Below are 54,515 nucleotides of genomic sequence, written 5' to 3' on the forward strand. Positions count from 1 at the left end.
CACGATCAAGGCGAACTTCCCGACCCGGATCAGCTTCCAGGTGACCAGCAAGATCGATAGCCGCACGATCCTGGGGGAGATGGGCGCGGAGCAGCTGCTGGGTCAGGGCGACATGCTGTTCATGGCCGGGGGCGGGCGCACGACCCGGGTGCACGGGCCGTTCTGCTCGGACAGCGAGGTCGAGACCGTGGTCGCTCACCTCAAGCGCCAGGGCCGCCCCAGCTACCTCGACGCCGTCACGGCCGATGACGAGGAAGGTGCCCTGGAGAAGGGCGCCAAGGGCAAGGCCGGTGCGGCGGAGCTGGAACTCGACGGCGCGGTGTTCGACCAGGGCTCCTTCGGCGAGACCGGCGGCGACCTCTACGACCAGGCCGTGCAGGTGGTGCTGCGCGACCAGAAGGCCTCGACCAGCTACATCCAGCGGCGTCTTCAGATCGGCTACAACCGCGCCGCCTCGCTGATGGAGCGGATGGAGGTCGAGGGCATCGTCGGCCCGGCCAACCACGCCGGCAAGCGCGAGATCCTGGTGGAGGATGCGGTCGGCTGAGGATCGTGGGGCGCCGGCGCGTCCACGGGGGCCCTCCCCCGCTGGAGCTACGATGTTCAGACATCTCGGACTGAAGCGCGGGTCCCCCTCTCCCCGCGCGGGGAGAGGCCGGCATGGACCTCGTCGTCCGTGCGGGAAGCGAAGCGGTGGTGAGGGGGCGGCTCCGGAAGAGACTTCTCCGTTCGAGCCCCCTCACCTCCGGCTGCCGCCTCGCTCCGGCGATGACAAGGTCGCTGGAGCCCCCCCTCCCTGCTCGCGGGGCGAGGGGAGGATCCCAGTCGGCACATCGCGAGTGCGATTGCCCCGCTCGCACACTCACTATCCAAAGCGCAAAAATTTTCGCTCGTCCCAGGAACCTAACCTCTGTGAGCACGTTACGCGCGTGCGAGGCCTGAAAACGGGCTCGCTTGAGGGCGCCGGACCCGGTGTCTGGCGTCGCTTGTAGTCACGTTGCTCACAGGAGGATGTGGTTATGAGGACTTACGACGTTTCGCCCCTGTTCCGGTCGTCCATCGGGTTCGACCGCCTGTTCGAGCTGCTCAACCAAGCCGAGCGCGTCGAGCCGTCCACGGCTTGGCCGCCCTACAACATCGAGAAGGTCGCCGAGGATCAGTACCGCATCACCATGGCGGTGGCGGGCTTCACGGCTGACGAGATCGAGCTGACCCAGCAGGACACCACGCTCCTCGTCGCCGGCCAGAAGGCCGCTCAGGAGGGCGAGAAGCAGTATCTGCACCGCGGCATCGCGGCCCGAACCTTCCGGCAGACGTTCAATCTGGCCGAGCACGTGAAGGTGGTGGACGCGAGCCTGGAGAACGGCCTGCTCACCGTCGCGCTGAAGCGCGAGGTGCCGGAGGCCCTGAAGCCCCGCCGCATCGCCATCGGCGGCGTCACGGCGACGGCGGGCCAGGACAACGCCCCGGCGCAGATCAGCCGCGTGCGCGAGGCCCAGGCGGCCTGATCCCGCATCCGTCGGCCCGGGCCCCGCCGGGGCCGGACGGACGCCATTCCAGACGACACTCTCTTGCGGGTCCCCGGACCCGGGGGCTCGCTCCCGCAACTGGCAACATCTGCGATGGAGAGAGCATCATGAGCGTGAGAGATCTAATTCCCTGGAACCGCAGCACCGGCACCCCCGCCCCGGCCAGCCTGCCGAGCGAGCCGACGAGCCCGTTCCTGGCCCTGCACCGCGAGGTGAACCGCCTGTTCGACGACGTGTTCAACGGGTTCGGCGTGCCGAGCCTGGCGCATATGAGCCTCGCGACTCGGAGCGTCGGCTGGCCGAACGTCGAGGTGGTGGAGGCGGAGGGCGGCGCCCTGCGCGTCTCTGCCGAGCTGCCCGGGCTCGACGAGAAGGATGTCGAGCTCCTGGTCGAGGATGGCGTGCTCACCCTGAAGGGCGAGAAGCGCGCCGAGACCACCGACAAGGAGCGCGGCTATTCCGAGCGCAGCTACGGCCGCTTCGAGCGGTCGATCGCGCTGCCCTTCGCGGTGCAGGACGATAAGGCCGAGGCGACCTTCCGCAACGGCGTCCTCACCGTGACGCTGCCACGCTCGGCCGAGGTGCCGGAGCGTCGGCGCCGCATCGCGATCAACGGCGGCGGTGCTTCGGCGGCCAAGCACTGAGCGGCGCCGAGGCGGTTGAGACCGAACGCATGACGGAGCGGCCGGCGCGTCCTCCAAAGGGGGCGTGCCGGCCCATTCCAGCCTTTGCCCGCCTGCGGCGGGTCCCGAGGAGGATTTCATGCAGCAGATCGACATTCATCCCATTCAGGCCGGCCCGGTCGGTGCCGGTATCGAGCGCCTGGGCGTCGAGCGTCTGGGCCCGGTGACGGCCGCCAACCTGCGGCCGCCGGCGGTCGACCCGTTCGAGGCCTTCGTGGCGCCGGGCGACGTCTTCCGGCAGCCCCGCGAGGTGCTGACCTATCCGGGCTTATCGGTCGCCGAGAAGCGGGCGATCCTGGCCTCCTGGGCCTCCGACGCCCGGGCGGTCGAGTCCAACCCGACCCTGCGTTGCCTGCCGGGCTGCCGGGCCGAGCCCGTCCCGATCGACGAGATCCTGGAGGCGCTCCAGGCCCTCGACGAGGGCTCCCCTGCGCCGGCTGCGCCACGCCGACCGCTCTTCCCGGCGGCCTTCACCCGGCGCTGGGACGGAGGCCGGAGAGCGCCCGGATCTGCCTTGAACTGAACCGGGAGGGCGTTCCATGACGATGGTCCACCTGAACAATCCGCATCACGACCTCTGGCGCCGGCGGCGGCACCGCGCCCGCAACCAGGCGGGCGTGACCAACGAGTCCATGCTGGTCAGCTGGCTGCTGACCGCCGTGATGTGCCTCGCCCTGGCGGCGCCCTGCCCGCCCGCGGCCCTGCCCTGGGTGGCGGCCGGGCTGCTGAGCCTGTCGGGCTTCGCGTGGCTCGGCCTCGCCCTGATCCGGGGCGTCCCGCCGGGCGCATCCCCCGCCCTGACGGCCTGGGACGCCGCGCTGCTGTCTTTCGCGGCGAGCTTCGGCGTCCAGACGGCTGCGCGGCTCGGGCTCCTCGGAGCCTGACACCCGTGAACGATAGCCATGCGCCTTACCCCGGAGGATGCCACCGGCCCCCGGGGTGAGGCGGGATCGGGGCCCGGCAGAGCTCCGGTCCCGGTCGCGATACTGAGATATGTCGGGAGGTCACCATGGAGGAACGGACGATCGAAGCTGGCCACAACAACCCGCCCATGGCGGTGCCGCCCGGCTGGCTCGCCGGCCGCACGGCCCGGATCCGGCGCCGCGAGCGCCCGGTCGACACCGCGGGCCGCGCCCGGACGGGGACGTGGCTCCTCACCGTCGAGCGCGAGACGCCGCCCGAAATCGAGCCCCTGATGGGCTGGACAGCCGGCGACGATCCCCTCGCCACGCAGGTTCAGCTCAGCTTTCCCACCCGGGCCGAGGCGATTGCCTATACCGAGCGCCACGGCCTGACCGACACGGTCGAGCCGGAGACCGCCGTCACGGGCCCGACCCCGGTCGCGCCGACGATCCCGTCCTGGCGGCCCGGCCTGCGGCCGCGGCCTCCGCACCCACCGGCTCGACGCGCCGCGGGGCGCCGCCGGGCCACACCGGAGCTTCCGGATCTGGAGCGGGCGCTGGTCAACCCGGCGGCGGTGTTCGCCGCGCCCGCGCAGGTGCTCGACCATCCTCGGCTGCTGCCCGGCTGCAAGCGGGAGATCCTGCGGCGCTGGGCCTGGGATGAGTACCTGAAGGAGGTGGCGGCCGCCGAAGGCATGGCCGAGGGCGAGCCGTCGCAGCTCGACGCCGTGACGGCCGCACTCCTGGCGCTCGGCGAGACCTGGCATCCCCACCCGGCCGCGCCGGCCGCCGCAATGCCCGTGTCGGAGGAGCGCGCCTCAAGGGATCTCGCGCGGGCCGCATGAGGCCGGATCGAGCGCGGGTCCTCTCTGCCGCTCGGGCTGGGAGATTCACAGGGAACGGTCTGAAGCCCGCGCGCGCCTCTCCCCGCACGTGGAGTGGGGGGAACACGGCGTTAAGCCTCGGCGCAGCCGGCACCGTGCGAATCCGCTTGCACCGCGCAGGAGCCGCTGTGAGACCAGCGTCGCCTATGCCACCGAGAACCGGAACTCCGTGGCCGCCGAAAAGGTCTCGCCGGGGCGCAGCACCGCGGACGGGAAGCTCGGGTGGTTCGGGGCGTCGGGGAAGCCTTGCGTCTCGAAGCAGACCCCGTCGCCGGAGCGATAGATCCGGCCGGACGGCCCGATCAGCGTGCCGTCGAGATTGTTGCCGCTGTAGAGCTGCAGCGCCGGTTGCGTGGTCCACACGTCGAGCCGGCGCCCGCTGCCGGGATCGATGCAGGTCGCAGCCGGCCGTAGGGTCCCGGCCGGGCCGCGCAGCGCGAAGGTGTGGTCGTAGCCCTTGGCGTAGGCGACCTGCGGATCCCCGGTCCGGATCCGCTCCTCCAAGGTCCGCGGATCGCGAAAGTCGAACGGCGTCCCGGCGACAGGCTGGAGCGCGCCGGTCGGGATCTGGGTCGCATCGGTCGGCGCGAAGGCATCGGCCTCCACCTGCACCCGATGGCCGAGGACGCTGCCCGCCCCCTCCCCGGCGAGGTTGAAGTAGCTGTGGTTGGTGAGGTTCAGGATCGTGGGCCGGTCGGTCTGGGCGGCATAATCGATGCGCAGCACCCCGTCCGCCGGCAGGCTGTAGGTCACGCGGACGTCGAGGGTCCCGGGGAACCCCTCCTCCCCGTCCGGCGAGCGGCGGCTCAGGACGAGGCGCGTCGCGTCGGAGCCTTCCACCCGCCACAGGCGCCTGCCGAAGTTCTGCGGGCCGCCGTGCAGGGTGTTGGGCCCCTCGTTCACCGGCAGCTGATAGCCGTGTCCGTCGAGGCTGAAGCGCCCGTTCGCGATCCGGTTGGCGTAGCGGCCGACGATCGCGCCGAAGCTCGGGCTCACGGTCTCGTAGCCCTTGAGCGTCGCGAGGCCGAGCACGACGTTGGCCGTGCGCCCGTCCCGGTCGGGCACCTCGATCGCCGTGACGACGGCGCCGAATTCGATGACGGCGACCCGCAACGAGTCCCGGCTCAGGCTATGGCGGGCGACCGGGTGGCCATCCGCGGTCCGTCCGAAGGTCTCGGCCGGCATCCGCCTAGCGCTTCCACACGCCGAGCCGCTCGCTCCGGGCGTGATCCTCGGCCGCGACCAGTTCGGGGCTCGCCTCCGGGGAGGCACGGCCGCCGCCGTTGAACAGCACCACCTCGGAGATGTCGCGCCCGTCCACGAGGCAGTTCATGGTGGCGCTGCCGGGGGCGGGCTGGCAGGTCACTTGCCGGCTGCCGATGTAGCGGGCCAGTTCCTCCGCCTGTCCGCCCCGCACCCACTCGACGCCGAACAGGTGCACCACCTTGCCGCCAACCTTGAGGGTCGCGGTGTCGATCACCTGCGCCTGTCCCGCGATGGCGTTCGGCGGCAATGGTGTGTCGGGCTCGGCATCGCCCGCGGTTTCAGGGGGCGGCGTGACCGTATCGGGGGCGGCGGACGGCGCGCTCGGGGTGCCCCCACCCTGGGCCGCACTGTTCGGGGCTGTGCCGTTCGGAGCCGTACTGTTCGGAGCCTCCCCGCGGGACGCCGCCGGAGCGGCGGGGCGCGGCGCGATCGGCCCGCTTCTCTCCAGGACAAGACCGGCGGCGATCACAGCCACCAGCGTGCCGGCGGCCGCACCCAGGAGCAGGCGGCGCTGCCGGTGGGACCCGTCATCCACGCCGCCGAAGCCGAACCGGTCGCGCAGGCGATCCCGGCCGTCGCGGAGCGTCTCGCCGAACCGGCCGGGCCCGCTGTTCCAGGCCGCCGCCGGATCCGTCCCCGGGGCTGCTCCGCCCGCCCCCTCGGCCGGGCTGGCGAGCCGGCCGCGCAGGCGCGTCCGCAGGGTCGCGAACCGGCCGGCGGCGTTTTGGGCCAGGACGCGACCCTGCTCGGAGGAGCGCTCCGCCAGGGAGCGGGCCCGTTCGGACTGCGCGCCGACGAAGCGTGCGGTGGCGGCCTTCATCTCGTAGGCACCGGTCAGCAGGGCCGAATCCCGGGGCTCCTCGATGGCGGGCGCGGCCGGTTCGATCTCCGGCTCGGGGGGGAGGAACAGGGCGGGATGGCGGCTGCGCAGTTCCACGACGAGATCCGCCAGGGTCATCGGTGCATCGGACCCGTCCCGGTGGCGCACGACACCCTGCCGGTCGAGCACCCGGATGCCGGTCCCGGCCTCATCGGGGATGCAGGCGGCCTCGGCCAAGAGTTCGAGGGTCCGCACCGCCACGGGCCGCGGGCGGGCGCGGGCAATCTCCTCCCGGATCGCCGCGCGCAGGGCGTGGCGGCTGGGATCGTCGAGGGCCGGACGGGCCGGTTCCGCCTCCTGTTGCTCCACCAGAGTCGACGACGTCATTCACCCGATCCCGGCACCACCCAGGCGCGGCCCGGAATCGATCGGCCGGGGCCCGCGCGGGAGCGCCTTACAAAACATCTGATCGCCGGGATTCGTCTCCTCGGCGATCCGCCGCACGCGGCGACAGGCTCCTTACGCCTTGCCGGGCGAGGCGGCCAGGGTCCCGGCCTGGATGCTCCGCCGCAGGACACGGCCGGTCTCGCCCAGGATGTAGGGCCGCGCGCCGGCAAAACCCACCTCCAGGATCAGCTCGGCCTCGCCGATGGACACGGCGCCGCGCCCCGGATTGGCGGTGCGGAACTCGACCAGCGTGCGGATCGTGCAGGTCTCGGCGTCGCAAGCGGCGCGCATGGCCCGCGGCTCGTAGCGCCGCTCGGGCCAGCGCTGGACGAAGCTGCGCTTCTCGGCCACGAGCCCCGCCGTGGTGACCGGACGGCCGTAGAAGCGCACGCGCGACGCGTAGTACCGGGTCGCCGCGCCCACCATGGTGTCGTCGGACCCCGAGACGGTGGCGAGGTAGCTCGCCGTCAGCGCCCGGGCGGCGGCGACGCGCTCGGCCGACACGCCCGGTGCCGGGCCGAATGCGGCCGGCGTCTCCGCGAGGCGGTGCGGACGATGGGTCTCCTGACGCGCTTCCTGGCGCGCTTCGTGGTGCTCCAGGCGGCGCAGGCTCTCGCGGACCGGCGGACGCTCCAGGGCAGCCGCCCGCTTCGGACCCGGCGCCCGCGTCGCCGCAGCCTTCGGCAGGGCGTCCTCGCCGGGTTCCGGCTTGGCGGCCTGACGGACCGGCGCGGCGTCGCGCGGAGTCTCGGGCTGGGCCTTCGCGGCATTCGTCTCCGGGTTCTGGGGCATGGCGGCCTTCAGCGATTCCTTCACGGCACCGGCGGCCCGCGGCGGCGGGTCGACCCAGCCCCCCTGGCTCGCCGCGCCCTGCTGCTGGGCCGCAGCCGTGCCCGCGAGGGCGAGCGGCAGGAGCATGCCAAGGACGAGCGATTGGGTGCGTGCCTGGAGTCGGGCGGGGCGGGTGGCGGACATCGGTGCCTTCCTGGCGGCCGGGGCGGACAGTGACGAGAACGCGCCCGCGGGGGTGGGGAGTTCCACGCAGATCTCGGGCGCGATTGACATCCTGCCTGATCGTACGGCGGCGGGCAGCCTTGGATTGCGGGGATGATGGGGTTGCGTTCGTCCGTTTGGGTACCAAGTCGGGGACAGTCTTGGCTTTGGCCGTTCCCAGGCTCCATTCCGCCCGCTCTCCCGCCGCTGCGCATCGAGGTTTTCGTGGCCCGACCTGACGCCAAGGCCTGCCCGACCCCGCGACCCGGGAGCCCCCGATGAGCGCCCCGCCGCGCCGGGCCTTGCTGATCTGCAACGCCAAGGCCCGCAATGGCGGGTCCGACCTGGACGAGATCCGCCGGATCCTGCGCGCGGGTGGGATCGAGCCGGTGGAGCCGCCGCCGGATGCCGATTGCCGCGCCGAGATCCGCAAACACGCCGGGGCGGTCGATCTCGTGATCCTCGGCGGCGGCGACGGCACCATGAACTTCGCCGCCCCGGCCCTGGTGGAGACCGGCCTGCCGCTCGCGATCCTGCCGCTCGGCACGGCCAACGACCTCGCCCGCTCCCTCAACCTGCCGCCCGATCCCCTGGACGCCGCCCGCTTCATTCCGACCGCCGAGGCGCGGCCGGTGGATCTCGGCTGGGTCAACGGGCACTACTATTTCAACGTCGCGAGCATCGGCTTCTCGGCCGAACTCGCGGGTGAGCTGACGGCGGAATCGAAAAAGACCTTCGGCGTGCTGGGTTACGCGGTGGCGGCAATCCGGGTGCTGCGCCGGGTCCGGCCCTTCACGGTGACGATCGAGCATGATGGCACGGTCGAGAAGGTCACCACCATCCAGGTTTCGGTCGGCAACGGCCGGCACTACGGCGGCGGCATGACGGTCGCGGAGAGCGCCGCGGTTGATGACGGCAAGCTCGATTTCTACAGCCTTGAGATCGATCATTGGTGGCGGCTGATCGCGCTGCTGCCGGCGCTCCGGCGAGGCACCCACGGCCGGGCGGCCGACGTGCGGGCCTTCCACGCCCAGGAGATCCGGATCACGACCCGCCGGCCGCGGCCGGTGAACACCGATGGCGAGTTGACCACGCACACCCCCGCGCATTTCAAGGTCTTCCCGAAGATCCTGCAAGTCTTCGCCCCCGAGCCGGTGCGCGGCCCGAGTTCGTTCGACCTCGGCACCCTCGGCAGCCGCCTGTTCCCGACCAGCGAGGCCCCCCGCCCGTGACCGACCTGATCCAGCTCGCCAGCCAGCCCGCCGTCTGGGCCGCGCTCGCCACCCTCGTGGTGATGGAGGTGGTGCTCGGTATCGACAACCTGATCTTCATCTCGATCCTGACCAACAAGCTGCCGGCCGACCAGCAGACCCGGGCCCGGCGGATCGGCATCGGGCTGGCGCTGATCCTGCGCCTGGGACTGCTGGGCACGGTGGCGTTCATCGTGCACCTGACCGAGCCGGTCTTCTCGGTGTTCGGGCAGGACTTCTCCTGGCGCGACCTGATCCTGATCGGCGGCGGCCTGTTCCTGCTCTGGAAGGCCACCAAGGAGATCCACCACTCTGTGGACCCGGAGCCGAAATCGGAAGAACCCGGCGGCAGCCTGGGCTTCGGCGCGGCGATCGGCCAGATCCTGCTGCTCGACCTCGTGTTCTCGATCGACTCGATCATCACGGCGGTCGGCATGACCGAGCACGTGCCGGTGATGATGGTGGCGGTGATCGTCGCCGTGGCGGTGATGCTGCTGGCCGCAGAGCCGCTCTCGGCCTTCATCGCCCGCAACCCCACCGTGGTGATGCTGGCGCTCGGCTTCCTGATCATGATCGGCATGGTGCTGATCGCCGAAGGGTTCGGGGCGCACGTGCCGAAGGGCTACATCTACACCGCCATGGCGTTCTCGGCGGGCGTGGAGGGCCTCAACATGCTGGCCCGGCGGCGACGGCGTGGCACCAAGGCTGCGGTACCCGGTCGGGTCGAGCGAGCCTGATGCGGATCCTCGCGGCGCTCGGCCTGCTGCTCGTCCCGGTCCTTGCCTACGCGGAGACGAAGCCTGCCATGTCCGATCCCGCCATCCTGCACGATCTCGCCCCCACCGGCACGCTCAGGGCGGCGATCAACCTCGGCAATCCGGTTCTGGCGCAGGCCGGACCGAACGGGCCCGCGGGGGTGTCGGTGGATCTCGCCCGGGCACTCGCCGCGCGGCTCGGCGTCAAGGTGGCATTCGTGACCTTCCCAGGGGCGGGCGCGGTCTCGGGCTCGGCGGGGTCGGGCACCTGGGACATCTGCTTCCTGGCGATCGACCCGAAGCGGGCCGAGGGCATCGCCTTCACGACGCCCTACGTGCTGATCGCCGGCAGCTACCTCGTGCCGGACTCCTCCCCGATCCGGACTCTGGAGGCGGTCGACCGCGACGGCGTGCGGATCTCGGTGGGCCGCGGCAGTGCCTACGACCTGTTCCTGAGCCGGAGCCTCAAGCACGCGACCCTGGTGCGGGCGCCGACCTCAGCCGAGGCAGTCACGGCCTTCGCGCAGGACGGGCTGGAGGTGGCCGCCGGGGTGGAGCAACCGCTCGCTGCCTACGCGGCGGCGCATCCGGAGGTGCGGTTGCTGCCGGGGCACTTCATGGAGATCCCGCAGGCGATGGGCCTGCCGGTCGGACGCCCGGCGGGGGCGGCCTACCTCGCTGATTTCCTGGCGTGGGCGAAGCGGGACGGGCTCGTGCGCCGCGGCCTGGAAGCCAGCGGACAGGATCCGGGACTGGCTGCGCCCTGAGCCGCCTTACGCCGCGCTGAGATGCGCCAGATCCACGCCGGCCGAGAGATGCGCCTTGGTATCCAGGATCTCGATGGCGACGACGCGGCCCTCCGCATCGAAATCGAAGATGATACCGGGGCGCACCTCTTCGCTCTCGCTGACCGATGTATCGGCCAAGCGTAGGTAGAGGGCGTCAGCCTCCGGGTCGTATCTGACTTTCATGTCGGCGCCTCCAGCCACGATCGAGGAACGAGGAAGAGCGTGATGATGGCCTTCGGCGACCCCGGCGCCATAACGGGGGCCTTGGACAGCAGCGCCGTCAGCTCATCGAGTCCGCTTATCCCACCCACACCCTCATCCTGAGGTGACCGCGTCAGCGGGCCTCGAAGGAACCCTCCAGGGATCGCGCGGCTGGCTGGAGCCCTCCTTCGAGGCGGCCGCTGCGCTGCGGCACCTCAGGATGAGGGACAGGGTGGGATCGGGCTGGTCGATGGATCACACCACCAGATTCACGATCCGCCCCGGCACCACGATCACCTTGCGGGGTGCCCTCCCCTCCAGGATCGTCTGGACCACCTCCAGCGCCAGGGTCGCGACCTCCACGGCTTTGGCGTCGGCGTCCCGCGGCACGGTGACGTCCGCGCGCTTCTTGCCGTTGATCTGGACCGGCAGGGTGATCTCGTCCTCGACGAGCAACCCGGCTTCCGCCTCCGGCCAGGGCGCCTGCGCGACGAGCCCGGAGCCCCCCAGCACCGTCCAGCACTCCTCGGCCAGATGCGGCATCATCGGCGCGATCAGCTGCACCAGGATGCTGGCCGCCTCCTTGGCGACAGCCGCCGTGACCGGGCCGCGCAAGCCATCCTCCAGGGCGTTGGCCAGGGTGTAGATGTGGGCCACGCAGCGGTTGAAGCGCAGGCGCTCGATATCGTCCTGCACGGAGGCCAGCGCCCGGTGGGCGGCCTTGCGCAGGGGCAGGTCGGCGGCGCCGTCACCGGTCGCCTGCTCGGCGGCGTTCACCAGACGCCAGACCTTCTGGACGAACCGGGCCGCGCCCTGCACGCCCTCCTCGGTCCAGATCACGTCGCGCTCGGGGGGCGAGTCGGACAGCATGAACCAGCGCGCCGTGTCGGCCCCGTAGCTCGCAATGATGTCGTCGGGGTCGACCACGTTCTTCTTCGACTTCGACATCTTCTCGATCGGGCCGATCGCGATCGGCGCCTGAGTTTTCACGTGAAACGCGCGGCGCTCGCCCTCTTCCGTGGAGAAGCGGATTTCGGCCGGCGGCACCCAGGCGCCGGCCGCATCCTTGTAGGTCTCGTGGACCACCATGCCCTGCGTGAACAGGCCGGCGAAGGGCTCGGCGACGCCGGCCCAGCCGGTCTCGCGCATCGCCCGCATGAAGAACCGGGCGTAGAGCAGATGCAGGATCGCGTGCTCGATGCCGCCGATATACTGGTCCACCGCCAGCCAGTGATCGACCACGGCGCGGTCGGTGGGCGCGTCGGTGAGCCAAGGCGCGGTGAAGCGGGCGTAGTACCAGGACGAATCGACGAACGTGTCCATCGTGTCGGTCTCGCGCCGGGCCGCCGCGCCGCAATGCGGGCAGGACACGTTGCGCCAGGCGGCGTCGCGCTCCAGCGGATTGCCGGGCTGGTCGAACGACACCTCCTCGGGCAGCTTCACCGGCAGGTCGGCCACCGGTACGGGGACCGGCCCGCAGGATTCGCAGTGGATGATCGGGATCGGGCAGCCCCAGTAGCGCTGGCGCGAGACGCCCCAGTCGCGCAGGCGGAACTGCACCTTGCGGGTGGCGACCCCCTCCCCTTCGAGGCGCCGGGCCACCGCCTCGAACGCCGCGTCGGTGCTCAGCCCGTCGAGGAAGCGTGAATTGATCATCCGCCCGTCCTCGACATAGGCGGTGTCGGTGATGACGAACGTGGCCGGGTCCTGCCCCTCCGGGCAGACGACCGGCGTGTTGCCGAGCCCGTACTTGTTCGCAAAGTCGAGGTCGCGCTGGTCGTGCGCCGGGCAGCCGAACACCGCGCCGGTGCCGTATTCCATCAGCACGAAGTTCGCCACGTAGACCGGCAGCGCCCAGGACGAGTCGAGGGGATGGCGCACGGTCAGGCCGGTGTCGAAGCCGTGCTTCTCGGCGGTGTCGATCGCGGCCTGCGCCGTGCCGGTGCGGCGGCACTCCTCGATGAAGCCCTGCAGCTCCGGCCGTCCCTCGGCCAAAGCGGCCGCCAGCGGATGGTCGGCCGCGATCGCCAGGAACTTCGCGCCGAACAGCGTGTCGGGCCGGGTCGTGTAGACGGTCACCGAATCGAGGGCGCCGGCGACCGGCTGTGCCAGGGCGAACCGGACTTCCAGGCCTTCCGAGCGGCCGATCCAGTTCTTCTGCATCAGCCGGACCTTCTCCGGCCAGCGGTCCAGCCCGTCGAGGGCGGTCAGCAGATCCTCCGCGAAGTCGGTGATCTTGAAGAACCACTGCGTCAACTCGCGGCTCTCCACCAGGGCGCCGGAGCGCCAGCCGCGCCCGTCGATCACCTGCTCGTTGGCCAGCACGGTGTGGTCCACAGGATCCCAGTTCACCTTGGCGGTGCGGCGGGTGACGAGGCCCTTGTCCAGGAAGTCGAGGAACATGCGCTGCTGGTGCTTGTAGTAGTCGGGATCGCAGGTCGCGATCTCCCGGCTCCAGTCGAGCGACAGGCCCATGGCCTTCAGCTGGTCGCGCATGGAAGCGATGTTGGCGTAGGTCCAGTCCCGCGGGTTGACCTTGCGCTCCATGGCGGCGTTCTCGGCTGGCAGGCCGAACGCGTCCCAGCCCATCGGGTGCAGCACGTTGAAGCCGCGGGCGCGCTTGTAGCGAGCCACCACGTCGCCCATCGCGTAGTTGCGGACATGGCCCATATGGATGCGCCCCGACGGGTAGGGGAACATCTCCAGCACGTAGTATTTCGGGCGGCTGTCGGCGTTGTCGGTCTCGAACAGCCGCTGCTCCGCCCAGGCGCCCTGCCAGCGCGGCTCGGCATCCTTGGCGTTGTAGCGCTCGACGGGTTGGGGAACGGCGGTGCTGGTCATGGATCCGGCGGGGTCAGGGGCTCGTCGATCATTCCGCGGAATGACGACGGCACGGTCGCGTCGCGATAGCATATCTGCGCGGGAGCCGGTCAACGCAGCGTACGATTCGGGCTTGCACGGAGCGCGCGAGCGCATAGGTCGGAACCGGCGCCCGGCAGTGACAGGACAGGCACGCGATGGACGACGCGATCACTGATTCGAGCGCCCCGGCGACGGATGGGATGGGACACCCGACCGCGAAGCTGCCGGTCGGGCAGGCCGACGTCGCCGCTGGGCTCGCCGAGGTGCGGGCGGCGATCGCCCGGGCGGCCGAGGATTCGGAGCGTGACTCGTCCGAGGTCCAGCTGGTCGCTGTCTCCAAGACCGTGCCGGCCGAAGGCATCCTGCCGGCGCTCGAGGCGGGGCAGCGGGTGTTCGGCGAGAACTACGTGCAGGAATCGACGGCGAAGTGGCCGGACCTGCGCGCCCGCTACCCGGATGTGGAACTGCACCTCGTCGGGCCGCTGCAATCCAACAAGGCCCGGGAGGCGGTGGCGCTGTTCGACGTGATCCACGCCCTGGACCGGCCGTCGCTGGCTGCCGCGCTCGCCAAGGAGATCGCCCGGTCGGGGCGCGCGCCGAAGCTGCTGATCCAGGTCAACACCGGCGCGGAGCCGCAGAAGGGCGGTGTCCTGCCGGACCAGCTCGCCGCCCTGCTGGCGGAATGCCGCGACACGCACGGGCTGGCGATCCAGGGGCTGATGTGCATCCCCCCCGCGGAGGATCCGCCCTCGGCCCATTTCGCCCTGCTGGCGCGGCTCGCCAAGGAGCACGACCTGCCGATCCTCTCCATGGGCATGAGCGCCGACTTCCCGGCGGCGATCCAGCTCGGCGCCACCCATGTCCGGGTCGGGACCGCCATCTTCGGGGCGCGCAAGCCGAAAGGGTAGCGGCGCCTGGCCCATGTCCCGGTTTCGAAAGGGCGAGCCCTTTCGCGGGTCCAGGGCAGAGCCCTGTTGAACATCTCAGGGCCGAGCAACTCAGGGGCAAGCCACTCAGGGCTCTGCCCTGAGAACCCGCCCAAGGGCTCGCCCTTGGGAATCCCGATCTGGGCCGGCCAGCACGCCCCTAAAGCGTCGAGCGGAAATACGCGATCGTCCGCTCCAGCCCCTCGCGCAACTGCACGGTCGGCTCCCAATCCAGCACGGCCTTCGCCTTCCCGATATCGGGCCGGCGCTGCCGCGGGTCGTCCGGCGGCAGGGGACGGTGGGTGATCCGCGAGCGCGAACTCGTCAGCTCGATCACCATGTGGGCGAGGTCGCGGATCGTGAACTCGTTCGGATTGCCGATGTTGATCGGTCCGGTCACCTCCGGCCCGCTGTCCATCAGGCGGACGAAGCCCTCGATCAGGTCGCTCACGTAGCAGAACGAGCGCGTCTGCTCCCCGTCGCCGTAGAGCGTGATCTCGTCGCCCCGAAGCGCCTGCATGATCAGGTTGGAGACGACGCGGCCGTCGTTCGGGTGCATGCGCGGGCCGTAGGTGTTGAAGATGCGCACGACCTTGATCGGCAGATTGTGCTGGCGCCGATAGTCGAAGAACAGGGTCTCGGCGCAGCGCTTACCCTCGTCGTAGCAGGAGCGGAAGCCGATCGGGTTGACGTGGCCGACGTATTCCTCGACCTGCGGATGCACTTCCGGGTCGCCGTAGACCTCCGACGTGGAGGCCTGGAACACCTTGATCCGCAGCCGCTTGGCCAAGCCCAGCATGTTGATCGCGCCGATGACGCTCGTCTTCGTCGTCTGGACCGGGTCGAACTGGTAATGCACCGGCGAAGCCGGGCAGGCGAGATTGTAGATCTCGTCGACTTCGACGTAGAGCGGGAACGTCACGTCGTGACGCATGATCTCGAAGCGCGGATTGCCCAGCAGATGCGCGATGTTCCGCCGTGTGCCGGTGTAGAAGTTGTCGACGCACAGGACTTCATGTCCGTCATTGAGCAGCCGCTCACAGAGATGCGACCCGAGGAAGCCGGCACCGCCCGTCACGAGGATCTTCTTGATATCGTCGTAGCGCACGCTCGAACCCTCCTTCCACCCAACGCGCCCTGCCCCGCCGGGGTGCGGCCGCCGCCCCGCCGATCCCTCACGCGTCGAGGGCGGGCCCGTCCCCGCGTCGACCGACGCTCGTGTAGGAAAATCCGTGACGGCGGGCCGTTTCCGGTTCGTAGATATTGCGCAGATCGATTAAGACCGGTGCTGCCATGATCGCCCGCAGCCGGGCCAGGTCGAGGGCCCGGAAGGCGTTCCACTCGGTCACGATCACCACCGCGTCCGCCCCCTCCGCGCAGGCATAGGCGTCGTCGGCGAAGTCCACGCCCGGCATCAGCGGGCGGGCCTGCTCCAGGCCCTCGGGATCGTAGGCGCGGACACGGCAGCCCGCATCCTGCAGGCCGGTGGCGATCGCCAGGGACGGGGCCTCGCGCATGTCGTCGGTGTCCGGCTTGAAGGTGAGGCCGAGCATGGCCACGGTCTTGCCTCGCACCGATCCGCCGCAGGCCCGGATCACCTTGCGGGCCATCGCGCGCTTGCGGCTGTCGTTGACGGCCACGACGGTCTCGACGATCCGCAACGGCACCTCGTGGTCTTGCGCGGTCTTCACCAGCGCCAGGGTGTCCTTCGGGAAGCAGGATCCGCCATAGCCCGGACCGGCATGGAGGAATTTCGGCCCGATCCGTCCATCGAGGCCGATCCCGCGCGCCACGGCCTGCACGTCGGCCCCGACGACCTCGCACAATTCGGCGATCTCGTTGATGAACGTGATCTTGGTCGCCAGGAACGCGTTGGCGGCGTATTTCGTGAGTTCGGCCGTGCGCCGGCCCATCACGAGGATCGGCGCCGCGTTGAGGTACAGGGGGCGGTAGATCTCGCGCATGACCGCCTCGGCGCGCGGATCGTCCACGCCGATGACGATCCGATCGGGCCGCTTGAAGTCGGAGATCGCGGCGCCTTCGCGGAGGAATTCCGGGTTCGAGACGACCGCGATATCCGCCTCGGGGGCGATCTCACGCACGATCCGCTCGACCACGTCACCCTCCCCCACCGGAACGGTCGACTTGGTCACGATGACCGTGAATCCCCTCACCGACCGGGCGATTTCCTGGGCGGCCTCGCGGACATAGGTCATGTCGGCGAAGCCGTCCCCGCGGCGCGACGGCGTGCCGACCGCGATGAAGACGGCCTCCGCCTGGGCGACCGCGGGGCCGAGATCCGTCACGAAGGCCAGCCGGCCCTGGGCGACGTTGTCGGCGACGAGGTCGCCGAGGCCCGGCTCGTAGATCGGCATCCGCCCCGCATTCAGGGCGGCGATCTTCGCGGGATCCTTGTCGATGCAGACGACAGAATGGCCGAAATCCGCCAGGCAGACCCCGGTGACCAGCCCGACATAGCCCGATCCGACCACGGCCAGACGCATATGCTCCTCCTCGGACCTCGGTCCGCAAGATCTGCAGGATCCCGTTCAGATGATCGTATCCAACTCCTGCACGATCCTCCTGCGGCGGGAGTAGACATTGTCCCAGATATACGGCTCGACGATACTCTTGTACCGGGTCTGGAGGATATATTTGACCTTCTTCAGGCCTTTGAGAGGCTGGGTATTCCGATTGGTGTTCGGAAAGGATTTCGCAAACTCGGTATAGACCTGAAAATAGGCGTCTCCCCAGGGGGTGAAAGGGCCGTGCCAGGGGCGTGGGTTCGAGCAGAAATGCAGCAGATGGGCGGGCACCTCTCGGAAATGGCTGTAGTTCATGAGGAAGGTGGGAAAATTCCATCTCATGGACATCAAATTCTTGTTGCCAGCTAATATAATATTCAGAGCGTCCTGATCGAAGAAGGTGAAAGCGTTCTTGTTCCGGGCGAGCAGACCTTTGATCTCCGACCGCAGGTCGCCGATGATGCTCCGCTTGAGTTTCATCACGCCCGAATTGAAGTACCGCTCGTGATCGGCCTCGTTGATGTCCAGGGATCGGAAATATCGTTTGATCCGCTTCGCCATCCGGGTGTTGTCGTTGACGATCAGGGTCATGGCATCGCGGGCCGCCACGAAATCGTGGTGCGCCAGACCGGGCGCGAACAGGTCCTCGAGGGAGTTGGGCACCTGTGTATCGCCGTCGATATACACCAGATTCCTGTATTGTGCCGGAAGCCCCTTGTCGAGAAACAGCCGCGCGTAGGCCAGGGGGACGCCCTCAAGTTCAGATTGCGGCATCAGGATGAATTTGACTCCGGACGCCTCGGAAAGTGTCGCCGCCAATCGTGTGTTGTCGTTCGGCTCATCGAAACACACGATGGCGACATTGGCGCGCTCATGCGGCGTGTTTTTTCTGACCTGCAGGGCACTCAATGTTGCAGGAAACAGATAATTCGAATCGACAGCATAGCAAACGCAATTGTCCTGCATTGCCGCCTCGGCTTACGATCTTAATTAATGCTTAAAAGTGGCATATCATGAAGCATTCACGATAGCAAATTGTGCATTTGTGACTTTTTCAAGCTAAAATGATTTTATTTTATAAAACAATATTCGGTTCGCATCAAAATAGTTCGGAAATCGAGTCGCTCCACCGTAGAGCAGAAATTCGACAATCCGGTCGCTCGCCGAGATCACTCTGAATAGAAACGAATACAGATTTTCTATGTTTTCTCATGCCGAATACAGCTCTACACAGCCTTCTTGACAGTTCGAAATCAGAATTCATAAATCGCGGATACATTCCGTTCGGCGAACTCACGAACGCGTGAACAAGCCGGTGCGCCCTCACCCGATCCGCAGACAGGTCCGTGGCCCGAGCCGCCGCAGCAGCCGCAACAGATCGGCCCGGGCGAGCGCGACGCAGCCTTCCGTGGGGCGGTAGCCGTCCCGGGCGAGGTGCAGGAAGATCGCCGACCCCCGCCCTCTGCGAATCGGCCCGCGGTTGTAGTCGAGGTCGATCACCACGTCGTAGAGCCCGTCGTCCCGCCAGAGCGTTTCGGCGCTGACGCCCGGGGCCGGCAGGCGGATCGGGCGGTTGTAGCGGCGGTCCCGGCTTTCGTCGCACCAGCCGTCGCCGGGCCGGGTCGCCCGGAGCGGCAGGGCCGTGCGTGGGCGAAGCCCGAGATGGTCGGGCCGGTAGGCGCCGCCGCGCAGCCGGAACCGTCCGCGAGGCGAGCCGCCGTCGCCCTCACGCTTGTCGACGACGATGCCGCCGGCGCCGAGCGCGCAGGGAATCACCGTGGGTCCGACCAGCAGGTGGCCCCGGGACCGGTTGCCGATCACCGCGCGCATGCGGATCTCGCGCAAAGTCACGGGGACGCCGTCCTCGGCCCGTCCGCCCGGCCGTCGCCGCATGTCCGCCCTCCCCTCAGCCAGCCGGCTGGCCGGCCTCGACCGGCGCGCCTTATGCCCGATATTCGCGCCCGGACAGATGAAAATTGCGCACAAGGCAATTTCCCGCCACAAAGTGTGCTCTATCCTTGCCCGGAGCCTGGGGCGTCAGCCGGGACTTGGGAGGAGACCGGTCCCGCGCCAGCGCGAGAGGGGCACCTTCGGAGTCCGGCACGGCGGCCCGGCCACCGCAGCAGACCCGCTCGCCGGGGCGCCCTCCGCCTCGACGGTGCAATGATGCGGAAACGAAGGCCTCCGCAGGATCGCCGCGATCACGTATCGCGGCGATCCTGCCGAGAACCGCTAGTCTTGCGTGCTGCCCCCCGGGAGGATCGCCCTCCCCCACCGGCGGCCTGTCCTGGGACCCGGACGATGTCGAATGCCTACCGCCTGCTGATCTGCGATGATGACGCGATCCTGCGCGACACCCTGACCGAGCAGCTCGATCTCTGCGACGAGTTCACGGTCTTCACCGAGGCGAACGCCACGGACGCGATCCGGCGGACCGCCACGGAGCGCATCGACCTCGCCGTGATGGATGTCGGCCTGCCCGATCTCGACGGGCGCGAGGCCGTGCGCCGGATGCGCGCCGGCGGCTTCCGCGGACCGGTGATCATGCTCACCGCCCAGGATTCCGAGGCCGATCACGTCGAGGGGCTGGAGGCCGGCGCCAACGACTACGTCACCAAGCCGTTCAAGTTCGGCATCCTGCTGGCCCGGATCCGCGCCCACCTGCGCAGCCACGAGGCCTCCGAGGACGCGGTGTTCCAGATCGGCCCCTACACGTTCCGGCCCGGCGCCAAGCTGCTGGTCGGCGAGCGCGGCTCGAAGCTCAAGCTGACCGAGAAGGAGACCGCGATCCTGCGCTTCCTCTACCGGGCGGGCCGGGCCGTGGTGAACCGCGACACATTGCTGGCGGAGGTCTGGGGCTACAACGCCCACGTCACCACCCACACGCTGGAGACGCATATCTACCGGCTGCGCCAGAAGATCGAGCCCAACCCGGCTACCGCTGCGATCTTGGTGACGGAGGGCGGTGGATACAAGTTGCTGCCCTGACGAAAAGACGTTTTACGTATATGCGACCAATCGGTACGCGTATGCGCAGGGTAGTGAGGCGTTCTTGGGGCTCGACGACGATATCGCGATCCTCGCCGGTGCGCCGCTGTTCGGCTTCCTTGATCGGGATGCCCTGCGCCTGCTGACCTTCGCGGCCGAGCGCCGCGACCTCGCGGATGGTGACCTGCTGTTTGCCCGCGGCGACCCGGCCGATGGCGGCTTCGTGGTGATGTCGGGCACGATCCGGCTCGAACCCCGGGACGCCCACGCCGAGCCGGTCCGGGCCGGCCGCTCCGCGCTGATCGGGCAGCTCGCCCTGTTCGTGCGCGGGACGCGCCCGACCGTGGCCCGGGCCGAGAGCACCACCGCGGTCATGCGCATCACCCCGACGCTGATGCGCCGCGTGCTGGAGGAATTTCCGGAGGCCGCGCAGGCCGTCCACGCGACGCTGGCGGACGACCTCGCCGACTTGGTGGCCGACCTCGACCGGGTGCGCGCGCTCCTCGACGTGATCGACGGCATCTCCTCAGGTGACAGCCCCGGTGCCCGCTTGTAAGCACGGGCTCCCGCCACGAGAGTGTTTCGACCTCCATGTCCCAGGCCGGCAAGCCCATTTCTGATCTCGCCCATTCCGATCTCGCCCAGACCATCGAAGCCGCCTGGGAGGACCGCGCCACTATCTCGACCGCGACCCGCGGCGCGGTGCGCGAGGCTGTCGAGGCGGCACTCGATCTGCTCGATTCCGGCAAGGCCCGGGTCGCCGAGAAGAGCGGCAACCACGATTGGGTGGTCAACCAGTGGCTGAAGAAGGCGGTGCTGCTCTCCTTCCGTCTCAACGACATGGCGACGATCGCGGGCGGCCCCGGCGGCGCGCCCTGGTGGGACAAGGTCGCCTCCAAGTTCGCCGGCTGGGGCGAGGCCGAGTTCCGCGCCGCGGGCCTGCGCGCCGTGCCGGGCTGCTTCGTGCGCCGCGGCTCCTACATCGCGCCCGGCGCCGTGCTGATGCCGAGCTTCGTCAATCTCGGCGCCCATGTCGGCGAGGGCACCATGGTCGACACCTGGGTGACGATCGGCTCCTGCGCGCAGGTGGGGAAGAACTGCCACATCTCCGGCGGCGCCGGGATCGCGGGCGTGCTGGAGCCGCTCCAGGCCAACCCGGTGATCATCGAGGACGATTGCTTCATCGGCGCCCGCGCCGAGGTGGCCGAGGGCGTGATCGTCGGCCAGGGCAGCGTCCTGTCGATGGGCGTCTATATCGGCGCCTCCACCAAGATCGTGGACCGCACCACCGGTGAGGTGATGTACGGGCGCGTGCCGCCCTACTCCGTCGTCGTCTCGGGCACGATGCCCGGCAAGGCCCTGTCGGACGGCTCGCCCGGCCCCGGCCTGTACTGCGCGGTGATCGTCAAGCGCGTCGATGCCGGCACCCGGTCCAAGACCGCCATCAACGAGCTGCTGCGCACCTAAACCGCACGCCAGGGCTTTGCCCTGGCAACCCACCCAAGGGCGCGGCCCTTTGGGATCCCCGATCGGGTGGACCGCCGGATGGACACGCAGGCGCTGAACCTCACGGTGGCGGGCTGGCCGGTGCCGACGCCCTGCGACGTGATCGGGCAGGGGAAGGCGGCGCTGCTGTTGCCGGCCCTGTCGACCATCTCGGCGCGGGCCGAGATGCAGGCCCTCGCCCGTGCCCTCGGGTCCGCCTATCGCTGCCGCATGCCCGACTGGCCGGGCTTCGGCGCCCGGTCGCGGATGCGGGTGCCCCTGGCCCCGGAAACCTTCCAAACCTTCCTGGATGCGCTGCTCGAAGCCGCCCCGGGCCCCTACGCCCTCGGGGTCGCGGCCGGGCACGCCGCCGGCTATCTGGTCGCGGCGGCGCGGCGTCATCCGAAAGCCTTCGACCGGCTGGTGCTGGTGGCGCCGACCTGGCGCGGGCCGCTGCCCACCGCGATGCCGGCCCGCGCCCACTGGTTCCCGCGGATCCGCCGGGCCGTGGAGGCGCCGCTCCTCGGCGAGGCGCTTTACCGGATCAACATCAGCCCGCCGATCATCGGCCGGATGATGCGCGCCCATGTCTACGCCGACGCCGCCCGGGTGACCCCGGCCCTGATCCGCGAGAAGCACGCCATCACCCGCCAGCGCAACGGCCGGTTCGGCACCGCCGCCTTCGTGACCGGCGGCCTCGATCCGGTGGGCAGCCGCGCCGATTTCCTCGACCTGTTCGCGGGCGACCTGCCGCCGATCTTGGTTCTGCGCCCCGACGGCGCGCCGCGGCGTTCGGGCGCCGAGATGGACGCGCTGATCGCCTCGGGCCGGGTGACCGGCGCCGCGATCCCCGGTGCGCTCAGCCCGCATGAGGAGCACCCGGAGGCGGTCGCGGCCGCGATCCGGGCGGCTTGAGGATCCATAGGGCAGGGCGCCCGGAGGATATCGAGCGGCATTGCGACCATGCCGCCCCGGTCTCGATCCGGCTTCAGGCGCGGCTCAGATGTTCACGCCGACGCTGCCGCGCTTCTGAACCCGCGGGCAGCCGCCTCGGTCTCCTCGATAAGCGTATCGAGAGCCGTCAGGCTGCTGCTGATCTGAGCGTTCAGGTCGGCGCGGATCTTGTCGATCCGTGTGTGACCGGGCAGCTCTTGTCCTTGCAGGCCGGCAATTTGCGCCGTCAGGTCGGCACGTCTCCGTTGCAGGTCTATCAGGAGCACCTCGACCTGCGCCGTCATCAGGTCCGCGGCCTGAGCTGGGTCGGCCAGTGAAAGGGTTGCTTCCGCTTCGGTCATGGCAGCTTGATTCTCCCTCCGGCGGAGAGGGCTAGATCATGTGGCTCGTTCCAAGCTTGGCGGCGACCCTTTGGGTCAAACGCTGCGCTTGGCGAGGGTCGAGCGCCCCCTGGACACGATCCTCCGCCTGTGCGCGGACTGACTGGGCCGGCTGAACCGTTCGTCCGGCAGAGCGGGAGCACCCGCGGAAGCATCCGATAGAATCCCGGATCCAATGATGCGCCTCTCGCTCCGGCCCCCCTGCCTTTCGGCAGTCCTCGTCCTTCTGCTGGCGTCCGCCGGTCCGGCCTGCGCCGAAGAGGCGCCCCGCCCCGCCCCATCGCCTGCACCCTCGGCTCCGCCCTCCCTCGGCGCCGACACGCTCAGGCCCGGCAAGCCGGCCGTGAAGCCCTACCTCGCCGATACGGCGCTGCCGGACGCGATCCAGATCCTGCCGCCGCCGCCGGCCCACGACGCGCCCCTCGACAAGGCGGACCGGGCGGCCTTCGCCACCACCCGCGCCCTCAAGGGCAGCCCCCGCTGGGAGATCGCGGCCAACGACGTGTCCGAGGGGGCGGCCGCGGTGCTGGAGAACTTCGCGTGCGTGCTCGGGACGCGGATCGACCAGGCCCGGGTGCCGGCGGTGATCAACCTGCTGGAGCGCGCCCGCCTCGACCTCGCCCATGCCACCCGGGGTCCAAAGGTGCATTACCGGCGCCTGCGCCCGTTCGTGGGCAACGAGGCGCCGATCTGTGTGCAGCGGACCGAGAAACTCGCCGACAGCTTCAGCTACCCCTCCGGCCACGCCACCCAGGGCTGGGCCTATGCGCTGATCCTGGCCGCCCTGGTGCCCGAGAAGGCGACCGCGATCCTGGTGCGCGGGCGGGCCTACGGCGAGAGCCGCGTCGTGTGCGGCGTGCATTGGCTCAGCGATGTGGTGGCCGGGCGCCTCACCGGCACGTCGGTCTTCGCCGCCCTGATGGGTGATCCGACCTTCCGGGGCGACATGGAGAAGGCCCGCGCCGAACTCCGCGCCGCCATGACGAATGCCGGGACGGGCGCCGGGGCGGCCCCTGATCAGGCCATCTGCACCCGGGAGACAGAGGCTCTGCGCGAGCCGCCGCTGGAGTTCTAAGCTCGAACGATTACAGTTTTTAAGTCTTCTAAGTGTGTGATTTACAACACGTATTTGGCTTGATCAATAAACCGTGAACGATCAATCGTGAGCCCAGTGCCGATCTAAAGGCACGCAACAGGGTTCTTGATGTCCATGCGTACCGCCCGACTCGGGCTGCTCCTCGCCTCCACCACCCTCGCGGGTCCCGCCCTCGCGCAGGACCGAAGCGTGCAGCTCAACGAGATCTCCGTGGAGGCCGTCGGCCCCGGCCCCGCGGTGGCGGCCGGCGCGGGGCTGGGCGGGAACGTGAGCAGTGGCGACGGCGGCACGGCGGCGACCAGCGGCGGGGGCGGGGGGCCGTCCGGCATCACCGGCTACGTCGCCCGGATCAGCCCCACCGCGACCAAGACCAACACGCCGCTGATCGAGACCCCGCAATCGGTCTCGGTCGTCACCCGCGAGCAGTTGAACGACCGCAACGTCCAGAGCTTCAGCGACGCGCTGGCCTACGTGCCGGGGGCGAGCGTCAACGTCTCGGGCTTCGATCCGCGCTTCGATCAGGTCTTCATCCGCGGCTTCGACGTGCTGTCCAACCAGGGCACCTACCGCGACGGCCTGCGCCAGATCGGCAGCGGCTTCATCTTCCCGCGCATCGAACCCTACGGGCTGGAGGCCGTGACCGTCCTGCGCGGGCCGACCTCGGGCCTCTACGGGCTGGGCTCGCCCGGTGGCATCCTCGACGCGACCTCGAAGCGCCCGGTCTTCGCGCGCTTCGGCGAGGTCTGGTTCCAGAGCGGCAGCTTCGACCGCTTCCAGGGCAACTTCGATGTCGGCGGCCCGGTGGAGGGCTCGGGCGGCACCATGGCGTACCGGCTGACCGGCGTGCGGCGGGAAGCCGGCACCTTCATCGGCCGCGGCACCAACAACGACCAACTCAACATCGCCCCGGCCTTCACGTGGAAGCCCTCGGCCGATACCACCTTCACCTTCCTGAGTGAGTTCCAGGTCCGGAACACGCCCGCGACCGTGTTCTACTACAACGATCCCGGCTTCCGGGTGACCAAGTACTACAGCGGCGACCCGCGCTTCGCGGGTCTCGACCAGACCCAGTACCGGGTCGGCTACGCCTTCGAGCACCGGTTCTCGGAGGATCTGATCTTCCGCCAGAACTTCCGCCACTACGGCGTCTTCCTCAGCGCCAAATACACCGGGATCGATTCGATCAACGCGGCGCGCACGCTGGGCTCCCGCTCGACCGGCTACATCCGCGAGGGGCTGGTGCAGCAGACGCTGGACAACCAGCTCGAGGCGCACTTCGTCACCGGCCCGGTCGCCCACACCCTGGTGGCCGGCGTGGACTACGCTCATTACGGGCTGAGCAACCGCTTCGGGGCCGGCCCGGCGCCCGACCTCGACCTGCTCACCCAGAATTACGGCCGGCAGTTCATCCCGACCCCGACGCTGGGGAGCCCGACCCGGCAGGCGCAGGATCAGATCGGCGTCTACCTGCAGGATCAGGCGCGGTTCGGCGACTTCATCCTGACCCTGAACGGGCGCCACGACTGGATCTCCCAGGACAACCGCGCGACACCGGTCAGCGCAGTCACACGCCAGGACAACACCGCCTTCACGGGCCGCGTCGGCCTGGGCTACGTCCTGGCGCCCGGGCTCGTGCCCTATGCCAGCTACGCCACGACCTTCACGCCGCAGGTGGGCACCGACGTGCGCGGGCAGGCCTTCAAGCCCGCGACCGGCGACCAGATCGAGGCCGGCGTGAAATACCTGATCCCCGGCACCAACATCCAGACGGCGTTTGCGGGCTTCGACATCGAGCAGTCGAGCATCCTGCGGACCGACCCGACCAACCTCGCCTTCCAGGCCGCCACCGGCGCCGTGCGCTCCCGCGGCTTCGAAGCCGAGGCGACCGCCAACCTCGCGCCTGGCACGAACCTGACCATCGCGTACACGCACCTCGACTTCCGCTTCGTGAACCAGACCTCGTTCACGGGCGCGACGCAGGACGGGAACCGCGTTTCCGGCATCCCGAGCGACACCTACGCGTCGTTCCTGACCTACGCGTTCCCGACCTACTCGCCCCTGCGCGGCCTGACGATCGGCGGCGGCATCCGCTACATCGGCACGAGCTTCGCGGATGACGACAACACGGTGCGCAACCCGACCGTGACGCTCTACGACGCGCTGGTCGCCTACGATTTCGCGGCGATCGACCCGAAATACCAGGGCCTGCGCGCGCAGATCAACGCCACCAACGTGTTCGACCGGACCTATAACACCTGTGCATTCGGCAATTGCTACCGCGGCGCGCCGGCCACGGTGATCGGCAGCCTGATCTACCGCTGGTAGCAGGCCCGGCAGGGGACACCGGCATGGCAGGCTCCCGCTCCCGGCACTGGAGATCGGCGCGCATTTCGTCCTAAGACCGGAGCCTCGTCCTCCGGTCCGGACCCGCCATGCTGTCGACCCTCTTGGTCGTGCTGCCGATCTTCGCGCTTGTCTTCGCCGGGTGGCTCGCCCGGCGGATCGGCGTGCTCGGCGCCGCCGCCACCACGGAACTCAACCGCTTCGTGGTCTTCCTGGCCCTGCCGGCGCTGCTGTTCGACGTCACCGCCCACGCCCATTGGGCCGATCTCTGGAAGCCCGGCTTCATCGGCGCCTTCGGGCTGAGCAGCCTCGCGGTCTTCGCCTTCACCGTCCTGATCCGGTGCGGGGCCGGGCGACCGCTCGCCGATTCCGCCCTGGACGGACTCAATGCCGGCTACGCCAATACCGGTTTCATGGGCTTCCCTCTGGCGCTCGTAGTCTTCGGGCCGGAGGCGCTCGCACCCACCACGGTGGCGGTGATCCTCACGGTCTGCGCGGTGTTCGCGGTGGCGATCGTGCTGATCGAGATCGGGCTGCGCCGGGCGGACTCGGCGGGCAGGGAGGGGAGTTCGCGCGTTCCAATCTGGCTCGCGGTCGGCCGCTCGCTGGTGCGCAACCCGCTGCTGGTCGCCCCGGCGCTCGGCGCCCTGGTGCCGAGCCTCGGCCTCGCCGTCCCGGCGCCGGTGGAGACGTTCCTGAAACTCCTCGGGGGGGCAGCCTCGCCCTGCGCCCTGGTGGCGCTCGGCCTGTTCCTGGCTCAAAGGCGCCGGAGCCGGGGCGGGGCAGGGCGGGATGGGCATGCGCGGATCGCGGCCTTGCTGGTCGCGCTGAAGCTCGCCGCCCATCCGCTGCTGACCTACGGGCTCGGCCGGTACGTCTTTGATCTGCCGCCGCTCCTGCTGCACACCGCCGTGCTGATGGCGGCGCTGCCCACCGGGACCGGGCCGTTCATGCTGGCGGAGTTCTACCGGCGCGAGGCCGACCTGACCGCCACCGTGGTGCTGGTCTCGACCGTGCTGGCGGTGCTCACCGTCTCGGGATACCTGGCGACACTCTGAAACCAGCCGACCACGCTCTCGCCGCAGTGGAATCGTAACCCGCGCCGCGTAGCTTGGTGGCGCGGCACGCAGTGTCCGCGCTAGAACGATCCGGCGAAGCGGGGCGGAACGACGGCGTGATGGTGGGTTCGGGCGTATCACTCGCGGGGCGGATCGCCCGCTTGACCTGCGTGGCCGGCTTGGCCTTGAGCCTGTCGGCCTGTTTCCGTCCGCTCTATGGCCCGACCGCCTCGGGTGAGTCGGTCCCGGCGCTGCTGGCCGCCGTGCAGGTCGACGACGTCGCGATGGCGCAGGGCCAGGAGCGGCTCGGCCACTATCTGCGCAGCGAACTGGTGTTCGACCTCGACGGCTCGGGCCAGCCAGCGACCAAGCGCTACCGGCTCAAGCTCTCGGGCTCCGAGATCGTGCAGACCCCGATCGTGTCGTCGACCACCGGCCGCGCCGAGGCCGGCACCCTGGTGGCCAACATCAAGTACAGCCTGGAGGACATGGCGGGCACCAAGGTCTACAGCGAGGGCGTGGCCACCTCGACCGCGACCTACGACCGCTCGGTCCAGCGCTTCGCCAGCCAGCGGGCGGCGCGCGATGCCGAGATCCGGCTCGCCAGCGTGCTGTCCGACCAGATCAAGAGCCGACTGGCCGCCGTCCTCTCCACCAAACCGTAACCGGCATGACAGCCGTCAAGGCCGGTGAGATCGAGGGGCTCCTCCGGCGCGGGCCCGATCCGCGCATCCCGGTGATCCTCGTCTACGGGCCCGATACCGGCCTCGTGACCGAACGCGCCCGCAAGCTCGCCGAGGATTTCGTCCCCGATCCGGCCGATCCCTTCGCGCTGGTACGGATCGACGGCGATGCTTTGGCCTCCGACCCGGGCCGCCTATGCGACGAGGCCGGCACGATGGGCCTGTTCGGCGGCCGCCGGTCGATCTGGATCCGGCCCGGGAGCCGCAACTACGCACCGGCCGTCGAGGCGGTGCTGGGCGCGCCGGTGGCCGAGGCCCGCATCGTCGTCGAGGCGGGCGACCTCGCCAAGAACAACCCGCTGCGCACCCTGTGCGAGCGCTCCCCCCGGGCGCTGGCGATTCCCTGCTACGCGGATGACGAGCGCACGCTGGCCGACCTGATCGACCGGACCCTTCAGGAGCGCGGCCTGCGGATCGACCGGGCCGCCCGGGAGGTGCTGGCCCGTAGCCTCGGCGGCGACCGCCGGGCGAGCCTGATGGAGATCGAGAAGCTCGCCCTCTACGCGGCCGGGGAGGGCACCGTGACGCTGGATCACGTGGAGGCCATCACCAGCGACGTGGCGGCGAGCGTGCTCAACACGCTGATCGACGCCGCCTTCGACGGGCGCCACGCGGCCGTGGAGCGCGATTACCGGCGGTTCCGGCACGAGGGCCTGGATCCGGGCGTGGTGCTGGGCTCGGCCCTGCGACACGCCCTGACGCTGTTGACGACGCGGCTGGACAACCCCGACAAGACGCCCGCCATGATGGTGGCGACGTGGCGGGGCCTGCATTTCAAGCGCAAGGCCAGCCTGGAGGGGCAGCTCGGCACCTGGGGGCCCAGCACCCTGCGTCAGGCCGCGGTGGCCCTGCAGGGGGCCGTCCTGGCCTGCCGGCGGGCCGAACCGGAGCTGGCGCACGCGCTTGCCTCCGCGGCGCTGCTGCGGGTCGCGGAAGCAGGCGCGCGCCGGCGTCGGTAGAAGTCCCGGTTTCAAAAGGCCGAGGCCTTTTGCGGGTGCAGGGCAGAGCCCTGATGGGTTCGGGCGAAGCCCGTTTGTCGGTCTTCGCCCGATGTCGGAGCTCCGCCCCGACACCCCGCCAAAGGGCTCACCCTTTGGGAACCTCGACTCCGCTCAGCCGTCCGAGACCTTGAACCGGTTCAGCAGCGCCTGCAGCTCGTCCTGGGTCTCGTAGCGGATCCGGATCTCCCCCGAGGCCTCGTCCTTCGGGCGGTACGACACCTCGACGCCCAGTGCCCGCCGAATCCGCAGCTCCAGATCGCGCACCGGCGCGGCGCGCTCGGCCGACAGGCGCGGGCGGCCGGGGCGAGGGGTCTCGCTCGGCTCGGCCTCAGCCTCGGCCGAGGCCAGGGCCTCCACCTGCCGCACCGATAGGCCCTCGGCCACGACCCGACGGGCCAGACCCTCCGGGTCCTTCACCGACAGCAGGGCGCGGGCATGGCCGGCGGTCAGCTCGCCGGCGGAAAGGCGGTCCTGCACGGCGGGCGGCAGGTTGAGCAACCGCAGGGTGTTGGCGAGGTGGCTGCGGCTCTTGCCCAGGATCTCCGCCAGATCCCGTTGGGTATAGGAGAAGTCCTGCATCAGGCGCTCGTAGCCCGAGGCCTCCTCGATCGGGTTCAGGTCGCTGCGCTGGACGTTCTCCAGAATGGCGAATTCCAGCGAGGCGCGGTCGTCGATCTCGACCACCACCACCGGCACCTCGTCGAGCCCGGCCCGCTGGGCCGCCCGCCACCGCCGCTCGCCGGCCACGATCTCGAACGTGCCCGGCACGTCGCCGATCGGGCGGACCACGATCGGCTGGATCAGGCCGCGCTGGGTGATCGAGGTCGCGAGTTCGGCGAGTTCCACCTCACCGAAGCTGCGCCGCGGGTTACGTGGGTTGGGCCGCAGGAACTCGATGGCGACCTTGCGCTGCCCCTCGATCTTCGCGGGCGTCGGCGCGGCATCGCTGAAATCGCCGATCAGTGCGGCGAGACCGCGCCCCAGCCGGGGTCTTGCCCCCTCCTCCGCCATGCTTGCCACCCGTCTCACGCTCCACACGCACCCCCGGTTTCGTGGGGGCTCTCTCGTCGCCGTCAGGCCGCCGCCGGAACCCGGCCCTCGCGCTGGATCACCTCCGAGGCGAGGCGCAGATAGGCTTGGCTGCCGGCGCATTTCAGGTCGTACAGCAAGGCCGGCTTGCCATGCGACGGGGCCTCCGAGATCCGCACGTTGCGCGGGATCACGGTCTCGTAGACCTTGTCGCCCATGAAGCCGCGCACATCCGCCACCACCTGGGCGGAGAGGTTGTTGCGCGGGTCGAACATCGTCAGCACGATACCCTGGATCGTCAACTTCGGATTGAGAGCGCCGCGCACCTGCTCGACGGTCCGCAGCAGCTGGCTGAGGCCCTCCAGGGCGAAGAACTCGCATTGCAGCGGTACCAGCACGGCATCGGCCGCCGCCAGGGCGTTGATGGTCAGCAGGTTGAGCGAGGGCGGGCAGTCGATCAGCACGTAGCTGATCCGGCTCAGGCTCGGCGCCTGGGTCAGGCTCTTGAGCGTGCCGCGCAGCCGGTGCGCCCGATCGGGCAGGGTGGCGAGTTCCAGCTCCAGCCCGAGAAGGTCCATGGTCGAGGGCGCGATCGACAGGCGCGGCACCGCCGTGGGAATCACCGCCTGAGCCAGCGACGCCTCGCCGGCCATGACCTCGTAGGTCGAGACCCGCCGGCTTGCCCGGTCGATCCCGAGGCCCGTTGAGGCGTTGCCCTGGGGGTCGAGATCGATGACCAGCACGTCCTCGCCGATCGCGGCGAGCGCGGTGCCGAGGTTGATCGCCGTCGTCGTCTTACCGACGCCGCCCTTCTGGTTGGCAAGCGCCAGGACGCGCAGAGGTCGACGCACGGAAGACTCCATGGACCGGTCGGCGGGCTCGCCGAGGATGGCTTCGCTCATCGATGACTCGGGGCGGCGAGGGCGGTGACGCGCACGATTCGGGCTTCGGAATCGGTCCGGCTCGGCACGAGGTCGTTAACGACTGTCCACTGCGCGGCAGCCTGGGTCAATTCGGCTTGCGCATCCCGGCCCTTCGGAAACAGACCGGTGGTACCCGTTTTCAACAATGGCTCCGTCCAGGCGAGAAGTTGGGGCAGGGGCGCGAGGGCCCGGGCGCAGACGATTTCGGTGGCTCCGACATAGTCGCCGATCACGGCCTCGATCCGCGCGTTGCGCACCCGGACCGGAGCCCCGGTGAGACGGGCCGTCTCGGTCAGGAAGGCGCATTTGCGGGCGTTGCTCTCCACGAGATCCACCCGGATGCCCCGCTCCGCCCCCGCGATGGCAAGGATCAGCCCCGGGATACCGGCGCCGGAGCCGAGATCGAGCCAGGTTTTCGCCTCCGGGGCCAGATCGAGGAGCTGGAGCGCGTCGTCGATGTGCCGGCTCCAGACCTCCGTCAGGGTGGCGGGGCCCACGAGATTCTTGATCGGCTGCCAGCGGCGAAGCTGAGCCACGTAGATGTCCAGACGCTCGGCTGTTTCACGTGAAACATCCGAGGCTGCGAGGATGCGGGCGCGGTCGGGATCGGTCATGCCGACGGACGACCCAAACCTACCCGATCACCCCGGCGGGCATGGGCGGCCAGCAGCGTCAGGGCGGCGGGCGTCACGCCCTCGATCCGGGCCGCCTGCCCCAGCGTGCCGGGCCGCACGGTCTCAAGCTTCGTGCGCATCTCGTTGGAGAGCCCGCTGATCGCCGCGTAGTCCAGACCTGCCGGCAGCCGCACAGCCTCGTCCCTTCGGAAGGCCGCGATGTCGGCGTTCTGCCGGTCGAGATAGACCGCGTAGGTCGCGTCGGTCTTCAGACGGTCGGCGACCAGCGACGGCACCGCAGCGAGGTCCGGCCAGATCGCCGCAAGATTCCACCATTCGATCTGCGGATAGGCGAGGAGCTGAAAGGCGGTCCGCCGGATCCCGTCGCGGTTCAGGCTGAGGCCGTGGCCGGCGGCTTGGCTCGGCGTCAGCGTCAGGGCATCGAGCCGGGTACGGGTCGCGTCGAGCGTCTGCTGGGATGCCGCGAAATGTGCTGCGCGCCGGGAGCCGACGCAGCCCAGTTCGACCCCGCGGGGCGTCAGACGCGCATCGGCGTTGTCGACCCGCAGGGACAATCGGTACTCCGAACGCGAGGTGAACATCCGGTAGGGCTCGCTGACCCCATGGGTCACGAGGTCGTCGATCATGACGCCGAGGTAGGATTCGGCCCGATCGAAGATCGCCGTCTCGAGGCCACCCGTGCGACGGGCCGCGTTCAGGCCGGCCACCAGACCCTGCCCCGCCGCCTCCTCGTAGCCGGTGGTACCGTTGATCTGCCCGGCGAGGAACAGGCCGGGACACCGCTTCACCTGCAGCCCCGTATCGAGTTCGCGGGGATCGACGTAATCGTACTCGATCGCGTAGCCGGGCCGCAGGATCTCGACGCGCTCCAGGCCCGGGATCAGCCGGACGAGGTCGTGCTGCACCGCCTCGGGCAGGGCCGTGGAGATGCCGTTCGGGTAGATCGTCGGATCGTCGAGCCCTTCAGGCTCCAGGAAGATCTGGTGGCCCTCGCGGTCACCGAAGCGCACCACCTTGTCCTCGATCGACGGGCAGTAGCGGGGGCCCCGGCTGGCGATGCTGCCGGAATACATCGGCGAGCGGTGCAGGTTGGCGCGGATCAGATCGTGGACGGCTTGCGTCGTCCGGGTGATGCCGCAGCGGATCTGCGGGTTGGTGATGCGTTCGGTGAGCGTCGAGAACGGCACCGGATCGGCATCGGCATCCTGCATCTCCAAGCTGGCCCAGTCGATGGTCCGGCCGTCGAGGCGCGGGGGCGTCCCGGTCTTGAGGCGGCCGAGGCGCAGGCCGAGGCGATCGAGGGTCCGGGCCAGCCCGATCGCGGGGGCCTCGCCGACCCGGCCAGCCGGGATCTGGCGCTCGCCGATATGGATCAGGCCCCGCAGGAAGGTGCCGGTGGTCAGCACCACCGCACCGCAGGCGAGGCTGCGCCCGTCCGCCAAGACGAGGCCCTGGATCTGGCCCGCCGCATCCAGGACCAGATCCTCGCAGGCGCCCGCCACCACGGTCAGGCCCGGGATTTCGGCGATGGCAGCCTGCATGGCGGCGGCATAGAGCTTACGGTCAGCCTGGGTCCGCGGCCCGCGCACGGCTGGCCCCTTGCGGCGGTTGAGCAGGCGAAACTGGATGCCGGCCGCATCCGCGACCCGGCCCATCAACCCGTCCAGGGCATCGACCTCGCGCACGAGGTGGCCCTTGCCGAGCCCCCCGATGGCGGGGTTGCACGACATCGCACCGATCGTGGCCGGATCGTGCGTGACGAGGGCCGTGCGCGCGCCGCAGCGCGCCGCGGCGGCCGCCGCCTCGACGCCGGCATGGCCGCCACCGACGACCGCGACGTCGAACCGGTCGGAGGAGGGGAGGGGCATCGAATCTCGAACTGCGTCTGCGGACATGTCGCCGGATGGTCCCAAGGGGACGTTGGCGGCCAAGCGTTGTGTCAGCCGGTCTAGAGGCGCGCGGCCGCAACGGTCAACGGGCCGGCGCCGGGTGGCCCCAGCCCACTCGGGCGCCAAATTTCTCGATACGGTGCACGAATACTGTATTTTTGATTCTATCTGGATGCGATGAAACTGATCAGCGTTGCTTTACTTTTCATCGGCCGATGAAGACCTGATGAACGCGTCTTGCCAGCTGGATGTCCGCGTGCAAACCTGCCCTGTCCCCGATTCCTAGCTGGGCGCCGGTGTCCGGCAGGCACCCGGGAGACCTCGCTTCGCAGCGTCGCCGTGGTGACGCGCGGTGGGGGAGACAACGATGTCCTCGCTTACGATCGGTCTTGGCGCTGCCTGCTGCGCGGCCGGCGCCGCCGCCCACTTCCTCGACACCACCCATCGCAAGGAGGGCGTGTTCGGGCTCGCGGCCTTCGCCCTGCTGCTGACCGGGATGTACCTGAGCCGCGCTTAGCGGTTGATCGCTTCGCAATCCCGGGTTTCCAACGGGCGAGCCCTTTGGGGGGTGCTCAGGGCGGAGCCCTGAGAGGCTTGGCCCTGAGACATCGACCAGGGCTCTGCCCTGGACCCGCGAAAGGTCTCGACCTTTCGAAACCAGGACTGGGGCTCAGCCCGTCATGGCCGTGGCCGTGTAGCCGGCCTTGGTGAGGGCCTCGGCGATCGACAGCGCCTGCGCGTCGGTGCGGATCGCCACCCGTCCCGCCGCCCGGTCCACCTCAACCTCGGCTGCGGGGTCGAGGCGCTTCACCGTGCGGATCACCGCAGCGGCACAGCCGTCGCAGGTCATGCCCTCGACCCGCATCAGCAGGTCGGCGTGCGTCGCATCCATGTGAGCCTCCGTGATCCGTATCGCCGGAATGTCGGAGCCCGGAGCGACCTGCGCAAGCGTGGGCTCAGAACAGCGCCGGCATCCGGAACGCGTAATCGATCCGCAGGCCGAACTGGTACTGGTTCGGGTTGCCGAAGGGCCGGCGCACCAGCGGGCTCGCGCCGGAGGCCCCGAGGATGCGGTTGTAGCCGGCAAAGGCCGAGTAGGCCCACGTCTCGCTCTGCGTGTAGGTCACGCCGCCGAGCACGCCTGCCGAGTAGAAGCTGGCCGGATCGTACGGGGTGACGCGGCCGTTGAGCGCGGCCTCGACCGGCGACACGCCAAAATACTTCCGGGCGTAGCTGGCATCGCCCATGTTGAAGCGCGGCCCGATCGAGAACAGGAAATTGTCCACCGGGATCAGGTAGTCGGCCGCCAGGGAGCCCACCGTGCCGTGATGCCCGTAGACGCCCTGCCGGGCCTCGACCCGGGTGCGGATGAAGGAGACCGGGTAGAACTCGGCGAACACGCCGGGCTCGACCGCGAAGCGCGCGTCGCGGAAGCCGAACAGGTGCCGCCGGTCGTCGCCGTAGTAGCGCCCGGGCACGAACCGCGCGGTCGGACCGATCCGGAAGGTCCCGTTGTCGAAGAGCGACAGGCTGAAGCCGTCGTCCGGCGTCGAGAAGCGGCGCGGCTCGCCCACCTTCCTGATGTCGATCGAGGGATAGAACACCGCCGCGTAGTCGCTGGCCCCGGGGTAGCGCGGGATCGCCTGGATCGAGCCGCTCAGGGTCACGATCCACGTGCTGGGATCGACCATGGTGAAGGTCGGCGTTTGCCGCGGACCATCGGCGGCGAGATCGGCCGCGCGGGACGCGGTGATGCCGCACGCGGCGAGAAGCGCGCCAGCGCCGAGAAGGGCACGGAGTCGGGATTTACGCGGGGGCACAGACGTCATGGCCACGCTTTATGGCGCGTTTTGCTGACCGGTGCATTTGCAAGGCGTGCAACCCATCCCGGATCGCCACGCAATCAGGCGCGCCGTGACGATTCCGCAACGTTCCAGCGGGCGTGGGCGTCACACCCCACGGAATTAACAGGCTTCCGATCGCTGGGCGTCGGCCCACGGCCTTGCCGCGCCGGTCCCTCCGGGCCATTGATCGACGGATTCGATTCGCGCCCGGCGGGGCTTCGCCTGGGACCTTCCCCGGCGACCGGTGCGCGAATCCGGCAGGTGTTCAGACGATGGTCCCGGTCCTCGGCCGGTACGCGGGGCTGTTGACGGCTACCCTTCTCGGGCTCGTCGTGTTCGGGCCGCTCGCCGTGTTCCTGCCGCTCTGGAGTGCCCTGACGCTCGGCGCCGTGTCAGCCGCGGCGTCCGGCCTCGCCCTCACCCGCATCAAGGCCCTGACGGCACGCTGCGAGAAACTGTCGGGCGAAGTCGACCTCCTGTCCCGGCGCCTGCTCAAGGTCGAGACCACCGCGGTCAAGCCGGCGCCTGACTCCGGCGAGGCGGCGCTGCGGGCCCAGATCGAGGAGCTGACCGTCGAGTTCGGCCTCCTCTCGGGCATCGTGCGCGACCTCACCACGGTGGTGAGCACGCAGGACGTCGAGATCGCGGGTCTCAATGCCCGGCCCGCACCGGCGCCTCCTGCGCCACCTCTTCCCGCGCCGGCTCCACTGGAGCCCATCCCCGCGGCCGCTCCGCCCCAGGCGGTGACCGCAGCGCGGCAGCCGGCGGTCTTCGAGCCCCCTGCCGTGCAGCCCCCTGCCGTGCAGCCGCCTGCCGTGCAGCCGCCTGCCCTCGAACCGCCGGCCCCGGTGCCGGTCCCGCCGCGGCCGATCCCGCCTCGTCCAATCCCGCCTCGTCCAATCCCGCCCCGGCCGGTGCGCGACCCCGCGAGCGAGGCCGAGATCATCCGGGCCTTCGAACAGGACGGGCTGGAAATCCACCTACAGCCGGTGGTCAGCCTGCCCCAGCGCAAGGTCGTAGCGTACGAGGCGCTGGCGCGCCTGCGGATCGGGGCTCCGGGCACCGCCCCGGCCGAGCCGGAGACGTTCCTGCCGGTGCTGGAGCGCTATGGCCGGACCACCGAACTCGACCGCCGCATGCTGCAGCGGGCCGCCCTGGTGGTGCGGCACCTCGCCCGCCGCGGCAGCGACACCCTGCTGACCTACGCGCTCTCGCCACTCTCGCTGTTCGAGCCCGGCCTGCTGCGCGAGCTGGGCCGCGCGGTGGCGGAGGATCCGTCCCTGGCCGGGCTGGTGATCGCCCTGCCGCAGGCGAGCTGGCGGGGCCTCGATGCCGGCCAGCGCGGCCTCCTGATGCCGCTGCGCGGACGGATCGGCTTCAGCCTCGACCGGCCGGACGATCTGCGCTTCGACGCGGTGGACCTCGCCGCCCTCGGCATCGGCCAAGTCCGGGTGCCGGCCGCGATGCTGCTGCGGCCGCAGGCGATCCCGGGCAGCCTGTCGGACCTCGCGGTCGAGGATACGGGGCCGGCCCTGGCGCGGGTCGGGATCCGTCTCGTCGCCACGGGCATCGCCGACGAGGCCGACATCCCCGACCTGATCGACCTCGACGTACCCTTCGCGCAGGGCGCGGCCTTCGCGGCGCCGCGCCCGGTGCGGACCGAGGTCCTGACAGCGCCGCCCGAGACCCCGGAGCCGCCCACCGAGCCGGGCCCCGAGCGGCGGCCCTTCCGCTCGGTCCTGCGCCGGGCCGTCTGAGCGCGTTCCGCGTCGCAAGGTCATGGTTTAGAAAGGGCGAGCCCTTTCGCGGGCCCAGGGCAGAGCCATGGAACGTCAGGGGCTCCGCCCCCGAACCCTGCCAAACGGCTGAGCCCTTTGGAAACCCGGACTTACCAGTAGATCTGCAGGCGCCCGACCACGGTGTCCACCGAGAACGGCGCGCGCCCGAACGTATCTGCCTGGGCCTCGCCCGGCCGCACGCGTCCGCGGACGTAGTTGGCGATCAGGCGGAGATTGGGCTCGGGATACCAGCTTAGGCCGAGGGTCACGTCCCGCTCGAGCCCGCCGCGGAAGCCCCGGGCGTCGAAGTCGATGGCGCTGTAGCGCGCCGCCAGCTCGAACACGCCGATCCCGCCCCGGGAGACCCGCTGGCCGTCCGCCACGGCGACGCCCTTGAAGGTCGCGTAGGTTGTGCCCCCCTGGGGCGTGAGCGCGTAGCCGCGCCCCTCGCCGTTCAGCACCCAGGCGGCCTCCACGTAGCCCCCCTGGAAGCCGAGCGCGGAGGCGGGCATCCCGGGTCCGCTGAACGGCTGAAGCTCAGCCCGGATATACTCGGCCTGAAGCAGGACCGGGCCCCGGCGATAGGCGAACTCGGCCCCCAACCGGGTGACGCTCGCGGCATCCGGGAGGTCGCCGGTATCCACCAGCTGGCGCTCGAACAGGGCCGTACCCGCCGGGGCCGAGAAGCTGAAGGCGCCGTCGCTGCGGGACCGGCGGCGGTAGGTCGCCGCCAGCCCAAGATGCAGGGTCTCGCGCTCCTCCAGGATCGGCGCGTAAGTGGCGCGGCCCGCCACCGCGACCCCGTCGCCAGAGATGCCGTTGCTGGCGGCGTTGCCGAACACACCGGCCACGGCGGTCCAGGCCTGCCCGTTCCGCCCGACCGCGACGCCGAACCGGCGCTCCGGCACCAGGGCGTTGGCTCCTGAGCGCTCGACGAACAGGGTGTCGTTGTTGCTCTGCAGCCATTCGAGGCTGAGCGGCACCTTCATGTTGCCGAGCGTCACGATCGTGTCCGGCAGCCCCTTCCAGGCCACGAAGGCGTCGTTGATCGGCACCACCGGATCGCTGAAATCGTACTGGAAGGCGATCACCCAGTCCCGGCCGATCGTGAGCGTCGGCTCGATCCACGAGCGGCGCACCACGAGATTGTCGGGGAAGGCCTCGGGCCCCTCGGGCCGGCTGAAGCGCGCCCCACCGGCATCGAGATGGAGCCGTCCGCCGATCTGCAGGGTGACGTCCGGCTCGGGAAAGGTGAGGCTCAGGCCCTTCTCGTCGTAGCGCAGGCGCTCGCCGTAGGGCCCCGCCAGGCCCTCGATGGCATCGCCCGCGCAGGCAGGGGCCGCGCAGGCGAGGGTGGTGGCCAGGAAGGTCGAGGCCGGGCGTGCTCTGATCACGCCACGAGCAGAGAGCAGGTCAGCCTGGCGCCGCCAATATCATGGGGTTGGATTGTGGGAGAAATCCAACCGGGGTGTCTCGGCGGCCACGGGGAGGCAGCGGCAGAGCTCGTCATGGCCGGCCAGCGAAACCCGGAGGTTTCCGAAGGGCTTCAGCCCTGAGACGGTCACTACGGCTCCGCCCTGGACCCACGAAAGGTCTCGACCTTTCGAAACCAGGACGTGCTGACGGGTCTCAGACCGCGAGATTATCGATCAGCCGGGTCCGCCCCAGGTAGGCCGCCGCAAGGACGCGGGCCGGGCCCTCGACCCGCTCGACCGACGCCAGGGTCCGGGCATCGCAGATCGTGAGATACTGGACCCGGAAACCCGCCACCTCCAGGGCTGCCCGTCCGGCGGCGATCCGCCCGGCGACGCCGGTGCCGTTGCGGGAGGCGAGGGCGATGTCGGACAGCACGGCGTGGAGTTTCGGGGCGACGGCACGCTCCTCGGGCGACAGGTAGCGGTTGCGCGACGACAGGGCGAGGCCGTCGGGCTCGCGCAGGGTCGGGACGCCACGGATCTCGACCCCCATGTCCAGATCGGACACCGCCTGCTGGATCACCCGGAGCTGCTGAAAATCCTTCTCGCCGAACAGGGCCGTGTCGGGCCGGACCTGATTCAGGAGCTTTGTCACCACCGTGGCGACCCCGGCGAAGTGGCCGGGCCGGAACGGCCCGCACAGCCCCTCGGACAGACCCGCGACCTCGATCCGCGTGGCGAAGCCCGGTGGGTACATGGTCTCGACCGTGGGCGTCCAAGCGGCGTCGGCCCCCGCCTCGCCCAGCAGGGCGAGATCGGCCTCGAGGTCGCGCGGATAGCGCGAGAAATCCTCGTTGGGGCCGAACTGAGTCGGATTCACGAAGATGCTGACCACCACACGGTCGCCGGCTCGCCGGGCCTCCGCCACCAGGGCGAGGTGTCCCCGGTGCAAGGCGCCCATGGTCGGGACCAGGACGATCCGCTCGCCCGCCGCACGCCAGTCGGCCACGCGTTGGCGCAGGGCTGCCGGGTCGCTGAAGCGCTGGGGAACCGAATCGGACACGGCACGGGCTCCGGAGAGGGGCGGGACCGCCCGTCTCAGCAGGTTTCGCAAAAGTGGCCGCCGGTTTTGCGATGAGAATTTGCGACCGGCCAAGGACCTAAGCAGAGCTGCGTCGGCACGCCAACGCAGCTCTGCTTAGAGCATGATGTCGGGGAGGGGAATTAGCGACAGTAGGGCAGCAGGGAGCGGCCGAAGGGATCATCGACGCCGAGCGGTGGCGTGAACCCGTAATAGCTCGGATGCGACAGGCCGTATTCGGAGCCGACATAGCTCGGATCGTCCGGCGCGTTGGTGGGCACGGGCGCCCGCCGCGGCGTGCAGCCGACCGGCACCACACGGGTGCGTAGGGCATAGACCGGCGGGCGGTCGATCCCGTCGCTGCGCGGGAAGAAACGGAGGCGGGCGGTGACCTCCGCCGCCCCGTAGGCGGAGCCCCGGGCGTCGAGATCCGCGGCTGCGCCGGGGCCGGCGAGCAACAGGGCGAATCCGAGCGCCATCGTCCTCCTGCGCCCGATCATCCGCATCCCGTCCCCGACGCCATCGCGAGCCGGCAGCGTGGTGAAGCAAGGTAAACGGGCAATTACCCGATGGGCAGACATCAGGTCAGCGGCATGACCAGCGCCTGCAGAACCGCGACGAGATCCCCCTCGGTCAGCCGGATCTGCAGGCCCCGTCCGCCGCCGTTGACGTGGATCTCGGTACCCGGATCCCCCAGGGAACCGGAATCGATCGCGGTCGGGAATGCACGCTTCTGGCCGAGCGGGCTGATGCCACCGACATGATAGCCGGTCAGCCGCTCGGCATCGGCGGGCTTGAGCATGGCGGCGGCCTTGCCCGAGAAGGCGGCCGCCACCCGCTTCATCGAGACCTCCCGATCGGAGGCGACCAGCAGGCAGATTGTCCGCCCGTCGACCGCCGCCATCAGGGTCTTCAGCACGCGGCCGGGCGGCACGCCCAGTGCCTCCGCGGCCTGGAGGCCGATGCGCGGGGCATCGGGATCGTAGTCGTAGGCATGGAGGCTGTAGCGCAGGCCGACCTTATCGAGGGCCTGGGTCGCCCGGGTGGTCTTTGCGGCTGATTTGGCCATGACGGTTTCGTGGATTCGGCCTCACGCGGCGACGATCCGCGCAGCGATGAGCCGGCCGATCTCGGCATGAACCGAATCGACCGCTTCGACGGGCAGGGTGGAGCCGGTGATGTACACGGCCACGGTCACGGGCGCACGGCCCGGCGGCCGCAGGATCGCCACGTCGTTGAACGTGCCGTTGTCGCCGGTGCCGGTCTTGTCACCGACGGTCCAGTCCTTCGGCAACCCCGCCCGGAGCCGCTTGAATCCGGTCTGGCTTCCGACCATCCAGCCCTCCAGCCGTGCGCGCGACGGCGGCGCCAGGACGGTGCCGAGCAGGATCCGGCCGAGGGTCGCGCGCATCGCCTCCGGGGTGGTGGTATCGTGGGGATCGCCGGGGATCGCGGTGTTCAGCGTCGGCTCGTCGCGATCGAGACGTGTGACGGGATCGCCGGTGTTCCGCAGCCAAACGGTCAGGCCCTCCGGCCCGCCGAGGCGTGCGAGGAGCAGGTTGGCCGCCGTGTTGTCGCTCCATTCGAGCGCGGCGGCGCAGAGTTCGGCCACCGAGAGCCGGCCGGCGCCGCCCTGCGTCTCCAGGGCCTTCCGGGTCACGGGCGCGTAGCTCAGGAGAGCGTCTGCCCGGTACGATACCGGCGCATCGAGTTGTTCGGATCCGGCATCGACCCGCGCCAGCACCGCCGCCGCGGCCAGCACCTTGAAGGTGCTGCACATCGGGAAACGCGTATCCGCCCGGTGCTGGAGCAGGACGCGATCCACCGATCCGGCCGCGACGCCGATACGGCCGCCGATACGCCGCTCGAGCGCTTCGAGGTCCGGTTCGGCCGCCGCAGTCGCGGGCCGCATCGGCAGGAGCAGTGGCGCGGCGAGCAGGCAGCGGCAGAGTGTGCGGCGTGTGGGATGCATCCTGGCCTCCATCGAGGTTCGATGGGTCTGCATGAAGCGGGATCGGCCCGGCCACCGGATGGGGTATAGGGGCTTGGGCTGTTTCACGTGAAACACACTCGCACGACATGAAGAAGGCGAAGCTTGCGCGTCGCAGCTGCCATGACTGAAACCGAAACGCTCTTCGCCCCGGCCAGCGGCTTCGGCCGGGCGGCTGTCGCGGTGATCCGCCTCAGCGGCCCGGGGGCCCGAACCGTGCTCACCGGTCTGTGCGGAGCCTTGCCGGCGCCTCGCAGGCTGTCGCTGCGGACGCTCCGCAACCCGGCTGACGGGACCGAGCTCGACCGGGCGCTCGTGGTCTGGCTGCCGGGGCCGAACACCTACAGCGGCGAGGACATGGCCGAGCTGCACCTCCATGGCGGGCCAGCGGTGCGAATGGGCGTGCTCGCCACCCTGGCCCAGATGCCGGGATGCCGCGCGGCCGGGCCGGGCGCCTTCACGCGACGAGCGGTCCTCAACGGCCGGATGGATCTGGCCGAGGCCGAAGCCGTCGCAGACCTGATCGACGCGGAAACCGAGGGCCAGCGGCGGCAGGCTCTGCGCCAGCTCGACGGGGCCCTCAGCCGACAGGTCGCGGCTTGGCGCGCGGAGGCGATCGATTGCCTCGCCGCTGCCGAAGCGGCCCTGGATTTCGCCGACGAGGGCGACGTGGACGAGGCCGGGCTCGATGCCGCGCTGCTCGGACGGGCCACCGCCCTACGCGACCAGATCGCCGCAATCCTGCGGGACGGGCACCGGGGCGAGCGGCTGCGGGACGGATTCACGGTGGTGCTGGCGGGTGCGCCCAATGCCGGGAAGTCGACATTGCTCAACGCCCTGAGCCGGCGGGACGTCGCGATCGTGTCGGACGCGCCCGGTACGACCCGCGACGCGATCGAGGTGCGGCTGGATCTGGCTGGCCTGCCGGTGCTGCTGGTGGATACCGCGGGTTTGCGCGAGACGGTCGAACCCGTCGAGGCCGAGGGGATCCGACGGACCCGCGCGCGGATCGAGACCGCGGATTTGGTGCTGGCGCTCGTGCCGCCCGACGGCGCCGAACCCGACCTCGCCGGCACCGCAGTTCAAGTCCTGACGGTGCACACCAAGATCGATCTATTAGCCGGCTATCAAAACCTGCGATCGGACGGCGTTCTGGGGGTTTCCGCCCGGACCGGTCATGGGCTCGATGCCCTCCTCGACGCCATCCAGGCCCAGGCCGAGGCCGGCCTGGGGCAGGGCGATGCGCTGATCACCCGGGCGCGCCATCGGGCTGCGCTGGAAGCCTGTACGGCCCATCTCGATCGCCTGATCGTAGGGGCCAACGGCCCGCCGGAACTCGTCGCCGAGGATCTTCGCCTCGCCGTCCGAGCGCTGGGCGAGGTCGCCGGCCATGTCGGAGTCGAGGATGTGCTCGATCGTTTGTTTGCCGGCTTTTGTGTCGGCAAATAGCGGTCGAGTCGCGACTAGCTCGGAATCCGCAGGATCCGCGGACGCCAGATCCCGAGGGCGACGTTGGCAGCCGAAATCGCAAGCAGGACCCACAGCGTCCCGCGCTCGCCGGGGAGCGAGACGGCCAAAGCCGCCGGGTCGAGCAAGCCGGCCAACGCCCGGGCGCTCTGCGCGGCCTCCTGTTTCATCGGCCCCTGCACGTAGACCAGCCCGCCCTCGAACATCAGAACGCCGGTGGCGAGCTTCAGCCACGCCCAGCCTGCGTTGAGGTAGGCCCGGTTCACCGCCATGGCGATCAGGCCCGACATCAACGTCACGGCGAGCGACGGCAGGAACACCCAGGTGGCGACCGCGCCCATCGCGCCGCGCATCGCCGTGTAGCCGGGCAGGGCGCTCGGAGGCGGGGTCAGCGCCAGCATGACCACCAGGGACGCCAGCGCCCCCAGCAATCCAGCCGAGCCCATCGTGTGGAGGAATTTCAGAAGGCGTCGCACGGCGTCCCGGATCCGGCCGTTTCGCGCGAGCCTACCCGGGGTTGTCGTGCGACGTAAGCGGCGCAGCCGTCGCAGGGTTGCCGGTCAGCTCCGCAGGCCCGGCGCCTCCTGGCCGGTGCGGGCGACATACTCGGTGTAGCCGCCGCCGTATTGATGGATGCCCTCGGGCGTGACTTCGAGCACCCGGTTCGACAGCGCCGCCAGGAAGTGCCGGTCGTGGGAGACGAACAGCATCGTCCCCTCGTAACTGGCGAGCGCCGTGATCAGCATCTCCTTGGTGCCCATGTCGAGGTGGTTGGTCGGCTCATCGAGCACCAGGAAGTTCGGCGGGTCATAGAGCATCAGCGCCATGACCAGCCGGGCCTTCTCGCCGCCTGACAGAACCCGGCAGCGCTTCTCGACATCGTCGCCCGAGAAGCCGAAGCAGCCCGCCAGCGCCCGCAACGAACCCTGGCCGGCCTGCGGAAAGGCCTCCTCCAGGGTCTCGAACACGGTGCGGTCGCCGTCCAGCAGGTCCATGGCGTGTTGGGCGAAATAGCCGAGCTTGACGCTGCCGCCGATCGTGACCGCCCCGTCGTCGGGCGCGGTGGTGCCGGTCACGAGCTTCAGGAGCGTCGACTTGCCGGCGCCGTTGATGCCCATCACGCACCAGCGCTCCCGGCGGCGCACCGAGAAGTCGAGCCCCTCGTAGATCGTGCGGCTGCCGTAGCGCTTGTGGACACCCTTGAGCATCACGACGTCGTCGCCCGAGCGCGGCGCCGGCTGGAACTCGAACGCCACCGATTGCCGCCGCCGGGGCGGCTCGACGCGCTCGATCTTGTCGAGCTTCTTCACCCGGCTCTGCACCTGGGCGGCGTGGGAGGCCCGGGCCTTGAAGCGCTCGATGAAGGCGATCTCCTTGGCGAGCATCGCCTGCTGGCGCTCGAACTGCGCCTGCTGCTGCGCCTCGTTGAGCTTCCGCTGCCCCTCGTAGAACGCGTAATCGCCCGAGAAGGTGGTGAGCGCGCCGCCGTCGATCTCGATCACCTTGTTGACGATGCGGTTCATGAACTCGCGGTCGTGCGAGGTCATCAGCAGGGCGCCGTCATAAGCCTTGAGGAACGATTCGAGCCAGATCAGGCTCTCCAGGTCGAGGTGGTTCGACGGCTCGTCGAGCAGCATCACGTCCGGGCGCATCAGCAGGATGCGGGCGAGCGCCACGCGCATCTTCCAGCCGCCCGAGAGGGCGCCGACATCGCCGTCCATCATCTCCTGGCTGAAGCTGAGGCCGTCGAGCACCTCCCGGGCCCGGCCCTCCAGGGCGTAGCCGTCGAGCTCCTCGAACCGCGCCTGGACCTCGCCGTAGCGCTCGACCAGGGCGTCCATCTCGTCGGCCCGGTCCGGATCGGCCAGGGCCGCACCGATCTCGGCGAGTTCGGCCGCGACCGTGCTCACCGGCCCGGCGCCGTCCATCACCTCGGTGACGACGCTGCGGCCCGACATCTCACCGACATCCTGGCTGAAATACCCGATCGTGATGCCCCTGTCGGCCGAGACCTGCCCCTCGTCGGGCTGCTCCTCGCCGATGATCATCCGGAACAGGGTGGTCTTGCCCGCCCCGTTCGGGCCGACCAGCCCGACCTTCTCGCCGCGCTGCAGGGCGGCCGAGGCCTCGATGTAGACGAGCTGCCGCCCGTTCTGCTTGGTGATCTTGTCCAGGCGTATCATGGCGGTGGGCGCTGTCCGGGGGAATGCCCTGGCGCTTACGGCATCCGCCTGGGCTGCGCAAAGCGTGATGTCGCAGTGCGGGATAACGCTTGCACCCCATGCAGGCCTGGGCGCATGCCGGGAGCCGGAACCAGGCTCGACCGTTGCCTTGTGCAACAGTTGCCACGGGCAACATGAGGAACGCGATGCTGTTCGGTTGGTGGAAGACGGGCATGGACATGGCCATGCTGGGGCTGGAGGCGCAGGGCGTGATCGCCCAGCGCCTGGCGATGTTCGCCCTCGGGGGACCCGCAGCCCAGGCCGAGGCGCAGCTGATGGTGACCGAGAAGGTCATGGCCGCCGGCGAGGCCGCCTTCATGCTGGCCGCAGGCGCCTCGAACGGCAAGGTGATCCGCAGCTACCGGCGGAAAGTGCAGGCCAATGCAAGGCGGTTGAGCAAGAGCTGACCTGCCCCGGTCGGACGGGTTCCGAGCAAGTCTGCGATCAGGCCAGGAGGTGGGCGGCTTCTCCCTGCTGCAACAGCAGCGCCACCGCCTTCTGATCGAAGGAGACGAAGGTCTCCCCGCCCAGCCATTGGCCTTCATCGGCGAAGTGGCCGCCGGCTTCGAGTAGCATGAGCCCGGCTTCCACGGCGGGCCGGTTCCTGGCGACGTTCCCGGTATTGAGCAACGCGCGTATCGCAGCCGCCACATCGGCCGTCGCGAGCTTGGCCCCGACGCGCCGAAGTATCCAGACCAGTTCACACAGGCACGGCAGCGGCACCGCGATCGAGGCCGCGTCCCGGCGCAGCCTTCGCGCCGCGCGTGTTTGTGCGGGATCGTCGGCCAGAATCGCTCGCGCCAGCACGTTGGTATCGGCGGCGACTTTCATTCGTCGTCCCGCACGCCGGCTCAGCCCGCGGCGGTGATATCGTTCATCGCCTCGATCGTCAGCGGCTGATCCAGCCTCACTTTGCCGTCTAGGCTATGGAAAAAATCGTCGATGGAGCCGGCGGGCCGGGTCGCCCGCACGCGCAACTCGCCACCCGGCAGTTTCTCGAAGTTGATTCGCTCCCCGGCTTGACGCCAAGGTGTTGCAACAGGTCACGTGCGAGCGTGATCTGTCCTCTTGCTGTCACCGCGAGGGACGTCATCGCGATCTCCAAAGGTCCCACTGTCCGGACTTGAAGGAACGATTCGAGGTTCCGTCAATCCGGACGCGATCGTGACCGGCGACCTCCGCCACTCTCGCGCGCCACGCTCTACGGCAGAGTGGCCTCCGAAGCCGAAGCGCTGCTGGTCACGTCGCTGCGCTCGCTGAGACGGAGCGTTACTTGAGTCGCCTCAGTTCCCCGCCGTGCGGAACGTGTCGCACGCCTTGGTCTGGCCGCTCTTGTAGCCGGCCGTGAACCAGCGCTGGCGCTGGGCCGAGGAACCGTGGGTGAAGGAATCCGGCACCACGTAGCCCTGCGAGCGCCGCTGCAGCGCATCGTCGCCGATCTGCGCGGCGGCGTTCAGGGCCTCGTCGATATCGCCCTGGTCCAGCTCGGCGTACTTGTCGTTGGAGTTCTTGGCCCAGACGCCGGCGAGGCAATCGGCCATCAGCTCGATCCGCACCGAGAGGGCGTTCGCTTCGGTCTTGCTCGACGCCTGCTGCTGGCGGGCCTGGACCTTGCCGAGGATGCCGAGCACGTCCTGGACGTGGTGGCCGACCTCGTGGGCGATGACGTACGCGTAGGCGAAATCACCCTTCACGCCGAACTTGGTGGCCATCTCCTTGAAGAAGCCGGTATCCAAATAAACCTTCTTGTCGAGCGGGCAGTAGAACGGGCCCATCGCGGCCTGGGCTGAGCCGCAGCCCGAGCGGGTGCCGCCGGTGTAGAGCACCAGGGTCGTCGGGGTGTATTGCTTGCCGGTCTGCTGCGGCAGGATCTGACTCCACACGTCCTCGGTGTTGCCGAGGATCTTTGACGCGAACCGGCCGCTCTCGTCGGTGGGCGCCTGGCGCCGCTTGGCCTGCGTCTGCGGATCGGCCGGCTGCTCCTGCTGGCTGTGACCGCCGCCGATCCGCTCGGCGCCGCCGATCAGGATCGCCGGGTTGATGCCCGTGAAGTAGCTGACCATCAGCAGCACCACGATGGTGCCGATCCCGAGGCCGCCGGCACCGCCGCCGGGGAAGCCCATGCCGCCACCGCCGCCACCGCCTTCGCCCCGGCGATCCTCGACGTTGTCGGAGCTGCGTAGATCGTCCCAGCGCATGGTCGGGTCCCGCTATCGGTGCTGCGCCGGCCGCCGCGGGCGGGACGCAAGGTGTCGTGCGTCGTCATGTCCGGACGGCGGCGAACCGCCGGCGGGAACGAAACTCTAATGGCGGGAGGGGAGAGCCGGTTCCGCTTCCGCGGTCAAGCTGTCCCGTCGATGAGCGCGCGCAGGGCGCGGAAGTCCCGCCACGCCAGCCGCTTCTGCACCGGCTGGCGCAACAGGAAGGCCGGATGGAGCGTGGCGAGCAGCTTCACCTCACGATTCGGCAACGTGTACGGGAACAGCCGGCCGCGGGTGCGGAGAATGCCGTCCTTGGACCCGGTCAGCGTCTGGGTGGCGGGCGCGCCCAGGCAGACGATGATATCGGGATCGACCAGCTCGATCTGCCGCTCCACGAAGGGCCGGCACACCGCCACCTCCTGGGGGGTCGGGTTGCGGTTGCCCGGCGGCCGCCAGGGCACGATGTTGCCGATATAGGCGCTGGTCCGGTCGAGCCCGACCGCCTTCATCATCTTGTCGAGGAGCTGGCCCGAGCGGCCCATGAACGGCTTGCCGATCCGGTCCTCGTCGGCCCCCGGCGCCTCGCCGAGAAACATCACCCGCGCCTCCGGATTGCCGTCGCCGAAGACGAGGTTCTTGGCGGTGAAGCGCAGCGGGCAGGCATCGAAATCCGCGAGGATCCGCTCCAGCTCCTCCAGCGACTTGGCTTGGCGCGCCCGGGCGCGGGCGTCGCTCGCGGCCTCGTCGGGCTGGGCGCTGGCGGCCCGACCGAAGGTGCGCGGCACCACGACGGGCGGCGGGGCGCCGGGGGGTGGCACGAGGCTGTTGGCCACCGCGACGACCGGCGGCTCCACGGCCCTGGGCGGCGCGGCTCTGCGCGGGGCGCGCAGGGTCGGTGCGGGTGAGTCCGGCTCGCCGAAGCGGTCGTGCGGCTGCTCGTCGAGCGCCGCGTCGGCCCCGGCCTCCACGTGGAAGTCGAGATAGGCGATCAGGTCGGCTTGCGCGTCGGAGGGGCTCGGCATCAGAGACATCATGTGGGATTGCCGGGGCCTGTGGACAACTTTTGAAACGGGCCGGCCCCCAAGGACTTGCGTGACCGAAGGGCGCAGGGCCGGCGTCCGGAGACACGAATCGTCCAACCCACCCCCTCATCCTGAGGTGCCGGAGCGCAGCGCAGGTCTCGAAGGAGCCCTCCAGCGGTCTCGCGATCCGTGGAGCCCTCCTTCGAGGCCCGCTGCGCGGTCACCTCAGGATGAGGGGGGTGAAGTGAGCGTGCCCCGATACGCCCTCCGGTGCGGCAAAGGGAACTTTGCCTTGAGCTTGAGCGTCGGCAACTTGCCTTTCTAGCTTGGAATCGCTTGAGACGGCAGAAGGAACGCCGGCCCGGCGATGAATCGGGTCCTGAAACAAAGAAAAGGAGAGGCGAGGATGGCGCTGCCCGAACGCGAGAGCATGGATTTCGACGTGGTCGTGGTCGGCGCCGGCCCGGCCGGGCTCGCCACCGCGATCCGCCTGAAGCAGCGCGCCGCCGAGATCGGCGAGGAGATCTCCGTCGTCGTCGTCGAGAAGGGCTCGGAGGTCGGCGCCCACATCCTGTCCGGGGCGGTGGTCGATCCGATCGGCCTCGACCGGCTGCTGCCCGAGTGGCGCCAGGACCCGGAGCGTCCGCTCAAGACGGAGGTCCAGCGCGACGAGTTCATGATGCTCACCAAGAACAGCGGCATCACCCTGCCGAACCTGTTCTTCCCCAAGTTCATGTCGAACCACGGCAACTTCGTCGGCTCACTCTCGAACACGTGCAAGTATCTGGGCGCCCAGGCCGAGGCGCTCGGCGTCGAGATCTACCCGGGCTTCCCGGCCTCCGAGGTGCTGTTCGACGCGAACGGCGCCGTGGCGGGCATCGCCACGGGCGATCTCGGCATCGGCAAGTCGGGCGAGCCGCGCGACGACTACACCCGCGGCATGGAGTTGCGCGGCAAGTACACGGTGTTCGGCGAGGGCGCCCGGGGCAACCTGACCAAGGGGTTGATCCAGCGCTTCTCGCTCAACCGGCACAGCGACCACTTCAAGTACGGGCTGGGCGTGAAGGAGCTGTGGCAGCTCGCGCCCGGCAAGTTCGAGCCGGGGCTGGTGCAGCACACGATGGGCTGGCCGCTGCCCAACCGGGCCGGCGGCGGCTCTTGGCTCTACCATTTCGACGACCACCTGCTTTCGGTCGGCTTCGTCACGCACCTGAACTACGAGAACCCGACCCTGTCGCCGTTCGAGGAGTTCCAGCGCTTCAAGACCCACCCGATGATCGCCGAGACGTTCGAGGGCGCCAAGCGCATCGGCTACGGCGCGCGGGCCATCATGGAGGGCGGCTGGCAATCGGTGCCCAAGCTGGTCTTCCCCGGCGGCTGCCTGGTCGGCTGCTCGGCGGGCTTCGTGAACGTGCCGCGGATCAAGGGCTCGCACAACGCGATCCTGTCCGGGATGCAGGCGGCCGACGCCATCGCGGATGCGCTCAAGGCCGGCCGCGCGGGCGACGAGCTCACCGCCTACGAGGCCGGCTGGCGCGAGAGTCCGATCGGGCAGGACCTCAAGGCCGTGCGCAACGTCAAGCCGCTCTGGTCCAAGTACGGCACGCTGGTCGGCGTCGGGCTCGGCGGGATCGACATGTGGGCGACCACGATCCTCGGCGCCTCGCCGTTCGGCACGCTCAAGCACGGCAAGCCGGATCACGCCTGCCTCAAGCCGCTCTCCGAGGTGACGCCGATCACCTACCCGAAGCCCGACGGCAAGCTGACCTTCGACCGGCTCTCCTCGGTCTACCTGTCGAACACCAACCACGAGGAGGACCAGCCGCCCCACCTCAAGGTCCGCGACTTGGAGCTGCAGAAGCACTCCGAGCACGACATCTACGGTGGCCCCTCGTCCCGCTACTGCCCGGCGGGCGTCTACGAGTGGGTGGAGGATGCCGCGGCGAGCGACGGCGTGCGCTACCAGATCAACGCGCAGAACTGCGTCCACTGCAAGACCTGCGATATCAAGGACCCGAACCAGAACATCGACTGGGTGACGCCGGAGGGGCCGGGCGGGCCGAACTATCCGAATATGTGAGGGGCTGATCGAAGGCGGCGATGAAGGCCGGGCGCGTTCCGGGCCCGTGCGGTGACGTACTGGCCCGGAATACGATGCCGTCGCGATCCTGACCGAGCGACATGGCGGGTTCCTGATCCCCCGCGCGTTGATCGAGCCCCTGCGTGAGGTCGATATCCCCGCCTTGTCACGTCTTGAGCTCTGGCCGGGAGGAGCCGCCTTCGAGATCGCGGATCTCGACATTCACGTGAGCGTACACGGGCTTTTGACGACCGTGCTGCCGGCTATGATTCCGTCGGAGATCTTGTCGGGTCTGCTCGGCGAGCGGGGCGGGCGTCCACGGAACCCAGCGCCCGAGCCCGCCTGAACCAGTCTCCCCCCGCGCCATCCTTTCGCCTTGCGGGGCTGGCGGGATGGGTTCAGTGTCCCCGGCGCTTTTTCGGGGATAACCCGCCATTCTCGCGCCCGGCCTCTTGGTCGGTCGGCGCCCAGGAGCCGCGATCGGTTCATGATGACATCACGCGCCCGCCGGAGCGTCTCGGCGCTCGCCCTGCTGCTGGCCGCAGGTCTGCCGCAGACCGTGCTTGCCGCGCAGCCGAAGGAATCGACCCCGATCCTCGACTACGAGCCCGCGGATTCGCTCGAGGGCAACTTCCTCTCCGCCTACATCGCGGGCGCCGCTCGGGACACGGCGGCGGCCGCGACCTTCTACCGCGAGGCGGTCAAGGCCGACCCGCGCAATGCGGAGCTGGTCGAGCGCGCGTTCATCTCGCTGCTGGCCGACGGCGCCCTGCCGGACGCGTTCCGCACCGCCGAGAAGCTGATCGCCCGCGATCCGACCAACGGGCTCGCCAACCTCTCCCTCGGGGTGCGCCAGATCAAGGCCGGCCAGTGGGCCGCCGCCCGCCAGAATTTTTCGCGCAGCGGCCGGGGCGCGGCGACCGATCTCACCGCCACGCTGCTGACCGCCTGGTCGTACGCGGGGGCGGGTGATGGCAAGAAGGCGCTGGAGACCGTCAACAAGCTCCGGGGCGAGCGCTACTACAACACCTTCCGCGACTACCATGCCGGCCTGATCGCCTCGGTGACCGGCGACAACGCCGAGGCGGAGCGGCGCCTCAAGGCGGCCTACGAGGCCGACCGCAACACCCTGCGCATCGTCGATGCCTATGCCCGGATGGAGGCGAGCCTCGGCCGCACCGATCTCGCGATCCAGGCCTATTCGGACTTCGACCAGCTCTCGCCCCGCCACCCGCTGGTGCGCGACGCCCTCGACAAGCTGAAGGAGGGCAAGCCCCTCACGCGGCTGATCGGCACTGCCCAGGAAGGCGCCGCCGAGGTGCTGTACGGGCTGGGCTCGGCGGGCTCGACGCAGGGCGACGAGCTGCCCGCCGTGATCTACCTGCGCCTCGCCCTCTACCTCGCCCCCGACCACGCGCTCGCCCGGCTGACGCTGGCCGACACGCTCGACCGGATGAAGCAGCCCGAGCGCGCCAACGAGGCCTACGCGCAGATCCCCGCGACCTCCCCGCTCAAGCTCAACGCCGACATTCAGGTCGGCCTGAACCTGGAGCAGATGGGCAAGGGCGACGAGGCGCTGGAGCACCTCGACGCCACCATGAAGGCGCATCCCGACGACATCGACGTGATCACCGCGCTCGGCAACGTCCAGCGCGCGCGCAAGAAGTACGAGGAGGCGGCCGCCACCTACACCCGCGCCATCGACCTGATCGGCAACCGGCCGCAATCGAACTACTGGACGACCTACTACTTCCGCGGCACCGCCTACGAGCGGGCCAAGCAATGGCCGAAGGCCGAGGCCGACCTGAAGAAGGCGCTGGCCCTGGTGCCGGCCAGCCAGCCGGCCGCCAAGGCACAGGTGATGAACTACCTCGGCTATTCCTGGGTCGACCAGAACACCAACATCGACGAGGCGTTCAAGCTGCTGCAGCAGGCGGTCGATGCCAGCCCCCGGGACGGTATGATCGTCGACAGCCTCGGCTGGGCCTATTACCGCCTCGGCCGCTGGGACGACGCGGTGCGCGAGCTGGAGAAGGCGGTCGAGCTGAAGCCGGGCGACCCGACCATCAACGACCATCTGGGCGACGCCTATTGGCGCGCGGGCCGGCGGCTGGAGGGCAAGTTCCAGTGGCAGCACGCCAAGGACCTGAACCCCGAGCCGGACGACCTCGCCCAGATCAACGCGAAGCTCAAGGACGGCCTGCCCGACATCGAGAAGCCGACCGCCACGGCCGAGACCGTGCCGGCCCCGGTCGCCGCCCCGCACAGCGCCGAGAACCCCGAATTGCCCAAGGGCGCGCCGCAGCCGCACGAGGCACCGGGCGCCGCCGACAAGGCGAAGAAGTCAGGGGGGTGAGCCCGGCGCACGGCTCGGTGCTCTCCCTCCCCCCTTTGCGGGGGAGGGGGTGACGCGGAGCCGTTCGTGCCTCTCCTCCAACGGAGATGTGTGAATCCGATAGCCCGCAGCGGGGGGAGGGAGAGCGCGCGTGACAGCGGACTTGGGCATAAACCTGTGCTGATGGTGCTCCGCCTCGACAAAGGTATTTTGTCGCCCACCTCATAAAAATCGACGCGCATTTCCTGTCCGTTTGACGCACACTGCGCAGCCGTTCGCGGGCGGCCGCCCGCACGGGTGGACACATCCGCACGGCAACAGCCGGCGGCGGGCTCCGAGCCCGCAACTCAGCGAGGGAACGCCCATGCCGTCAGACATCGAGATCGCCCGCGCCGCGACCCTGAAGCCGATCGCGCAGGTCGCGGAAAAGCTCGGCATCCCGGATGACGCGCTCCACAATTACGGCAAGCACATCGCCAAGATCGACCACGGCTACATCGCCGGGCTGGCGAGCCGGAAATCCGGCAAGCTCGTGCTGGTCACCGCGATTTCGCCGACGCCCGCGGGCGAGGGCAAGACCACCACCACGGTGGGCCTGGGCGACGCCCTGAACCGGATCGGCGCCAAGACCATGATCTGCCTGCGCGAGCCCTCGCTCGGGCCGTGCTTCGGCATGAAGGGCGGGGCGGCCGGCGGCGGCAAGGCCCAGGTCGTGCCGATGGAGCAGATCAACCTGCACTTCACCGGCGACTTCCACGCCATCACGGCGGCCCACAGCCTCGCGGCCGCGCTGATCGACAACCACGTCTATTGGGCCAACGAGCTCAACATCGACGTGCGCCGCATCCACTGGCGCCGCGTGGTCGACATGAATGACCGGGCGCTCCGCCAGATCACCCAGTCGCTGGGCGGCGTCGCCAACGGTTTCCCGCGGGAGGACGGATTCGACATCACGGTGGCGTCCGAGGTGATGGCGGTGTTCTGTCTCGCCAAGGACCTGGCCGATCTGGAGGAGCGCCTCGGCCGGATCGTCATCGCCGAGACCCGCGATCGCAAGCTCGTCACGCTGAAGGACGTGAAGGCCACCGGCGCCATGACGGTGCTGCTCAAGGACGCCCTGCAGCCGAACCTCGTGCAGACGCTGGAGGGCAACCCGGCGCTGATCCATGGCGGCCCCTTCGCCAACATCGCCCATGGCTGTAACTCGGTGATCGCCACCCGGGCCGGCCTGCGGCTCGCCGACTACACGGTGACGGAAGCCGGCTTCGGCGCCGATCTGGGCGCTGAGAAGTTCCTGGACATCAAGTGCCGGCAGGCGGGGCTGACCCCCTCGGCGGTGGTGGTGGTGGCGACCGTCCGCGCCCTCAAAATGCATGGCGGTGTCGACAAGAAGAACCTCGGCGGTGAGAACATCGACGCCCTAGAGAAGGGCTTTGCCAACCTCGCCCGGCACGTCACCAACCTGCGCGGCTTCGGCTTGCCGGTCGTGGTCGGCGTCAACCACTTCTACGCCGACACCGATGCCGAGCACGCCAAGCTCAAGGAGCTGTGCCGTGAGCGGCTCGACGTCGAGGCGATCACCTGCCGCCATTGGGCGGAGGGCGGGGCCGGCGCCGAGGAACTGGCCCGCGCCGTGGTGAAACTCGCCGAGGCCGAGCCGGCACCGATCCGCCACGCCTACGAGACCGAGGCGCCGCTCTCCGAAAAAATCCGGGCGATCGCCAC

The 54,515-nt window shown here is 69.7% G+C and carries 53 protein-coding genes and 1 pseudogene (1 of these 54 running past the window's edge); 27 read left to right on the forward strand and 27 right to left on the reverse strand.

Annotated features, from left to right (window positions below; all coding sequences use genetic code 11):
• The 6 genes from OXS27_RS12670 to OXS27_RS12695 all read left to right on the forward strand — a co-directional run.
• A partial coding sequence (locus tag OXS27_RS12670; protein ID WP_276592700.1) for a DNA translocase FtsK occupies positions 1–547 on the forward strand: 547 nt, incomplete at its 5' end.
• Positions 548–1,019: 472 nt separating this feature from the next.
• Positions 1,020–1,508 carry an Hsp20 family protein gene (locus OXS27_RS12675; RefSeq protein ID WP_267356496.1) on the forward strand — a complete coding sequence of 163 codons (489 nt, stop codon included), beginning with the start codon at positions 1,020–1,022 and terminating at the stop codon, positions 1,506–1,508.
• A gap of 128 nt (positions 1,509–1,636) precedes the next feature.
• On the forward strand, positions 1,637–2,173 hold the full coding sequence (locus OXS27_RS12680) for an Hsp20/alpha crystallin family protein (RefSeq protein WP_243922894.1): 537 nt from the start codon (positions 1,637–1,639) through the stop codon (positions 2,171–2,173).
• A 118-nt stretch (positions 2,174–2,291) separates the two neighbouring features.
• The gene (locus OXS27_RS12685) at positions 2,292–2,735 is read left to right on the forward strand and encodes a hypothetical protein (RefSeq protein ID WP_243922896.1); all 444 of its coding nucleotides are present in this window, start codon (positions 2,292–2,294) and stop codon (positions 2,733–2,735) included.
• A gap of 16 nt (positions 2,736–2,751) precedes the next feature.
• Positions 2,752–3,096, forward strand: coding sequence for a hypothetical protein (locus OXS27_RS12690; RefSeq protein WP_243922898.1), 345 nt, complete (start codon positions 2,752–2,754; stop codon positions 3,094–3,096).
• A 125-nt stretch (positions 3,097–3,221) separates the two neighbouring features.
• On the forward strand, positions 3,222–3,959 hold the full coding sequence (locus OXS27_RS12695) for an NADH dehydrogenase ubiquinone Fe-S protein 4 (RefSeq protein ID WP_267356497.1): 738 nt from the start codon (positions 3,222–3,224) through the stop codon (positions 3,957–3,959).
• A 183-nt stretch (positions 3,960–4,142) separates the two neighbouring features.
• Here OXS27_RS12695 and OXS27_RS12700 read toward each other — a convergent pair whose 3' ends face one another.
• The 3 genes from OXS27_RS12700 to OXS27_RS12710 all read right to left on the reverse strand — a co-directional run bounded on the left by OXS27_RS12700 (position 4,143) and on the right by OXS27_RS12710 (position 7,506).
• Positions 4,143–5,183 carry an aldose epimerase family protein gene (locus OXS27_RS12700; protein ID WP_243922902.1) on the reverse strand — a complete coding sequence of 347 codons (1,041 nt, stop codon included), beginning with the start codon at positions 5,181–5,183 and terminating at the stop codon, positions 4,143–4,145.
• A gap of 4 nt (positions 5,184–5,187) precedes the next feature.
• On the reverse strand, positions 5,188–6,471 hold the full coding sequence (locus tag OXS27_RS12705) for a nuclease (RefSeq protein ID WP_267356498.1): 1,284 nt from the start codon (positions 6,469–6,471) through the stop codon (positions 5,188–5,190).
• A gap of 132 nt (positions 6,472–6,603) precedes the next feature.
• Positions 6,604–7,506, reverse strand: coding sequence for a hypothetical protein (locus OXS27_RS12710; protein ID WP_267356499.1), 903 nt, complete (start codon positions 7,504–7,506; stop codon positions 6,604–6,606).
• Between the two features lie 296 nt (positions 7,507–7,802).
• Here OXS27_RS12710 and OXS27_RS12715 point away from each other — a divergent pair, with 296 nt between their 5' ends.
• The 3 genes from OXS27_RS12715 to OXS27_RS12725 are packed head-to-tail and all read left to right on the forward strand — an operon-like array spanning position 7,803 to position 10,296.
• Entirely contained in the window at positions 7,803–8,756 is a 954-nt protein-coding gene (locus OXS27_RS12715) for a lipid kinase (protein ID WP_267356500.1), read from the forward strand.
• Positions 8,753–9,511 carry a TerC family protein gene (locus tag OXS27_RS12720; RefSeq protein ID WP_267356501.1) on the forward strand — a complete coding sequence of 253 codons (759 nt, stop codon included), beginning with the start codon at positions 8,753–8,755 and terminating at the stop codon, positions 9,509–9,511. The genes OXS27_RS12715 and OXS27_RS12720 overlap by 4 nt, the downstream gene beginning before the upstream one ends.
• Positions 9,511–10,296 carry an ABC transporter substrate-binding protein gene (locus OXS27_RS12725; protein WP_243922912.1) on the forward strand — a complete coding sequence of 262 codons (786 nt, stop codon included), beginning with the start codon at positions 9,511–9,513 and terminating at the stop codon, positions 10,294–10,296. The genes OXS27_RS12720 and OXS27_RS12725 overlap by 1 nt, the downstream gene beginning before the upstream one ends.
• Positions 10,297–10,302: 6 nt before the next feature.
• Here OXS27_RS12725 and OXS27_RS12730 read toward each other — a convergent pair whose 3' ends face one another.
• The gene (locus tag OXS27_RS12730) at positions 10,303–10,500 is read right to left on the reverse strand and encodes a DUF2283 domain-containing protein (RefSeq protein WP_267356502.1); all 198 of its coding nucleotides are present in this window, start codon (positions 10,498–10,500) and stop codon (positions 10,303–10,305) included.
• 273 nt (positions 10,501–10,773) lie between these two features.
• On the reverse strand, positions 10,774–13,359 hold the full coding sequence (leuS, locus tag OXS27_RS12735; protein ID WP_267356503.1) for a leucine--tRNA ligase: 2,586 nt from the start codon (positions 13,357–13,359) through the stop codon (positions 10,774–10,776).
• Positions 13,360–13,535: 176 nt separating this feature from the next.
• On the opposite strand from leuS, the gene OXS27_RS12740 reads away from it, so the two are divergent.
• On the forward strand, positions 13,536–14,288 hold the full coding sequence (locus OXS27_RS12740) for a YggS family pyridoxal phosphate-dependent enzyme (protein ID WP_243922918.1): 753 nt from the start codon (positions 13,536–13,538) through the stop codon (positions 14,286–14,288).
• 178 nt (positions 14,289–14,466) lie between these two features.
• Here the strand turns inward: OXS27_RS12740 and OXS27_RS12745 are convergent, their stop codons facing one another.
• The 4 genes from OXS27_RS12745 to OXS27_RS12760 form a co-directional block, all read right to left on the reverse strand.
• On the reverse strand, positions 14,467–15,414 hold the full coding sequence (locus tag OXS27_RS12745; RefSeq protein ID WP_267356504.1) for a UDP-glucuronic acid decarboxylase family protein: 948 nt from the start codon (positions 15,412–15,414) through the stop codon (positions 14,467–14,469).
• 67 nt (positions 15,415–15,481) lie between these two features.
• Positions 15,482–16,810 carry a UDP-glucose/GDP-mannose dehydrogenase family protein gene (locus tag OXS27_RS12750; protein WP_243922921.1) on the reverse strand — a complete coding sequence of 443 codons (1,329 nt, stop codon included), beginning with the start codon at positions 16,808–16,810 and terminating at the stop codon, positions 15,482–15,484.
• A gap of 45 nt (positions 16,811–16,855) precedes the next feature.
• Positions 16,856–17,797 carry a glycosyltransferase gene (locus OXS27_RS12755; RefSeq protein WP_267356505.1) on the reverse strand — a complete coding sequence of 314 codons (942 nt, stop codon included), beginning with the start codon at positions 17,795–17,797 and terminating at the stop codon, positions 16,856–16,858.
• Positions 17,798–18,154: 357 nt separating this feature from the next.
• Positions 18,155–18,724, reverse strand: coding sequence for a L,D-transpeptidase family protein (locus tag OXS27_RS12760; protein ID WP_243922925.1), 570 nt, complete (start codon positions 18,722–18,724; stop codon positions 18,155–18,157).
• 408 nt (positions 18,725–19,132) lie between these two features.
• Here OXS27_RS12760 and OXS27_RS12765 point away from each other — a divergent pair, with 408 nt between their 5' ends.
• From OXS27_RS12765 to OXS27_RS12780, 4 genes are all read left to right on the forward strand, one after another.
• A complete protein-coding gene (locus OXS27_RS12765; protein ID WP_243922927.1) occupies positions 19,133–19,819 on the forward strand; it encodes a response regulator transcription factor in 687 nt (228 codons plus the stop codon).
• A 64-nt stretch (positions 19,820–19,883) separates the two neighbouring features.
• Positions 19,884–20,375 (forward strand): Crp/Fnr family transcriptional regulator, encoded by a 492-nt coding sequence (locus tag OXS27_RS12770; protein ID WP_243922928.1) that lies wholly within the window; start codon positions 19,884–19,886, stop codon positions 20,373–20,375.
• 35 nt (positions 20,376–20,410) lie between these two features.
• On the forward strand, positions 20,411–21,286 hold the full coding sequence (dapD, locus tag OXS27_RS12775) for a 2,3,4,5-tetrahydropyridine-2,6-dicarboxylate N-succinyltransferase (RefSeq protein ID WP_267356506.1): 876 nt from the start codon (positions 20,411–20,413) through the stop codon (positions 21,284–21,286).
• 78 nt (positions 21,287–21,364) lie between these two features.
• A complete protein-coding gene (locus tag OXS27_RS12780) occupies positions 21,365–22,219 on the forward strand; it encodes an alpha/beta hydrolase (RefSeq protein WP_267356611.1) in 855 nt (284 codons plus the stop codon).
• A gap of 92 nt (positions 22,220–22,311) precedes the next feature.
• Here OXS27_RS12780 and OXS27_RS12785 read toward each other — a convergent pair whose 3' ends face one another.
• Complete coding sequence (locus OXS27_RS12785; RefSeq protein WP_267356507.1) at positions 22,312–22,599, reverse strand: hypothetical protein; 288 nt, start codon at positions 22,597–22,599, stop codon at positions 22,312–22,314.
• Between the two features lie 214 nt (positions 22,600–22,813).
• On the opposite strand from OXS27_RS12785, the gene OXS27_RS12790 reads away from it, so the two are divergent.
• From OXS27_RS12790 to holA, 5 genes are all read left to right on the forward strand, one after another.
• Positions 22,814–23,713, forward strand: coding sequence for a phosphatase PAP2 family protein (locus OXS27_RS12790; protein ID WP_267356508.1), 900 nt, complete (start codon positions 22,814–22,816; stop codon positions 23,711–23,713).
• 129 nt (positions 23,714–23,842) lie between these two features.
• Complete coding sequence (locus tag OXS27_RS12795) at positions 23,843–26,059, forward strand: TonB-dependent siderophore receptor (protein ID WP_267356509.1); 2,217 nt, start codon at positions 23,843–23,845, stop codon at positions 26,057–26,059.
• A gap of 107 nt (positions 26,060–26,166) precedes the next feature.
• Positions 26,167–27,135: an AEC family transporter gene (locus tag OXS27_RS12800; protein WP_267356510.1), complete on the forward strand. Its 969-nt coding sequence runs from the start codon at positions 26,167–26,169 to the stop codon at positions 27,133–27,135.
• 119 nt (positions 27,136–27,254) lie between these two features.
• Positions 27,255–27,800 (forward strand): LPS assembly lipoprotein LptE, encoded by a 546-nt coding sequence (gene lptE, locus OXS27_RS12805; protein ID WP_267356613.1) that lies wholly within the window; start codon positions 27,255–27,257, stop codon positions 27,798–27,800.
• Positions 27,801–27,805: 5 nt separating this feature from the next.
• Complete coding sequence (holA, locus tag OXS27_RS12810) at positions 27,806–28,837, forward strand: DNA polymerase III subunit delta (protein ID WP_244005181.1); 1,032 nt, start codon at positions 27,806–27,808, stop codon at positions 28,835–28,837.
• A gap of 153 nt (positions 28,838–28,990) precedes the next feature.
• On the opposite strand, the gene OXS27_RS12815 is transcribed toward holA, so the two are convergent.
• The 4 genes from OXS27_RS12815 to mnmG form a co-directional block, all read right to left on the reverse strand.
• Complete coding sequence (locus OXS27_RS12815; RefSeq protein WP_243922942.1) at positions 28,991–29,890, reverse strand: ParB/RepB/Spo0J family partition protein; 900 nt, start codon at positions 29,888–29,890, stop codon at positions 28,991–28,993.
• A gap of 62 nt (positions 29,891–29,952) precedes the next feature.
• Positions 29,953–30,810 carry a ParA family protein gene (locus tag OXS27_RS12820; protein WP_276081665.1) on the reverse strand — a complete coding sequence of 286 codons (858 nt, stop codon included), beginning with the start codon at positions 30,808–30,810 and terminating at the stop codon, positions 29,953–29,955.
• Complete coding sequence (gene rsmG / locus OXS27_RS12825) at positions 30,807–31,445, reverse strand: 16S rRNA (guanine(527)-N(7))-methyltransferase RsmG (protein WP_267356511.1); 639 nt, start codon at positions 31,443–31,445, stop codon at positions 30,807–30,809. Before rsmG ends, OXS27_RS12820 begins: the two co-directional genes overlap by 4 nt.
• Positions 31,442–33,334: a tRNA uridine-5-carboxymethylaminomethyl(34) synthesis enzyme MnmG gene (gene mnmG, locus OXS27_RS12830; protein WP_267356512.1), complete on the reverse strand. Its 1,893-nt coding sequence runs from the start codon at positions 33,332–33,334 to the stop codon at positions 31,442–31,444. The genes rsmG and mnmG overlap by 4 nt, the downstream gene beginning before the upstream one ends.
• 388 nt (positions 33,335–33,722) lie before the next feature.
• Between mnmG and OXS27_RS12835 the strand changes: the two genes are divergently transcribed.
• The gene (locus OXS27_RS12835) at positions 33,723–33,872 is read left to right on the forward strand and encodes a hypothetical protein (RefSeq protein WP_243922948.1); all 150 of its coding nucleotides are present in this window, start codon (positions 33,723–33,725) and stop codon (positions 33,870–33,872) included.
• 153 nt (positions 33,873–34,025) lie between these two features.
• On the opposite strand, the gene OXS27_RS12840 is transcribed toward OXS27_RS12835, so the two are convergent.
• Both OXS27_RS12840 and OXS27_RS12845 read right to left on the reverse strand, forming a co-directional pair.
• Positions 34,026–34,247 (reverse strand): heavy-metal-associated domain-containing protein, encoded by a 222-nt coding sequence (locus OXS27_RS12840; protein WP_243922950.1) that lies wholly within the window; start codon positions 34,245–34,247, stop codon positions 34,026–34,028.
• A 64-nt stretch (positions 34,248–34,311) separates the two neighbouring features.
• Positions 34,312–35,184 (reverse strand): MipA/OmpV family protein, encoded by an 873-nt coding sequence (locus tag OXS27_RS12845; RefSeq protein ID WP_267356513.1) that lies wholly within the window; start codon positions 35,182–35,184, stop codon positions 34,312–34,314.
• A 287-nt stretch (positions 35,185–35,471) separates the two neighbouring features.
• Here OXS27_RS12845 and OXS27_RS12850 point away from each other — a divergent pair, with 287 nt between their 5' ends.
• Positions 35,472–36,956 (forward strand): EAL domain-containing protein, encoded by a 1,485-nt coding sequence (locus OXS27_RS12850; RefSeq protein ID WP_267356514.1) that lies wholly within the window; start codon positions 35,472–35,474, stop codon positions 36,954–36,956.
• Between the two features lie 131 nt (positions 36,957–37,087).
• Here OXS27_RS12850 and OXS27_RS12855 read toward each other — a convergent pair whose 3' ends face one another.
• From OXS27_RS12855 to bla, 5 genes are all read right to left on the reverse strand, one after another.
• Positions 37,088–38,371 (reverse strand): porin, encoded by a 1,284-nt coding sequence (locus OXS27_RS12855; protein ID WP_267356515.1) that lies wholly within the window; start codon positions 38,369–38,371, stop codon positions 37,088–37,090.
• A gap of 235 nt (positions 38,372–38,606) precedes the next feature.
• Positions 38,607–39,455 carry a pantoate--beta-alanine ligase gene (gene panC, locus OXS27_RS12860; protein ID WP_243922959.1) on the reverse strand — a complete coding sequence of 283 codons (849 nt, stop codon included), beginning with the start codon at positions 39,453–39,455 and terminating at the stop codon, positions 38,607–38,609.
• A 161-nt stretch (positions 39,456–39,616) separates the two neighbouring features.
• Positions 39,617–39,952: a hypothetical protein gene (locus tag OXS27_RS12865; protein ID WP_267356516.1), complete on the reverse strand. Its 336-nt coding sequence runs from the start codon at positions 39,950–39,952 to the stop codon at positions 39,617–39,619.
• A gap of 101 nt (positions 39,953–40,053) precedes the next feature.
• The gene (locus OXS27_RS12870; RefSeq protein WP_267356517.1) at positions 40,054–40,542 is read right to left on the reverse strand and encodes a YbaK/EbsC family protein; all 489 of its coding nucleotides are present in this window, start codon (positions 40,540–40,542) and stop codon (positions 40,054–40,056) included.
• Positions 40,543–40,563: 21 nt separating this feature from the next.
• Positions 40,564–41,445 (reverse strand): class A beta-lactamase, encoded by an 882-nt coding sequence (gene bla / locus OXS27_RS12875; RefSeq protein WP_267356518.1) that lies wholly within the window; start codon positions 41,443–41,445, stop codon positions 40,564–40,566.
• Between the two features lie 141 nt (positions 41,446–41,586).
• On the opposite strand from bla, the gene mnmE reads away from it, so the two are divergent.
• Positions 41,587–42,912 (forward strand): tRNA uridine-5-carboxymethylaminomethyl(34) synthesis GTPase MnmE, encoded by a 1,326-nt coding sequence (gene mnmE / locus OXS27_RS12880; protein ID WP_267356519.1) that lies wholly within the window; start codon positions 41,587–41,589, stop codon positions 42,910–42,912.
• A gap of 14 nt (positions 42,913–42,926) precedes the next feature.
• On the opposite strand, the gene OXS27_RS12885 is transcribed toward mnmE, so the two are convergent.
• Positions 42,927–43,406, reverse strand: coding sequence for a hypothetical protein (locus OXS27_RS12885; protein WP_243922969.1), 480 nt, complete (start codon positions 43,404–43,406; stop codon positions 42,927–42,929).
• 84 nt (positions 43,407–43,490) lie between these two features.
• Complete coding sequence (abc-f, locus tag OXS27_RS12890; RefSeq protein ID WP_243922971.1) at positions 43,491–45,113, reverse strand: ribosomal protection-like ABC-F family protein; 1,623 nt, start codon at positions 45,111–45,113, stop codon at positions 43,491–43,493.
• A 185-nt stretch (positions 45,114–45,298) separates the two neighbouring features.
• Between abc-f and OXS27_RS12895 the strand changes: the two genes are divergently transcribed.
• A complete protein-coding gene (locus OXS27_RS12895) occupies positions 45,299–45,559 on the forward strand; it encodes a hypothetical protein (protein WP_243922973.1) in 261 nt (86 codons plus the stop codon).
• Positions 45,560–45,596: 37 nt separating this feature from the next.
• Here OXS27_RS12895 and OXS27_RS12900 read toward each other — a convergent pair whose 3' ends face one another.
• From OXS27_RS12900 to OXS27_RS12915, 4 genes and pseudogenes are all read right to left on the reverse strand, one after another.
• Positions 45,597–45,983, reverse strand: coding sequence for a PIN domain-containing protein (locus tag OXS27_RS12900; protein ID WP_267356520.1), 387 nt, complete (start codon positions 45,981–45,983; stop codon positions 45,597–45,599).
• A 20-nt stretch (positions 45,984–46,003) separates the two neighbouring features.
• A pseudogene (locus OXS27_RS12905) lies at positions 46,004–46,245 on the reverse strand (AbrB/MazE/SpoVT family DNA-binding domain-containing protein).
• Positions 46,246–46,435: 190 nt separating this feature from the next.
• Positions 46,436–47,350, reverse strand: coding sequence for a neutral zinc metallopeptidase (locus tag OXS27_RS12910; protein ID WP_267356521.1), 915 nt, complete (start codon positions 47,348–47,350; stop codon positions 46,436–46,438).
• Between the two features lie 143 nt (positions 47,351–47,493).
• Positions 47,494–48,375 carry a uracil-DNA glycosylase gene (locus OXS27_RS12915; protein ID WP_267356522.1) on the reverse strand — a complete coding sequence of 294 codons (882 nt, stop codon included), beginning with the start codon at positions 48,373–48,375 and terminating at the stop codon, positions 47,494–47,496.
• A gap of 406 nt (positions 48,376–48,781) precedes the next feature.
• Between OXS27_RS12915 and OXS27_RS12920 the strand changes: the two genes are divergently transcribed.
• The 4 genes from OXS27_RS12920 to OXS27_RS12935 all read left to right on the forward strand — a co-directional run.
• Positions 48,782–50,455 carry an electron transfer flavoprotein-ubiquinone oxidoreductase gene (locus tag OXS27_RS12920; RefSeq protein ID WP_243922981.1) on the forward strand — a complete coding sequence of 558 codons (1,674 nt, stop codon included), beginning with the start codon at positions 48,782–48,784 and terminating at the stop codon, positions 50,453–50,455.
• Positions 50,456–50,582: 127 nt separating this feature from the next.
• Positions 50,583–50,801 carry a hypothetical protein gene (locus OXS27_RS12925; protein ID WP_243922982.1) on the forward strand — a complete coding sequence of 73 codons (219 nt, stop codon included), beginning with the start codon at positions 50,583–50,585 and terminating at the stop codon, positions 50,799–50,801.
• A 141-nt stretch (positions 50,802–50,942) separates the two neighbouring features.
• A complete protein-coding gene (locus tag OXS27_RS12930) occupies positions 50,943–52,811 on the forward strand; it encodes a tetratricopeptide repeat protein (protein WP_267356523.1) in 1,869 nt (622 codons plus the stop codon).
• A gap of 343 nt (positions 52,812–53,154) precedes the next feature.
• A protein-coding gene (locus OXS27_RS12935; RefSeq protein ID WP_267356524.1) for a formate--tetrahydrofolate ligase crosses the window boundary here: on the forward strand, positions 53,155–54,515 show its 5' portion. The gene runs 313 nt beyond the window's last position; 1,361 of the gene's 1,674 nt are visible here — the first part of the coding sequence; the start codon lies at positions 53,155–53,157; its stop codon lies beyond the right edge, outside the window.

The organism is Methylobacterium sp. GC_Met_3 (assembly GCF_026540775.1).
GTDB lineage: Bacteria > Pseudomonadota > Alphaproteobacteria > Rhizobiales > Beijerinckiaceae > Methylobacterium.

What these genes read in the sequence shown, in the direction of transcription:
- OXS27_RS12915 (WP_267356522.1), bottom strand. Translation starts at nt 48,375, where the DNA reads ATGCCGAGCCCCTCCGACGCGCAAGCCGACCTGATCGCCTATCTCGAC.
- OXS27_RS12780 (WP_267356611.1), top strand. Translation starts at nt 21,365, where the DNA reads ATGGACACGCAGGCGCTGAACCTCACGGTGGCGGGCTGGCCGGTGCCG.
- OXS27_RS12850 (WP_267356514.1), top strand. Translation starts at nt 35,472, where the DNA reads ATGGTCCCGGTCCTCGGCCGGTACGCGGGGCTGTTGACGGCTACCCTT.
- OXS27_RS12680 (WP_243922894.1), top strand. Translation starts at nt 1,637, where the DNA reads ATGAGCGTGAGAGATCTAATTCCCTGGAACCGCAGCACCGGCACCCCC.
- OXS27_RS12920 (WP_243922981.1), top strand. Translation starts at nt 48,782, where the DNA reads ATGGCGCTGCCCGAACGCGAGAGCATGGATTTCGACGTGGTCGTGGTC.
- OXS27_RS12690 (WP_243922898.1), top strand. Translation starts at nt 2,752, where the DNA reads ATGACGATGGTCCACCTGAACAATCCGCATCACGACCTCTGGCGCCGG.
- OXS27_RS12675 (WP_267356496.1), top strand. Translation starts at nt 1,020, where the DNA reads ATGAGGACTTACGACGTTTCGCCCCTGTTCCGGTCGTCCATCGGGTTC.
- OXS27_RS12760 (WP_243922925.1), bottom strand. Translation starts at nt 18,724, where the DNA reads ATGCGGCGACGGCCGGGCGGACGGGCCGAGGACGGCGTCCCCGTGACT.
- holA (WP_244005181.1), top strand. Translation starts at nt 27,806, where the DNA reads ATGACAGCCGTCAAGGCCGGTGAGATCGAGGGGCTCCTCCGGCGCGGG.
- OXS27_RS12840 (WP_243922950.1), bottom strand. Translation starts at nt 34,247, where the DNA reads ATGGATGCGACGCACGCCGACCTGCTGATGCGGGTCGAGGGCATGACC.
- mnmE (WP_267356519.1), top strand. Translation starts at nt 41,587, where the DNA reads ATGACTGAAACCGAAACGCTCTTCGCCCCGGCCAGCGGCTTCGGCCGG.
- dapD (WP_267356506.1), top strand. Translation starts at nt 20,411, where the DNA reads ATGTCCCAGGCCGGCAAGCCCATTTCTGATCTCGCCCATTCCGATCTC.
- OXS27_RS12715 (WP_267356500.1), top strand. Translation starts at nt 7,803, where the DNA reads ATGAGCGCCCCGCCGCGCCGGGCCTTGCTGATCTGCAACGCCAAGGCC.
- OXS27_RS12910 (WP_267356521.1), bottom strand. Translation starts at nt 47,350, where the DNA reads ATGCGCTGGGACGATCTACGCAGCTCCGACAACGTCGAGGATCGCCGG.
- OXS27_RS12755 (WP_267356505.1), bottom strand. Translation starts at nt 17,797, where the DNA reads ATGCAGGACAATTGCGTTTGCTATGCTGTCGATTCGAATTATCTGTTT.
- OXS27_RS12835 (WP_243922948.1), top strand. Translation starts at nt 33,723, where the DNA reads ATGTCCTCGCTTACGATCGGTCTTGGCGCTGCCTGCTGCGCGGCCGGC.
- OXS27_RS12865 (WP_267356516.1), bottom strand. Translation starts at nt 39,952, where the DNA reads ATGGCGCTCGGATTCGCCCTGTTGCTCGCCGGCCCCGGCGCAGCCGCG.
- OXS27_RS12815 (WP_243922942.1), bottom strand. Translation starts at nt 29,890, where the DNA reads ATGGCGGAGGAGGGGGCAAGACCCCGGCTGGGGCGCGGTCTCGCCGCA.
- leuS (WP_267356503.1), bottom strand. Translation starts at nt 13,359, where the DNA reads ATGACCAGCACCGCCGTTCCCCAACCCGTCGAGCGCTACAACGCCAAG.
- abc-f (WP_243922971.1), bottom strand. Translation starts at nt 45,113, where the DNA reads ATGATACGCCTGGACAAGATCACCAAGCAGAACGGGCGGCAGCTCGTC.
- OXS27_RS12750 (WP_243922921.1), bottom strand. Translation starts at nt 16,810, where the DNA reads ATGCGTCTGGCCGTGGTCGGATCGGGCTATGTCGGGCTGGTCACCGGG.
- rsmG (WP_267356511.1), bottom strand. Translation starts at nt 31,445, where the DNA reads ATGACCGATCCCGACCGCGCCCGCATCCTCGCAGCCTCGGATGTTTCA.
- bla (WP_267356518.1), bottom strand. Translation starts at nt 41,445, where the DNA reads ATGCATCCCACACGCCGCACACTCTGCCGCTGCCTGCTCGCCGCGCCA.
- OXS27_RS12765 (WP_243922927.1), top strand. Translation starts at nt 19,133, where the DNA reads ATGTCGAATGCCTACCGCCTGCTGATCTGCGATGATGACGCGATCCTG.
- OXS27_RS12730 (WP_267356502.1), bottom strand. Translation starts at nt 10,500, where the DNA reads ATGAAAGTCAGATACGACCCGGAGGCTGACGCCCTCTACCTACGCTTG.
- OXS27_RS12785 (WP_267356507.1), bottom strand. Translation starts at nt 22,599, where the DNA reads ATGACCGAAGCGGAAGCAACCCTTTCACTGGCCGACCCAGCTCAGGCC.
- OXS27_RS12740 (WP_243922918.1), top strand. Translation starts at nt 13,536, where the DNA reads ATGGACGACGCGATCACTGATTCGAGCGCCCCGGCGACGGATGGGATG.
- OXS27_RS12725 (WP_243922912.1), top strand. Translation starts at nt 9,511, where the DNA reads ATGCGGATCCTCGCGGCGCTCGGCCTGCTGCTCGTCCCGGTCCTTGCC.
- OXS27_RS12895 (WP_243922973.1), top strand. Translation starts at nt 45,299, where the DNA reads ATGCTGTTCGGTTGGTGGAAGACGGGCATGGACATGGCCATGCTGGGG.
- OXS27_RS12900 (WP_267356520.1), bottom strand. Translation starts at nt 45,983, where the DNA reads ATGAAAGTCGCCGCCGATACCAACGTGCTGGCGCGAGCGATTCTGGCC.
- OXS27_RS12845 (WP_267356513.1), bottom strand. Translation starts at nt 35,184, where the DNA reads ATGACGTCTGTGCCCCCGCGTAAATCCCGACTCCGTGCCCTTCTCGGC.
- OXS27_RS12685 (WP_243922896.1), top strand. Translation starts at nt 2,292, where the DNA reads ATGCAGCAGATCGACATTCATCCCATTCAGGCCGGCCCGGTCGGTGCC.
- OXS27_RS12695 (WP_267356497.1), top strand. Translation starts at nt 3,222, where the DNA reads ATGGAGGAACGGACGATCGAAGCTGGCCACAACAACCCGCCCATGGCG.
- OXS27_RS12790 (WP_267356508.1), top strand. Translation starts at nt 22,814, where the DNA reads ATGATGCGCCTCTCGCTCCGGCCCCCCTGCCTTTCGGCAGTCCTCGTC.
- OXS27_RS12820 (WP_276081665.1), bottom strand. Translation starts at nt 30,810, where the DNA reads ATGAGCGAAGCCATCCTCGGCGAGCCCGCCGACCGGTCCATGGAGTCT.
- OXS27_RS12700 (WP_243922902.1), bottom strand. Translation starts at nt 5,183, where the DNA reads ATGCCGGCCGAGACCTTCGGACGGACCGCGGATGGCCACCCGGTCGCC.
- mnmG (WP_267356512.1), bottom strand. Translation starts at nt 33,334, where the DNA reads ATGCCCCTCCCCTCCTCCGACCGGTTCGACGTCGCGGTCGTCGGTGGC.
- OXS27_RS12870 (WP_267356517.1), bottom strand. Translation starts at nt 40,542, where the DNA reads ATGGCCAAATCAGCCGCAAAGACCACCCGGGCGACCCAGGCCCTCGAT.
- OXS27_RS12800 (WP_267356510.1), top strand. Translation starts at nt 26,167, where the DNA reads ATGCTGTCGACCCTCTTGGTCGTGCTGCCGATCTTCGCGCTTGTCTTC.
- OXS27_RS12710 (WP_267356499.1), bottom strand. Translation starts at nt 7,506, where the DNA reads ATGTCCGCCACCCGCCCCGCCCGACTCCAGGCACGCACCCAATCGCTC.
- lptE (WP_267356613.1), top strand. Translation starts at nt 27,255, where the DNA reads ATGGTGGGTTCGGGCGTATCACTCGCGGGGCGGATCGCCCGCTTGACC.
- OXS27_RS12795 (WP_267356509.1), top strand. Translation starts at nt 23,843, where the DNA reads ATGTCCATGCGTACCGCCCGACTCGGGCTGCTCCTCGCCTCCACCACC.
- OXS27_RS12930 (WP_267356523.1), top strand. Translation starts at nt 50,943, where the DNA reads ATGATGACATCACGCGCCCGCCGGAGCGTCTCGGCGCTCGCCCTGCTG.
- OXS27_RS12705 (WP_267356498.1), bottom strand. Translation starts at nt 6,471, where the DNA reads ATGACGTCGTCGACTCTGGTGGAGCAACAGGAGGCGGAACCGGCCCGT.